Source organism: Nocardia wallacei (genome assembly GCF_029869545.1).
Lineage (GTDB): Bacteria > Actinomycetota > Actinomycetes > Mycobacteriales > Mycobacteriaceae > Nocardia > Nocardia wallacei_A.
On sequence record NZ_JARWQD010000353.1, the window covers coordinates 1 to 40815 of the forward strand.

At 70.6% G+C, this 40815-nt stretch carries 42 protein-coding genes, 1 pseudogene and 1 riboswitch; of the genes and pseudogenes, 29 read left to right on the plus strand and 14 right to left on the minus strand.

Annotated elements, in window-relative coordinates:
- Positions 1-59 precede the first annotated feature (59 nt).
- Genes QH290_RS32280 through QH290_RS32290 form a run of 3 tightly spaced genes read left to right on the plus strand, consistent with a single transcriptional unit; the run spans position 60 to position 2718 of the window.
- A complete protein-coding gene (locus QH290_RS32280) occupies positions 60-830 on the plus strand; it encodes an SDR family oxidoreductase (protein ID WP_280387041.1) in 771 nt (256 codons plus the stop codon).
- A gap of 7 nt (positions 831-837) precedes the next feature.
- The gene (locus tag QH290_RS32285; protein WP_425303676.1) at positions 838-1983 is read left to right on the plus strand and encodes an isochorismate synthase; all 1146 of its coding nucleotides are present in this window, start codon (positions 838-840) and stop codon (positions 1981-1983) included.
- A gap of 54 nt (positions 1984-2037) precedes the next feature.
- Complete coding sequence (locus tag QH290_RS32290; protein ID WP_280269931.1) at positions 2038-2718, plus strand: isochorismatase family protein; 681 nt, start codon at positions 2038-2040, stop codon at positions 2716-2718.
- 128 nt (positions 2719-2846) lie between these two features.
- Here the strand turns inward: QH290_RS32290 and QH290_RS32295 are convergent, their stop codons facing one another.
- Complete coding sequence (locus tag QH290_RS32295) at positions 2847-3515, minus strand: hypothetical protein (protein WP_280387045.1); 669 nt, start codon at positions 3513-3515, stop codon at positions 2847-2849.
- A gap of 18 nt (positions 3516-3533) precedes the next feature.
- On the opposite strand from QH290_RS32295, the gene QH290_RS32300 reads away from it, so the two are divergent.
- From QH290_RS32300 to QH290_RS32310, 3 genes are all read left to right on the plus strand, one after another.
- Positions 3534-3713, plus strand: coding sequence for a hypothetical protein (locus QH290_RS32300; RefSeq protein WP_280269976.1), 180 nt, complete (start codon positions 3534-3536; stop codon positions 3711-3713).
- Positions 3714-3776: 63 nt separating this feature from the next.
- Entirely contained in the window at positions 3777-4112 is a 336-nt protein-coding gene (locus QH290_RS32305) for a histone-like nucleoid-structuring protein Lsr2 (RefSeq protein WP_280269932.1), read from the plus strand.
- A gap of 70 nt (positions 4113-4182) precedes the next feature.
- Positions 4183-4983 carry an alpha/beta fold hydrolase gene (locus tag QH290_RS32310; RefSeq protein WP_280387046.1) on the plus strand — a complete coding sequence of 267 codons (801 nt, stop codon included), beginning with the start codon at positions 4183-4185 and terminating at the stop codon, positions 4981-4983.
- On the opposite strand, the gene QH290_RS32315 is transcribed toward QH290_RS32310, so the two are convergent.
- Positions 4980-5684, minus strand: a complete 705-nt coding sequence (locus QH290_RS32315) for a TetR family transcriptional regulator (protein ID WP_280269934.1) — start codon at positions 5682-5684, stop codon at positions 4980-4982. The two genes, QH290_RS32310 and QH290_RS32315, sit on opposite strands and share 4 nt — an antisense overlap.
- Positions 5685-5756: 72 nt before the next feature.
- Here QH290_RS32315 and QH290_RS38265 point away from each other — a divergent pair.
- From QH290_RS38265 to QH290_RS32340, 5 genes and pseudogenes are all read left to right on the plus strand, one after another.
- Positions 5757-6200: pseudogene (locus QH290_RS38265) on the plus strand (alpha/beta hydrolase); the annotation flags it as partial.
- Positions 6199-6633, plus strand: a complete 435-nt coding sequence (locus tag QH290_RS32325; protein WP_280387051.1) for an alpha/beta fold hydrolase — start codon at positions 6199-6201, stop codon at positions 6631-6633. The pseudogene QH290_RS38265 and the gene QH290_RS32325, both read left to right, overlap by 2 nt.
- Before the next feature lie 149 nt (positions 6634-6782).
- Entirely contained in the window at positions 6783-7703 is a 921-nt protein-coding gene (locus QH290_RS32330) for a hypothetical protein (RefSeq protein ID WP_280387052.1), read from the plus strand.
- Positions 7704-7794: 91 nt separating this feature from the next.
- A complete protein-coding gene (locus QH290_RS32335) occupies positions 7795-8133 on the plus strand; it encodes a hypothetical protein (protein WP_280269937.1) in 339 nt (112 codons plus the stop codon).
- 54 nt (positions 8134-8187) lie between these two features.
- Positions 8188-8874, plus strand: a complete 687-nt coding sequence (locus QH290_RS32340) for a methyltransferase domain-containing protein (RefSeq protein WP_280387056.1) — start codon at positions 8188-8190, stop codon at positions 8872-8874.
- 67 nt (positions 8875-8941) lie between these two features.
- Here the strand turns inward: QH290_RS32340 and QH290_RS32345 are convergent, their stop codons facing one another.
- Positions 8942-10150: an MFS transporter gene (locus QH290_RS32345; protein ID WP_280387057.1), complete on the minus strand. Its 1209-nt coding sequence runs from the start codon at positions 10148-10150 to the stop codon at positions 8942-8944.
- Between the two features lie 84 nt (positions 10151-10234).
- Between QH290_RS32345 and QH290_RS32350 the strand changes: the two genes are divergently transcribed.
- Positions 10235-10678 (plus strand): winged helix-turn-helix transcriptional regulator, encoded by a 444-nt coding sequence (locus QH290_RS32350; protein WP_280269940.1) that lies wholly within the window; start codon positions 10235-10237, stop codon positions 10676-10678.
- Between the two features lie 53 nt (positions 10679-10731).
- Here the strand turns inward: QH290_RS32350 and QH290_RS32355 are convergent, their stop codons facing one another.
- Positions 10732-11427 (minus strand): LmeA family phospholipid-binding protein, encoded by a 696-nt coding sequence (locus QH290_RS32355; protein WP_280269941.1) that lies wholly within the window; start codon positions 11425-11427, stop codon positions 10732-10734.
- Between the two features lie 149 nt (positions 11428-11576).
- On the opposite strand from QH290_RS32355, the gene QH290_RS32360 reads away from it, so the two are divergent.
- A complete protein-coding gene (locus QH290_RS32360) occupies positions 11577-13028 on the plus strand; it encodes an amidase (protein WP_280387058.1) in 1452 nt (483 codons plus the stop codon).
- Here QH290_RS32360 and xdhC read toward each other — a convergent pair.
- Genes xdhC through QH290_RS32375 form a run of 3 tightly spaced genes read right to left on the minus strand, consistent with a single transcriptional unit; the run spans position 13025 to position 17965 of the window.
- Positions 13025-13834, minus strand: a complete 810-nt coding sequence (xdhC, locus tag QH290_RS32365; RefSeq protein ID WP_280387060.1) for a xanthine dehydrogenase accessory protein XdhC — start codon at positions 13832-13834, stop codon at positions 13025-13027. The two genes, QH290_RS32360 and xdhC, sit on opposite strands and share 4 nt — an antisense overlap.
- Position 13835: 1 nt before the next feature.
- Positions 13836-16286: a xanthine dehydrogenase molybdopterin binding subunit gene (gene xdhB, locus QH290_RS32370; protein ID WP_280387062.1), complete on the minus strand. Its 2451-nt coding sequence runs from the start codon at positions 16284-16286 to the stop codon at positions 13836-13838.
- Positions 16283-17965, minus strand: a complete 1683-nt coding sequence (locus QH290_RS32375) for an FAD binding domain-containing protein (RefSeq protein WP_280387064.1) — start codon at positions 17963-17965, stop codon at positions 16283-16285. The genes xdhB and QH290_RS32375 overlap by 4 nt, the downstream gene beginning before the upstream one ends.
- A gap of 627 nt (positions 17966-18592) precedes the next feature.
- Between QH290_RS32375 and QH290_RS32380 the strand changes: the two genes are divergently transcribed.
- Positions 18593-19096, plus strand: a complete 504-nt coding sequence (locus tag QH290_RS32380) for a nucleoside deaminase (protein WP_280269946.1) — start codon at positions 18593-18595, stop codon at positions 19094-19096.
- 21 nt (positions 19097-19117) lie between these two features.
- Here QH290_RS32380 and QH290_RS32385 read toward each other — a convergent pair whose 3' ends face one another.
- From QH290_RS32385 to QH290_RS32395, 3 genes are read right to left on the minus strand one after another with little or no spacing between them, the layout of a single operon-like run.
- Complete coding sequence (locus QH290_RS32385; RefSeq protein ID WP_280387066.1) at positions 19118-19684, minus strand: DinB family protein; 567 nt, start codon at positions 19682-19684, stop codon at positions 19118-19120.
- A gap of 40 nt (positions 19685-19724) precedes the next feature.
- Positions 19725-20255, minus strand: coding sequence for a GtrA family protein (locus QH290_RS32390; RefSeq protein WP_425303677.1), 531 nt, complete (start codon positions 20253-20255; stop codon positions 19725-19727).
- A 59-nt stretch (positions 20256-20314) separates the two neighbouring features.
- Positions 20315-20947, minus strand: coding sequence for a TetR/AcrR family transcriptional regulator (locus QH290_RS32395; RefSeq protein ID WP_280387068.1), 633 nt, complete (start codon positions 20945-20947; stop codon positions 20315-20317).
- 90 nt (positions 20948-21037) lie between these two features.
- On the opposite strand from QH290_RS32395, the gene QH290_RS32400 reads away from it, so the two are divergent.
- Complete coding sequence (locus QH290_RS32400) at positions 21038-22597, plus strand: carboxylesterase/lipase family protein (RefSeq protein ID WP_280387070.1); 1560 nt, start codon at positions 21038-21040, stop codon at positions 22595-22597.
- A gap of 55 nt (positions 22598-22652) precedes the next feature.
- On the opposite strand, the gene bla is transcribed toward QH290_RS32400, so the two are convergent.
- On the minus strand, positions 22653-23570 hold the full coding sequence (gene bla, locus QH290_RS32405; RefSeq protein ID WP_280387071.1) for a class A beta-lactamase: 918 nt from the start codon (positions 23568-23570) through the stop codon (positions 22653-22655).
- A 131-nt stretch (positions 23571-23701) separates the two neighbouring features.
- Here bla and QH290_RS32410 point away from each other — a divergent pair, with 131 nt between their 5' ends.
- The 5 genes from QH290_RS32410 to QH290_RS32430 all read left to right on the plus strand — a co-directional run bounded on the left by QH290_RS32410 (position 23702) and on the right by QH290_RS32430 (position 28121).
- Positions 23702-24577 carry a LysR family transcriptional regulator gene (locus tag QH290_RS32410; RefSeq protein WP_280269951.1) on the plus strand — a complete coding sequence of 292 codons (876 nt, stop codon included), beginning with the start codon at positions 23702-23704 and terminating at the stop codon, positions 24575-24577.
- Positions 24574-25506, plus strand: a complete 933-nt coding sequence (locus QH290_RS32415; protein WP_280269952.1) for a serine hydrolase — start codon at positions 24574-24576, stop codon at positions 25504-25506. The genes QH290_RS32410 and QH290_RS32415 overlap by 4 nt, the downstream gene beginning before the upstream one ends.
- A 57-nt stretch (positions 25507-25563) precedes the next feature.
- Positions 25564-26604 carry a flavin-containing monooxygenase gene (locus QH290_RS32420; RefSeq protein ID WP_280387073.1) on the plus strand — a complete coding sequence of 347 codons (1041 nt, stop codon included), beginning with the start codon at positions 25564-25566 and terminating at the stop codon, positions 26602-26604.
- An 86-nt stretch (positions 26605-26690) separates the two neighbouring features.
- On the plus strand, positions 26691-27263 hold the full coding sequence (locus tag QH290_RS32425) for a putative immunity protein (RefSeq protein WP_280269954.1): 573 nt from the start codon (positions 26691-26693) through the stop codon (positions 27261-27263).
- 9 nt (positions 27264-27272) lie between these two features.
- On the plus strand, positions 27273-28121 hold the full coding sequence (locus tag QH290_RS32430) for a helix-turn-helix transcriptional regulator (RefSeq protein WP_280387075.1): 849 nt from the start codon (positions 27273-27275) through the stop codon (positions 28119-28121).
- A gap of 100 nt (positions 28122-28221) precedes the next feature.
- Here QH290_RS32430 and QH290_RS32435 read toward each other — a convergent pair whose 3' ends face one another.
- The gene (locus tag QH290_RS32435; protein WP_280387077.1) at positions 28222-29322 is read right to left on the minus strand and encodes a hypothetical protein; all 1101 of its coding nucleotides are present in this window, start codon (positions 29320-29322) and stop codon (positions 28222-28224) included.
- A gap of 29 nt (positions 29323-29351) precedes the next feature.
- A riboswitch (cobalamin riboswitch) is annotated at positions 29352-29468 on the plus strand.
- Between the two features lie 113 nt (positions 29469-29581).
- On the opposite strand from QH290_RS32435, the gene QH290_RS32440 reads away from it, so the two are divergent.
- From QH290_RS32440 to QH290_RS32460, 5 genes are read left to right on the plus strand one after another with little or no spacing between them, the layout of a single operon-like run.
- Positions 29582-31102, plus strand: coding sequence for an ABC transporter substrate-binding protein (locus tag QH290_RS32440; protein ID WP_280387088.1), 1521 nt, complete (start codon positions 29582-29584; stop codon positions 31100-31102).
- Positions 31099-31869, plus strand: a complete 771-nt coding sequence (locus QH290_RS32445; RefSeq protein ID WP_280269957.1) for a class I SAM-dependent methyltransferase — start codon at positions 31099-31101, stop codon at positions 31867-31869. Before QH290_RS32440 ends, QH290_RS32445 begins: the two co-directional genes overlap by 4 nt.
- A gap of 7 nt (positions 31870-31876) precedes the next feature.
- Positions 31877-32839: an ABC transporter permease gene (locus QH290_RS32450; RefSeq protein WP_280269958.1), complete on the plus strand. Its 963-nt coding sequence runs from the start codon at positions 31877-31879 to the stop codon at positions 32837-32839.
- Between the two features lie 19 nt (positions 32840-32858).
- Positions 32859-33680 carry an ABC transporter permease gene (locus QH290_RS32455; protein WP_280269959.1) on the plus strand — a complete coding sequence of 274 codons (822 nt, stop codon included), beginning with the start codon at positions 32859-32861 and terminating at the stop codon, positions 33678-33680.
- Positions 33673-35241, plus strand: coding sequence for an ABC transporter ATP-binding protein (locus QH290_RS32460; protein WP_280387079.1), 1569 nt, complete (start codon positions 33673-33675; stop codon positions 35239-35241). The genes QH290_RS32455 and QH290_RS32460 overlap by 8 nt, the downstream gene beginning before the upstream one ends.
- On the opposite strand, the gene QH290_RS32465 is transcribed toward QH290_RS32460, so the two are convergent.
- Positions 35214-36017: an SAM-dependent methyltransferase gene (locus QH290_RS32465; RefSeq protein WP_280269961.1), complete on the minus strand. Its 804-nt coding sequence runs from the start codon at positions 36015-36017 to the stop codon at positions 35214-35216. The genes QH290_RS32460 and QH290_RS32465 overlap by 28 nt on opposite strands.
- A 6-nt stretch (positions 36018-36023) precedes the next feature.
- Positions 36024-36248 carry a hypothetical protein gene (locus QH290_RS32470; protein ID WP_280269962.1) on the minus strand — a complete coding sequence of 75 codons (225 nt, stop codon included), beginning with the start codon at positions 36246-36248 and terminating at the stop codon, positions 36024-36026.
- A 153-nt stretch (positions 36249-36401) separates the two neighbouring features.
- On the opposite strand from QH290_RS32470, the gene QH290_RS32475 reads away from it, so the two are divergent.
- The 4 genes from QH290_RS32475 to QH290_RS32490 all read left to right on the plus strand — a co-directional run.
- Positions 36402-37322 carry a helix-turn-helix domain-containing protein gene (locus QH290_RS32475; protein WP_280269963.1) on the plus strand — a complete coding sequence of 307 codons (921 nt, stop codon included), beginning with the start codon at positions 36402-36404 and terminating at the stop codon, positions 37320-37322.
- Position 37323: 1 nt separating this feature from the next.
- Complete coding sequence (locus QH290_RS32480) at positions 37324-38145, plus strand: SAM-dependent methyltransferase (RefSeq protein WP_280269964.1); 822 nt, start codon at positions 37324-37326, stop codon at positions 38143-38145.
- Between the two features lie 99 nt (positions 38146-38244).
- Positions 38245-39162: a DoxX family membrane protein gene (locus QH290_RS32485; protein WP_280387081.1), complete on the plus strand. Its 918-nt coding sequence runs from the start codon at positions 38245-38247 to the stop codon at positions 39160-39162.
- 333 nt (positions 39163-39495) lie between these two features.
- Positions 39496-40815 (plus strand): MFS transporter (locus tag QH290_RS32490; RefSeq protein WP_280387083.1); only part of this gene is annotated, 1320 nt, incomplete at its 3' end.

A 40815-nucleotide genomic window follows, 5' to 3' on the forward strand; every position in this document is an offset into this window, starting at 1 on the left:
AAACATTTCATTTTTCTGTTTTGCAAACATTTTTTAATTTTTTGTTTGGGGGTGGGCGGGTGGGCTTTTCCCCCGCCGCGGCCGCCGGTATCGGGGCCGCGATCGCGGCGGCACTCGCGACCGGCGCCCACGTCCTGTCGCTGTGGGACCGCGATCCGCAAGTGCGGCGGTCGGCGCGGGAAATCGGCTCCCGCGCAACGGGTTCGGTGCACGCGATGGAGGTCGACGTCACCGATGCCGGGGCCGTCGCCGCCGCCTTCGATCGGCTGACCGCGGCGCACGGAACACCCGACGTGGTCGTGCACGCCGCCGGGATCATGTGCTCGGGTACCGCGCTGGATGTCACGCCGCAGGAGTGGGAGCGCTGCCTGCGCGTCAATGCCACCGGCGTCGTGCAGGTCACCCAGCGCGCGGCCCGCGATATGGTCGGCGCGGGGCACGGCGCGATCGTGGTCGTCTCGTCCAACGCCGCGAGCGCGCCTCGGGTCGGGCTGGCCGCCTACGGTGCGGCGAAGGCGGCGGCGACCGCGTTCACCCGGGCGCTGGCACTGCAGGTGGCCCCGCACGGCGTGCGGGTGAACCTGGTGTCGCCCGGCTCCACCGATACCCCGATGCTGCGCGGCATGTACGGCGACGGCCCGCTGGACGAGGCCGCGCGCACGAGCCTGATCGACGGTGACCCGCAGGCATACCGCCTCGGAATTCCGTTGCGCCGCATCGCAAGTCCCGCCGATATCGCCGCGGCGGTCCGCTTTCTGATTTCCGACGACGCCCGCCACATCACCATGCACGACCTGCGGGTGGACGGCGGCGCCACGCTGGATATGTGACGAGAGGATGATCACCATGACCGATACCCCCGCCGATCCCCGCGGGGCGGCCTTCGTTCTGTCTCGTTCCCACCGGACGGTCGTCGCGACGGGAGCCGGACGCGTCTTCGGCACCGCGCGGGAGGCGGTGCGCGCATTGCGTAGCGGCCGAGCCGATTACGTCGTCGGCGCCCTGCCGTTCGCACCCGGCGCGCCCGCGGCGCTGTGGGTCCCGGAAGCGGTGGCCGTGACCGGCGCCGCGCACCGGCCCGCGGCACCGGCGGCGCTGCCTCGCTTCGACCTCGAGGCCGCCGTCCCCGCGCCCGAGGTCCACCTGCACCGGGTCGCCGCCGCGGTCCGGCTGCTGGCCGACCCGGCGCATCCGGTTCGGAAAGTGGTGCTGGCCAGAGCGATTCGCGCGCGATCCGAACGGCCGGTGGCGGCCGGGGACCTGCTGGATCTGCTGGTGTCCACCGATCCGTCGGGCAACGGCTTCCTCGTCGACCTGTCCGCCGCGGGCGGACCGTATCGCGGCAGGCACCTCGTCGGCGCCAGCCCGGAGGTGCTGGTCCGGCGCACGGGTTCGGAGGTGCTGAGCCATCCGCTGGCGGGTTCGGCCCGGCGGCGGCCCGACGCCGCCGGGGACCGGGCGGCCGCGGGAGCGCTGCTCGCCTCCTCGAAGGACCGCGACGAGCACCGGTACGTGGTCGACCAGGTCACCGGCGTGCTGCAGGACCGCTGCGCGGGTGTGCACACCCCGGCGACCCCGGAACTCACCGGCACACCGGTGATGTGGCATCTCGGCACGCCGATCACCGCCACGGTGCCCGCCCACGGTCCGTCCGCGCTGGAGCTGGCCCTGGCCCTGCATCCGACCCCCGCGATCTGTGGCACGCCCACCGCGGCGGCCGCGGAACTGATCGCCGAGCTGGAGGGCGATCGGGGGTTCTACGCCGGTGCGGTGGGCTGGTGCGATGCCGCGGGCAACGGTGAGTGGATGGTCAGCATTCGCTGTGCCGAACTCGACGCCGACGGCCGGACGTTGCTCGCCCACGCGGGTGGCGGCATCGTCGCCGAATCCGATCCGGCGGCCGAATTGGCCGAGACCACAGGGAAATTGCAGCGCATCCTCGGGCCGCTCGGCCTCGCGGACCTGCCACTCACCGTCGCCTGACCGGCGCACCGCGACGGCTCGGTACCCACGCATACGACGAAATCGGAGACAGCCATGCCCATACCGCCGATAGCGCCCTATCCCATGCCCGCGCCGGAGGAGGTCACCCCGAATCAGGTGTCGTGGAAGGTCGATCCCACCCGCGCCGCCCTGCTGATCCACGACATGCAGCGCTACTTCCTGTCGGCCTACGATCTGGACCGCGACCCGGCCCGCACGCTCATCGCCAATATCGCCCGGCTTCGAAATCGCTGCCACGAGTTGGGTATTCCCGTCATCTACACCATGCAGCCGGGCAATCAGCATCCCTCGCGACGCGGCATCCTGGCCGACTTCTGGGGCGAGGGCATGTCGCACGGGTCGGATACCGAGGTGGTCGCCGGGCTCGGGCCGGATCCGCGGGACATCCAGGTCACCAAGTGGCGCTATTCGGCATTCCAGCGCACCGATCTGCGGGAGCTGCTCGGCTACTATCACCGCGACCATCTGATGATCACCGGCGTGTACACGCATATGGGCTGCATGCTCAGTGCCGCAGAGGCTTTCATGAGCGACGTGCGCCCGTTCCTCGCCCTGGACGCCACCGCCGACTTCACCCGCGACGAACACCTGATGGCCCTGAACTACACCGCCCGCCGCTGCGGCGCCGTCCTCCCCACCGCCGACCTCCTGGGTCAGCTGGGCAGCGACGTGACCTCCGATACCACCGATTCCGAAGTACAGGAACAGATCTGAGCGGTCAGCCGGAAAGCTGAGCGCACTCCCGGGCATCCGGCGTCCCCACGCATCCAACCTCGGCGTGCGCCCTCATTCCCAGCGCCCGCCCTATTTCCGGCGCGCGCCTTCGTTTCCGGCGCGCGCCCCTATTTTCCCGGCACGCTTTTGGCCGGGATCTCCACCGGAATCTCGCCGCCGAGGTGGTAATCGCCGGACAACCGCAGCGTATCGCCGCTCCAAAATCGGCCCGGGTCATACCAATTCGCCCGGCGCTCGGGCAGCAGCCCCATGGCCTGGTAGGTCAGGGCGACGATCTCGGCGCAGTAGGCGCTGCGCAGGTCCTGCGGTGAACCCTGCTCGGCGGCACGGGATTTCGGCCGCAGCCGGGCGACCCGGCCGCCCAGCCAGCGCGCGGCGAGGCCGGACGTGGAGGGGAACGGTACGCCGTCGAGGCGGGCGATGGCGCGCAGCGCGTTGTCCTCCATCTCGCGGGTGACCGGGCGGTCCAGCTGGCGCAGCCAGGCCCGCTGGCCGTAGCGCTGCGCCCACACCAGCACCGCCTCGCGCAGATCGTGCAGCTGGGCGCCGCGGTGCCGGGTGCCCGACCACAGGTCGGGCAGCGGTCTGCCCAGTTCGGCGTGCCAGATCAGCACCGGCAGATCGTCGATGGCCACGGCCATGCCGACGTGGTTGACCGGACTGTTCGTCGTCATCCGGATCGCTCGATCGGCCGCCGAACGGCCGCGAAACAACCACAGATCCCCGGTGCGCGTCAGTTCCAGTGCCCGGTCGAGGTCGATGCTCGTACCCGCCATAGGAAGTAGCCTAGGCACATGCGCTGGTGGAAGGTACTCGGTCTGGCGGGCGCGGCGGGTGTGGCCGCGACCGGGGTGGTGATCGTCCGTGCGGAGCGGCAGCGGCGTTCCTACACACCGGAACAGATTCGCGCGCGCCTGCACGAGCGGGTCGGATCCGATCCCGAGTTCCCACCGGCGGGCCGTGCCGGAGGATGATCGACATCGCGATGTGTGGGATAGGCTTGCGCCTTCCTGCTGGTTCAACGAAAGGGAAATGGAGTGGCACGCAAGGTCACCGTCGAGCTGGTGGACGATTACGACGGCAAGTCCGAGGCCGAGGAGACGGTGAGGTTTGCTGTCGACGGCATCGAGTACGAGATCGATCTGTCGGTGCTGAACGCGAGCAAACTGCGCGGGATCTTCGAGCAGTGGACCCCGCACGCCCGCAAGGTCGGCCGGGTCGCCAAGGGTAAGGATCGCGGCGCGCCCCGCACCGCAGCCGGGCGCGAGCAGACGGCCGCGATCCGCGAATGGGCGCGCAAGAACGGCTACAGCGTCTCGCAGCGCGGCCGGATCCAGGCCGAGGTCGTCTCGGCGTACAACAAGGCCAGCTAGAACCCGTCGGGCCGCCGGGGCGAACATTCGTACAAGACCGGCGGCCGGGGGAGCGGGCATGGTCTCGTGTATGCGAGTAGTCGACACCGGATACCGGAATGCGCCGCCGCTGTTGCTGATTCACGGATCGGGGGCCTCGGGCGCGACCTGGGGCCCGATGGTTCCGTTGCTGACCGCCACCCACCGCGTCCTGCGGGTCGATCTGCCCGGGTGCGGGCTGTCGCCCCCGGCGGCGACCTACGAGGTGCCCGCGCAGGCTCGCCAGGTCGCTGCCCTGCTCGACGAACTCGGCCTGCGCGGTGTCACCGTGGCCGGGCATTCCAGCGGTGGGTACGTGGCCACGGCCCTGGCCGAGCAGCGCCGGGATCTGGTCGGGGCCATCGCGCTGATCAGCAGCGGCCCCAGCATGGATGCGCTGTGGTCCTCGCAGCCGTTCCTCCTGCGCGCCCTCACCGAACCGCCGCTGGGACCGATCGTGTGGCGGCTGCGCTCGGACACGATGATCCGCAAGGCGATGCGATCCGCCTTCGCCGCGCCCGCCCCGATCCCCGACGACGCGGTAACCGAGTTCCGCGCCATGACTTTTCGCACGTTCCATTCGGTGCTGCGCGAGAACGGTGCCTACCTCGAGGCGCAGAGCATTCCCGAGCGCCTCGCGCCCCTCGGCGTTCCCGTCCTGGCGGTCTTCGGCGACGCCGATCCCAAATGGCGCCCGGACTCGGTGCGCGACTACGAGATCGTGCCGGGCGTGCGGATCGAAATGCTTCCCGGCGTCGGCCACGTCCCCCTTCTCGAGGCGCCGGAAGCCACGAGCACGCTGCTGTCGGACTTCGCCGCGCGGGAAGAATCTCAGAATGAATCTCAGAATTAATTGTTTGTGAGATAGCGATAGACGGTCGCGCGGGAGACGCCGAACCGGGTCGCGATGTCCTCGGCACGATCCCCGGCGGCGCGCATCGTGCGGGCCTGCGCGATCTGCGCGTCGGTGAGTGTCGCGGGTCGTCCGCCGCCCCGGCCCCGGGGGCGGCCGCGCGGGCGGGCCACGACCGGTTCACCGAGCAGCGCCCGGGCGCCGTCGAGGATCAGCCGCCGCAGCCGGTCGACCGGCTCGTCGCGGAACAACACCACGGGATCGGCCAGCCCGGCGACGACCTGGCAGGCGCGCACGCGTTGCTCGATCCCGGCGCCGGGGCCCGCCACCAGCTCGTTCGCCAGCGCGATCGCGGCACGGAAACGGTCGGCCACCGGGGCCTGGACCAGCAGGGTCATATCCCGGACGAGCATGGTGAGGGTGTGCCGGTGGCGCAGGTGCACATCGACGTAACCCTCGATCGCGCGCCACCGGACCGCCTCGGCGCCGGACTCCGACTCGGCCGCCGCCAGCACCGCGTCCAGCTCGTCCAGCAGCGGCAGGGTGAGCTGGTGCAGGATCGCGTCCTTGGAGTCGAAGTAGTAGTAGAGGGCGGCCTTGGTCACGCCCACCTCGTCGGCGATGGCCTGCATCGAGGTGGCGCGGTAGCCGCGGGCGGCGAACAGCACGCGGGCAGTGGCCAGAATTCGCTCGGGTGTCATGCAACCCACTTACCAATGGTCAGTATTTTCGGTATGGTCCTTACCAATAGTCAGTCTATGGGGATGGTCCAGATGCGTACCGAGGTCTCGTTCGATGTCGCCGGTGTCCGGTGCGCCGGATATCTGTTTCCGCCCGCCGGGTCCGGGGCGCCGCTGCCCGGTGTGGTGCTGTGTCACGGATTCAGCGGGACGATGGACCGGCTGTTCGATTACGCCGAGCGCTTCGCGGGTGCGGGCTTCGCGGCGCTGGTCTTCGACTACCGCGGCTTCGGCGAGAGCGACGGCACGCCGCGGCAGGTGCCCGACATCTCCGGGCAGCTCGCCGACATTCGCGCCGCCGTCGCGTTCGCCCGCGGTCACGAGCGCATCGACGCCGATCGAATCATGCTGTGGGGCAACTCGCTCGGCGGCGCGCACGCGGTCGCCGTCGCGGCCGACGACCCGCGCATCGGCGGTGTCGTGGCGCAGATCCCGTTCAACGGGTTCCCGAAGCGGGTGCAGGGCCGCCGCACCCGTGACACCCGTGAAGCTGCTCGGCGCGATCGTGCGCGACCGGGTGCATGCGGCAGTGGGCCTGCGCCCGTTCTACATTCCGATGGTCGGCCGTCCCGGGCAGCTCGCCGTGACCGCGACCGCCGCCGCGGACCAGCACATCCGGACGCTGACCGGAGACGGACAGACCCTGTGGCGCAACAGCATTGCGCCTCGTGCCCTCTTGTCGATGATGCGCTACCGCCCTGCCGAGTTCGCGGCTCGGCTGACGTGCCCCCTGCTGGTGTGCGCCGCCGCCGACGACCAGGAGACCCCGGTGGCCACCGGTCGCGCGCTGGCCGACGCCGCGCCGCACGGCGAGTTGCGGGTATACCCGGGTACCCATTTCTCGTTCTACACCGATACGGCTCTCCGGGACACGGTCGTCGCCGACCAGATCGACTTCCTGCGGTGGTAGGTTTCGTGCACATTGTGATGGATAGGCGACAGATCATGGGGACAGCGGTCGAATTCGCTCGGCAGCGATACCAGGGGCTCAGGTCCCGGTGCGTCGATGTCGTCTCGTGGCAACTCTCCCGGTTCGGCGACGCGAATGCGCCTGCGCAGGTGAGGTTTCCGCAGCTGGCGGTGCGCACGTGGTGGCCCGCCGGTCGTCCGGTGTTCGTGGTCGTGCCGCTGGCGGGGTTGTTCGCCGCAATCGCGGTGGCGGCCTTCGTCCGGTCGATTGTCGTGGTATCCCGGTGGGGCAGTGAGCCGTTCGTGGTGACCGCGGGTGGTGCGGGCCTCGGTATCGCTGCGATGGGCATGCTGGCCATGGCGCTGGGCATGGTTCGCGAGGTGGTGCCGCGATCGTCGTTCGTATTCGGTTATCCGGTCCGCAGGTGCCGGGATCTCGATCGGGGTGCGGGTGTGCGGGTCGGTCATCCCACCCGCGTCGTTCCCCTCGTCTCGACCCTGTTGGGGCTCAGCGTTTTCGGGCAGGCGTGCTGGTGGGCGCGTCCCGCGGGGATCGCCGAATCCTTCCCGTTCGCCACGCTCGGCGACGGCTGGGCGATCGCCGCCCTGGCAGGCTCGGTGGTGCTGCTCGTCGCCGCGGTGCTGGTGCTGCTCGCCGCCCGTCACCGGTTTCACGTCGAGCTGTACCCGTCGGGCGTCGTCCGGCGTAATCCGCTGCGGGACTTGCGGGAAAAGGATCGCTTCGTGTCCTGGGACGACATCGCCGCAGTGGACACCAGAACCCAATACATCGCGCCCTACCTCCGCGAGGGCCCCACCATCGTCCTGCGCCTGACCGACTCCACAACGCCCCCGGCCAACCGATTGTTCGACAAGACAGGCGATTTCGGCATCCCCGCCTACCTCTCCCGATGCAACCCCAACCTCCTCCTGACCCTCCTCACCCACCTGGCCGAAACCCCCACATCCCGCCCCCTCCTCTCCACCCCCGGAGCCCAGCAATGGTTCACCACCCACCACCACTACCCCGCCCACCCCACCCCACTCGAACCCGCTTCTTCTCGTCCATAGTCGAGGTGGTGGATTGTCGGACCCTTGCGGGGTGGGGGCGTTGGTAGAGTCGAGCCGCTGGGGAATCGGTTGCGGATGAGGAGGCTTGGGGATGGGTGAGGTTGTGGTGGCCGAGGTTCGGTCGGAGGGTGGGCCTCCGTCGGGGCGTAATGGGCGGTCGAGTGCGAATTTCTCGCTGGCCGAGGTGCCGGAGGGGGCTGTGGAGCTCGTGTGGCGGACCGAACCCGATACCGCGTCGATCAGGTTCAGTGTGATGGCGGACGTCCGGGCCAACTACGACCAGCCCGTCCTGTCGAACATCGTCTCCGGTTCGCGGACGGCCGTGCCCCGCGAGCGGGTGTCGCTGTCGCGCCGCGGTTTCTACATCGCCAACCCCTCCGGATCGACGGAGGACGGGTTCGTGGTGCGGGTATTCGCCGTGCTGCCCTGAGCCGGCGGAGTCGCGATTGACTTCAGGTCGGCCTGAGGTCGCACACTGACGGGCATGTCTACTCTGCTTGCTCTCCTCGATTCCTTCGACGACCTGCCCCAGGCTCGCCGGCTGCGCGAACACACCTGCGAAGGGCTGGGTGACACCGTTGTCGACGTCGGCTGCGGGGCCGGGCGCGCGGTCGGCGAACTGGCGGCGCGCGGGGTGCGGGCCATCGGCACCGACCTCGATCCCGCCATGATCGAGGCCGCCGTGGAGCGTTGGCCCGCAGGCGAATTCCACGTCGCCGACGCCACCGCGCTGCCCCTCGACGACGGCTCGGTCACCGGCTACCGCGCCGACAAGGTCCTGCACGCCCTCCCCGAGCCGGAGCGAGCGGTCGCCGAGGCCCGCCGGGTCCTGGCCCGCCGGGGTCGCGCGGTGCTCATCGGCCAGGACTGGGACACGATGGTGATCGACTCCGCCGATCCCGAACTCACCCGCAGGCTCGTGCACGCCCGCGCCGACGGCATGCCCAGCCCGCGCGTCGCGCGACAGTACCGGAATCTCTTGCTGGACAACGGATTCACCGAGGTCACCGTCGAGGTCCACACCGTCGTGTGGACGGGTGAGGCGGTCCTGCCGGTGCTCGCCACCATCGGCGAAGGCGCCTGGCTCGACGATCAGCGCACCAGGGCGCGCGACGACCGGCTGTTCGTCGCCGTCCCGATCTTCGTCGCCGCCGGGGCCCGCGCGGACTGAGCCGTCGGCTACGACCTTCGGATTCGTGGCGACGAGGCCGTCGTCGCCCGAATTCCGTTGCCCGAGTTCATGGTCGGGCGATCTGCGGTCGCCGTACGGGTTCGCACACCGGTGCGCGAAGGAACTGCGCCACGCCCCACACCGCCAGCGCACCCAGCGCGTAGAGGGCACCGGCCGAGCAGGAGGCCCACCACCCCCACACGCTGTATGCCCACGTGGTCGTCACCGCTCCGAGCGCCGCTCCGAGCGAATAGAAGGCCATGTAGACGCCGACGACACTGCTGGCCCGATCCGGATGCGCCGTGGTCAGCAGGTGCTGGCTGCTGACATGCACGGCCTGGATCGCGAAGTCGAGCGCCACGATCCCCACGACGAGCACCCACAGGCTCGATCCGGCCTGGGCGACGAGCAGCCAGGAGCCGGTCAGCAGCGCCAGCGACCAGCCCGTGATCCGTTGTGCCCGACCGGAATCGGCCCATCGTCCGGCGCGCGCGGCCCCGAGCGCACCCGCCAGCCCGGCCAGCCCGAACAGGCCGATCTCGGCGGTGCCCAGATGCCAGGGCGCGGCGGCGAGGGGGAGCGCGAGCCCGCTCCAGAGCGTCCCGAAGGAGGCGAACAGGAACAGCGCGATCAGCCCCCGGCTCAGCAGCAGCCGGTCCGTGCGCACGAGACGCCCCGTCGACGCCAGTACCCGCGTGTACCGCACGTTGCCGGTCCTCGGATCCGGGTGCAACGCCGCCCGGGCGGCGACGGCGAGCACCGCGCAGAGCGCGGCCAGTAACGCGTAGACCACCCGCCACCCGGCCATATCGCCCAGCACGCCCGCGAGGATGCGGACGCCGAGAATGCCGAGCACCACACCCGAGGTGACCGCGCCGATATTGCGCCCCCGCTCACTCGGTTCGGAGACGGCGGCGACATAGGCGACCGTCACCTGGACCACGACCGCGAACACCCCCGCGATCCCCAGCCCCGCCATGACCAGGACCCCGGTAGGCGCGGCGGCCGCGATCGCGGCCCCGGTCGCGGTGAGCGCCAGATGCGCGGTGATGAGCCGTCGCCGATTCAGCACGTCGCCCAGGGGGACCAGCACGATCAGACCGGCGAAGTAGCCGATCTGGCCCGCGGCGACCAGCCGTCCCAGCGACTCCGGCGACAGCCCCAGATCCTGTCCCGCCGCGGCCAGGACCGGCTGGATCGCATAGATCGTCGACACCGCGACGGCACACACCAGCGCCAGGATCCAGCGCTGCGACCGTGTCACTCCTGTCGGCACGACACCTCCAAATTGGTAGCAAATCGAAACCATTTGACCGTAGGGCATAATGGTTTCGAATTGCAACCGATTGGGAGAAGGCACATGACGACGACCGCTCGCGAGTGGACCGATCCCACCTGCCCCGTGGCGCGGACGATCGACCTGGTGGGCGATCGCTGGAGCCTGCTGATCGTGCGCGACGCCATGGACGGCGCGGCCGCGTTCACCGAGTTCCAGCAGCGCCTCGGCATCGCCCGCAACATCCTCGCCGACCGCCTTCGCCGACTCGTCGACCACGGCATCCTCGCCAGCGCCCCGACGCCCGGCGGCAAGCGGCACATCTACGAACTCACCGACGCCGGGCGGGATCTGTTCACCACCATCGTCGCGTTGCGCCAGTGGGGGGAGCGGCACGCCTTCACCGGCGGCGAGCCGCATTCCACGCTGCGGGCTCTCGACGGCAGTCCGGTCGCCGAGCTGCGCCCCGAAACCGGTGCGGGACAGCCGCTTTCGGCGGCGACGACCCGAGTCGACAAGGTCGGCTGAGCGAAAAGCCCAACGGCCGATCTACTGGTCCGGCGACGAATCGGGCGCCGGACTTACGGCAGCTCCGAGAAGCGCACGTCGTGGGCCACGGCGGTGACGTTCAGGCCGTCGGCACCCGGCTCGATGGCGGTCAGCCGGGCACCGAGCGGCAGCCGCTGCAGCGGCACGACGAAGGTCAGGGTGCGGCGCAGCATCGCCAGCGAGATCGACGGCCCGCCGCCCGCGGGCTGCGCCGATACCGGAGTGACCTCGATGCCGTTCTCGGTCGGGGCGACGGTGACCACGACCGTCGCGGGCACCGGCACGCCCTCCACCGAGAACGTCCCCGTGACGTGCAGCCCGTCCGGGCCGTGGGCGATCGACTCCACCTCCGGCGGCGCGAAGCCCCGCACGGTGTCGTAGGGGACCACGGCCGTCGCCTTCGCGGTGGCCGCGACCAGATTCTCGGTGCGGTGGTCGAGCAGATCCGACAGCGGCGCCGAGACGTCGGTCAGCGTGACGTCGAGGTCGCGGACCGTGATGTTCTGCCCGCTCCAGTCGCCGACCCGGATATCGATCTCGCGATAGGTGCCGTCGGCGGCCTGGGTCAGGAACGGGAAGCCGCCGATGTGGACGCCGGGCCGGTTCGGGAGCTGGTACTCCGCGGCGATCTGGCGGCCTATCTCGTTCTGGGCCAGCACGACCGCGACCCGGTCGCCGGCGACCAGGCCGATCGCCAGGACGACGATCAGTATCAGCACCGCGCGCATGCGCTCACCCTCTCGGCCATCCCCCCATCATGCAGGCGATCGCGGCCCCGGGCCCACGACGTCCCGCCGGACCGGCAAAGTGAGATATCCATCCTGTTGTGCGAACCGGCATTTTATGGCCGCTCCGGCCAGCCCATACCGTCGCGGACATGGAGTGGAATTTTCTTTCGGCCGAGGAGCTTTCGGCCGCATTGCGGTCCGGTGCGGTGACCTCGGTGGAACTGACCGAGGAGGCGATCGCCCGCATCGAGCGGGAGGACGAGGCGATCAACGCGATCTGCGTCCCGGACTTCGACACGGCGCGGGCCGCCGCACGCCGTGCCGACGCGGCGCGCGCCCGCGGGGAGGACGCGCCGCTGCTCGGCATCCCGGTGACGGTGAAGGAGTCCTTCGACATGGCGGGACTGCCCACGACCTGGGGCATGCCCGCGCAGCGGGGCTTCGTGCCCGCCGAGGACGCGGTACAGGTGTCGCGGCTGAAGGCCGCCGGGGCGGTGGTGCTCGGTAAGACCAACGTGCCGTTGATGCTGCGAGATATCCAGAGCTTCAACGAGATCTACGGCACCACCAACAATCCGTGGGATCACGGCCGCACGGCGGGTGGGTCGTCCGGCGGTTCGGCGGCGGCCCTGGCATGCGGATTCGGCGCGCTGTCCCTCGGCTCCGATCTCGCCGGATCGCTGCGCACCCCCGCGCACTTCTGCGGCATCTACGCGCACAAACCGACGCTCGGGCTGGCGCCGACCCGCGGCATGGTGGCGCCACCCGGCCCGGCTCTCCCGCTCGACCTCGACCTCGCCGTCGCGGGTCCGATGGCGCGCACCGCCCGCGACCTCGCGCTGCTGCTCGACGTGATGGCCGGGCCGGATCCGCTGACCCACGGCCTCGCCTACGACGTCGCGCTGCCGCCCGCGCGGCACGACCGGCTGTCGGACTTCCGTGTCCTGATCATCGAGGACCATCCGCTCATTGCGACCGGATCGGCGGTGCGGGCGGGCGTGCGTCGGGTCGCCGAGGCGCTGGAAGATGAAGGCGCCCGCGTCGAACGGCACAGTCCGCTGCTGCCGGATCTCACCGAGGCCGCGACGGTCTACATGCTGCTGATGCTGTCGAACGCCGCCGCGGGTCTCCCCGCCGACGTATACGAACACCTGCGGGCGAACGCCGCTGCGCTGAACGCGGACGACCGGAGCCTCGATGCGGCGCGGCTGCGCGGCATGGTGCTCAGCCACCGCGACTGGGTCGGGGCGAACAGCCGTCGCGAACACCACCGCCACGGCTGGCGGCAGCTGTTCGCCGAATTCGATGCCGTGGTGTGCCCGATCACGCCCACACCCGCCTTTCGGCACAACCAGGACGGGAGTCTGGAGGATCGGCGCATCGACATCGACGGCGTCGAGTACCCGTACTTCGACCAGCTCGTCTGGGCCGGTGTGGCCACAATGCCCGGCCTGCCCGCCACCGCGGTCCCGGCGGGCCGGTCCCCGGCGGGCCTGCCGGTGGGGGTGCAGCTGATCGGCCCGATGTTCGAGGACCGGACCCCGCTGCGCCTGGCCGAACTGCTCGAGGAGAAGATCGGCGGCTTCCGGCGCAGTAGCTAGGAATGCTCGTGCTGGAACACGAGCAGGAGGTCCGCCGCGACGCTCACCGCGATCGTGGCGGGCTCCTTGCCGGTGATCTCGGGCAGGCCGATGGGGGTCTTGATGCGGGCGATGGTGGATTCGTCGTGACCGCCCTCGGTGGCCAGGCGCCGCCGGAAGCGCGCCCACTTGGCGGACGAGCCGATCAGGCCGATCGAACCCAAACCTGTTGTGCGCAAGGCAGCGTCGCACAGCGCGGCGTCCTCGGCATGGTCGTGGGTCATGATCAGGATGTGGGTGCCGGTCGGGAGTTCCGCGAGCACCTCCTCCGGCAGCAGGGGCGTGTGATGCACGTGTACCTGCGCCACCGCATCCGACAGCACGGCCAGGCGCTGCTCGGTGAGGACATCCGGGCGCGTATCGATCAGGTGCAGATCGAGATCCTGTCGGGACAGGATGCGCGCCAGTTCCAGTCCGACGTGCCCAACGCCGAAGATGGCCACCGCGGGCACCGCGGGCAGCGGCTCCAGCAGGATCGAGACCGTGCCGCCGCAGCACTGCACGCCGTGCTGGTTGGTCACCTTGTCGTTGAGGGCGAAATCCATCAGCTCCGGCTCCGGCTCGGCCGCCGCCAGCAGCTCCCGTGCCCGGTCGATCGCCACGGCCTCGACATTGCCGCCGCCGATCGAGCCCCACGTCTCCGACTGTCCCACAACGAGTTTCGCGCCGGGACGGCGTGGGGCATGGCCGCGCACGGTCGCGACGGTCACCAGCACGCCGGACTCCCGGCGGGCTCGCAACCGCGCGACCGCGGCGACCCACGTCATGTCAGGCACTGCTCAATGCGCCTGTCTCGGTGCGGGTGCTGCCATCGGCCTGCCCGTTGCTACTCGTCGAGGCGACGGATCCCTTGGCGGCGTGGCCATTTCCAGCGTGCCCGTTCCGGGAGACATGGCCCCGGCGCGCGGCCTGCACGGCCCAGTACACCGCCTCGGGCGTCGCGGGCGAGGCCAGCTCCACGCTGATCCCGCCCGGCCCGAACGCGGCGGCGGCCTGCCGCAACGCTTCTCGCACCGAGAACGCCAGCATCAGCGGCGGCTCACCGACCGCCTTGGACCCGTAGACCGCGCCCTCCTCGGTGGCGTGCTCGAGCAGCGTGACGTTGAATTCCTCGGGCATCTCCGAAAAGCTCGGCAGCTTATAGGTACTCGCCGCCTGGGTGAGCAGTCTGCCGCGGCCGGGCCCGTCCCCGGTGTCCCAGCGCATATCCTCGAGCGTCAGCCAGCCCGCGCCCTGCACGAAACCGCCCTCGACCTGGCCGATATCGATCAGCGGGGAGAGGCTGTCGCCGACGTCGTGCACGATGTCGACCCGCCGGATGCGATAGGCGCCGGTGAAACCGTCGACCTCGACCTCGGTGGCGGCCGCGCCGTAGGCGAAGTACTTGAACGGCGAGCCCTTGAATGTCTTTGCGTCCCAGTGCAATCCCTCGGTGCGATAGAAACCGGCCGCGGACAGCTGGACGCGCTGGAAGTACGCGGTGCGCACCAGATCGTCCCAGGCCAGGTCCTTGTCGCTGCCGAGGGCGCGCGCGACGCCGTCGACGATGCGCACATCCGAGGCGTTGGCCCCCAGCTGGGTGCCCGCGACCTGCCGCAACCGCTCCCGCAGCTGTTCGCAGGCGTTCTTCACCGCCGCGCCGTTGAGGTCCGCGCCGGAGCTGGCGGCGGTGGCGGAGGTGTTGGGCACCTTGTCGGTGCGGGTCGGGGCCAGCCGCACCTTGTGCAGCGGGATGCCCAGCGTGGTGGCGGCGACCTGCAGCATCTTGGTGTGCAGGCCCTGGCCCATCTCGGTGCCGCCGTGGTTGATCAGGACCGAGCCGTCCTTGTAGATCAGCACCAGCGCGCCGCCCTGGTTGAAGGCGGTGAGGTTGAACGAGATTCCGAACTTGATACCGGAGACCGCCAGTCCCCGTTTGGTATTCGGGTGCGCGGCGTTGAAGGCCGCGATCTCGCGTGTGCGCTCGGCGATCTCGCCGCTGTCGCAGACCTGCCGCCAGGTGGTGACGATCCGGTCGGCGCCGTTGACCGGCTGCCCGTACGGCGTCGACTGGCCGCGGCGGTAGAAGTTGCGCTGCCGCAACTCCATCGGATCCAGCCCGAGCAGCGGCGCGCAGCGGCCGAGGATGTCCTCGATGACCAGCATGCCCTGCGGTCCGCCGAAGCCGCGGAAGGCGGTGTTGGACACCTTGTTGGTCTTGGCGATGCGACCGGCGATGCGCGCGTTGGGAATCCAGTAGATGTTGTCGATGTGGCACAGCGCGCGGGCCAGCACCGGTTCGGACAGATCCAGGCTCCAGCCGCCGTCGGCGGTCAGGGTCGCGTCCAGGGCCAGGATGCGCCCGTCGGCGTCGAAGCCGATCTTCCACGAGGCGTGGAAGCCGTGCCGCTTGCCGGACATGGTCAGATCCTGAGTCCGGTTGAGCCGCAGGCGAACCGGGCGGCCGGTGAGCTTGGCGCCGAGCGCGGCGACGGCCGCGAATCCGTGCGGTTGCATCTCCTTGCCGCCGAAGCCGCCACCCATCCGCAGACACTGCACGGTGACCTCGTGGCTGTGCAGGCCGAGGACGTGCGCGACGATTTCCTGCGTCTCGGAGGGATGCTGGGTGCTGCTCTGGACGAACACCTGCCCGGCCTCGTCGATCTGGGCCAGCGCCGCGTGCGTCTCGAGGTAGAAGTGCTCCTGATCGGAGAACTGGAATTCGCCGGTGAACACGTGCGCGGAGTCGGCGAATCCGGCCTCGACGTCTCCGGACAGCACCACCGGCCGCGAGCCGTGAAAACTGTTCGCCGCCACGGCATCCTGCAGCGTGATGTAGGACGGCTGCTCGTCGAGTTCGACCTCGACGGCCGCGGCGCCGAGCCGGGCCGCCTCCAGGGTCTCGGCCAGCACCCAGGCGACCGCGTGGCCGTGGAACATGACCTCGTCGGGGAACAGCGGTTCGTCGTGCTTCATCCCGGCGTCGTTGACACCGGGGACGTCGGCGCCGGTGAGCACGCGCACCACGCCCGGCACGGCGAGTGCGGGCTCGGTGCGCAGCGCGGTGATCCTGCCGTGCGCCTTCATGACCTGGACCGGGTAGGCGTGCAGCACGTCCTTGGTGCGATACACCAGGTCGTCGGTGTAGAGCGCGGCACCGGTGACGTGCAGGGTGGCGCTCTCGTGCGGCATCGCCACGCCGACAACGGGATTCTCGGGTCGCTCCGAAAGATGACTCATGACGGCACCGCCTCGGTGGTTCGTGCGTACAGCTTGCGCAGGCTCTCCCCGAGCATCGCGGCGCGGTACTCGGCGCTGGCGCGGTGATCGCTCATCGGTGTGCCCTCGGCGCGCAGGATCGCGGCCGCGGCATCGACGGTCTCGCCGGACCAGGGCCTGCCCGTCAGGGCCGCCTCGGTGTCGCGGGCGCGGATCGGGGTGGCGGCCACGCCGCCGAGTCCGATGCGGGCCTTGCCGACCATCCCGTCCTCGATATCGAGCGCGAAAGCCACTGCGACGCTGGAGATGTCGTCGAAGCGCCGCTTGGCGATCTTGTGGAATGCCACGACCGGCGACAGTGGCCGCGGGATGCGCACCGCGCGGATCAGCTCGCCGGGGCGGCGCACGCTCTGCCGGTAGCCGGTGAAGTAGTCGGCCAGCGGCACCTCGCGCTCACCGTCGGCGGAGGCGAGTATCACCGACGCCTCGAGCGCGAGCAGCACCGGCGGGCTGTCGCCGATGGGGGAGCCGGTGCCCAGGTTGCCGCCCAGCGTCGCGCCATTGCGGATGAGCCGGGATGCGAACTGCGGGAACAACTCCGCGAGCAGCGGCACGCTGCCGTCGAGGCGCCGTTCGATCTCGGTGAGCGACAGGGCGGCGCCGATCTCGAGGTGATCGGATTCGGTGCGCAGCTCGCGCAGTTCGGGGAGGCGATCGATGGCGATCACGTAATCCGCCCGCCGCGCACGGATATTCACCTCCACGCCCCAGTCGGTGCACCCCGCCACGACCATCGCCTCGGGCCGCTCCCGCAAGAGCTCCACCGCCTCGGCCAGCGTGCCCGGCCGCCGAAACGCGCGCTCGCCCTGCACATAGTCCGTGGCGACGGCCTCCGGCGCCGACCGCTCCCGCCGCCGCGCCAAGGGATCGTCCTCGCCGGGAACCCCCACGGCGAACGCCGCATCCCGAATAGGCCGATACCCGGTACACCGACACAAATTCCCGCTCAACGCATGCAAATCAAACCCATTAGGCCCATGCTCACCATCCACATGGTTCGCTGCACCAGCAACTTGCTTCCCCGCCGCGCGGCCATCCACATGCCCGGCCCCGCTGCTGTCTGCTTGCTCCGTCGAGTCACCATCCACATGCCCGGCCGCGCCATCATCTTGTTTCCCCGCCGCGCCACTACCTTGTTTCCCCGCTGCGCCACTACCTTGTTTCCCCGCTGCGCCACTACCTTGTTTCGCCACCGCGCCACTACTTTGTTTCGCCACCGCGCCACTACTTTGTTTCCCCGCCGCGCAGCGGTCGGGGCGGTAGTACTCCGCGGCCATGCTGCAGATGAAACCCGGTGTGCAGTAACCGCATTGGGAGCCGCCGCGCATCGCCATCTCCTGCTGCACCGGGTGCAGGGTGGTGCGGTCGCCGACGGTCGCGAGGCCCTCCGAGGTGACGATCTCCTGGCCGTCGAGGGCGGCGACCGGCACCAGGCAGGCGTTGATCGCGACCCAGTCGGTGGGCCGCTGCACGCCCGGGCGCGCCACCAGAATCGAACACGCGCCGCACTCGCCCTCGGCGCAGCCTTCCTTACTTCCGGTGAGGCCACGCTCACGGAGGAAATCCAGCACCGTTGTGTGGGGTGCGGCCGGGGAAATCGGTGCGACTTTCCCGTTGACCGTGATCCGCGCCGCTACCATGGCACATCCTCATTTCGGTGCGCGGTCGATCTTTTTATCCTAGTCGCCATTGCAAGAGCTTTCTATTTTCGGTGGCGCCGCTGGTGAATCCGGAGCGCGAAATCGGCACGGCGTGCCGCAGGCGGTGACAGAGATCGAAAATGCCGGGGCCGCACGCGGGCACGCCGGGAAGGGCTGATCAGCAGCCGTGCGCTACACGGCCCGGGACCCACACAGTCCGGTGAGCGAGGCGACGCAGATCGGAGATTGCCGACATCCGACTTCGCCTCCTTCCAGCTCACGAGTCGGTGTGACCAAAACTACGTCGACGCGGTCGACGCGGTCAAGCCGAGGTGGGAGGAGCGGTCACAGTTTGGAGGAAGCTCCGACGCGACCATCCCGCGACACCATTCGAATCGGCCTATCGTACAGCCGGATATCGCGGCAGTGTTTCTCGTTGTAAACGCATTGTTGCGCGGAGCGATTCTTGTAAAAGTCTACGAAAAGCCGGTTCCGGCCGACGGCGGTCTTCATGCCTTCCACCCCTGGCAGACTTCACCCGTTCGCCTGTGTACTCCTCACACAGGTTGAAACGCAGCGAGGGATGGGTGCCGTGGTCGCACGGGCAGCATCCGAGAAGGAGTGACCGTGACCGCGCACATCGGAGAAGTGGACATGCAGGAGCTCGAGCGCGCCTGGATGGACGAGGCGATCAAGGTCGCCACCAACAGCGTGGCGAACGGCGGCGGTCCGTTCGGGTCGCTGGTCACCAAGGACGGCGAGATCGTCGCGATCGGGCACAACCGGGTCACCGCGAATCTGGACCCGACGGCGCACGGCGAGGTGAGCGCGATGCGCGCCGCCTGTCAGGAGCTGGGCACCTTCTCCCTCGAGGGCTGCGTGCTGATCACCTCGTGCGAACCGTGCCCGATGTGCCTGTCCTCGGCGCTGTGGGCACGGGTCGACCGGATCCTCTACTCCGCCGATCGGCACGACGCCGCGGTGGCCGGTTTCGACGACCGCAAGTTCTACGACCTGCTCGAGAAGAAGGACCAGTCGAAGTGGCCGCTGCGGCTCGAGCAGTTGGACCTGCCCAACCGCACGGCGCCGTTCGACGCCTGGCTGGCCAAGTCCGACCGCATCGACTACTGACGGCGCCGGGCCGGGCGCGGCTCAGTGGTGGGTGTGCAGGTAGAGGTCGCGCAGCAGGCAGACCTCGGACAGGTGGTGGATCAGCTCGCGATTGATGTGGAGCACCAGGTCGATCATGGGCCGCTCGGGATAGGCCTCCTTGTCGCCGACCGGAGTCCGCAGCGCGGCGTCGTCCAGGCCGCGCACGCCGGTCAGCCAGACGTCGAGCTGGGTTTCGAGCTGGTCGAGCGCGGTGGCGGCATCGCCGGCGTACTCCCAGCTCTGGTACGACGCCTCGGGCGCGCCGAAGTGCGCCGCATTGCGTGCCGCGAGGACACCCACGATGACGTGGCCGAGCCGCCACGCGATCGTGGTGAAGGGTGCCGGGTCCGGCGGCGGGAAGGCGAAGTCGATCGTGAAGTCGCCGCCACCGGCCTGGACGGGTGCGGTCGAATCGCCGCGCGGCCATACGCTCCAGGCGTCGGGCACCGGCGACCAGAAGTACTCGTCGTCGGTGAGTCCCTGCAGCCGGGCCCGAATCTGATGGTCCCAGTGGAACTCCCACTGGTCGCGCACTGTCCGGTTCAGGTCGAACGTCTCAGCATCCATGGGGCTCACCCTGACACCTCCGGCGGACAGTATCGGTCCGCTATCTCGGCCCGGCGAAGACGAATCCGCGCAGGGCCAGGAAGCGCAGGCCGCCGACCGCCGCCATGACGACGAGTGCGGCGGCCGCCGGCGCGATCTCGCCGAGGCCGGGCGCCCAGCGGTCGAGGGCGGCCAGCGCCGCCGTGCTGATCACCAGGCCGAGCAGCGCCAGCCCGCCGCCCTCCCACTGCGCGGTGCACCAGCCGACCCGCCCGGCCGCGCGGAAGGTGAGCCGCCGGTGCAGTTCGTTCGCGATCGCCGTGCTGACGAGGGACCCGGCGATATTGGCGATCAGCGGGCCGATCCCGTTCGCCGCCATGAACAGCAGCACGTACGCGATATTGCTGACCCCGCCGACGAGTGCGAACCGGATCAGCTGGGCGAGGGCATGGTCCCCGCGCAGGTAGCTCGCCACGCCGTCGAGCGCGTCCGTACGCAGCACCGGCCGGGGATTCACGCCGGTCGGTCGCGGGATCGTGGTGTCCCCGAAGATATTCCGCAGTCCGGGGGCGGCAAGCGCAGTGCTGTTCACGCCGACCACTCTCGCGACCTCGGCTGATATCGCCCTGACGCCGACCTGACACGGTCACATCAAGGCCCGCTGGGAGCCGATCGGGCTCGAATCCCGGTGAGGACGGTGTTCAGCATGCGGTCGAATTCGGGGGCGGAGCCGAAGTCGGTGAGAGGGGTGAGGGCGGCCATGGTGGGGTACCGGGCGGGGTCGATGGCGGGGGTGGCGGACGGGTCGCCGTTGAGGACTGCGAGCAGGTAGCCGTTGAGGAAGCCGAACAGGGTCAGGGGGGCGTCGGCGACCACCCGGTCGGGGAGACCGGCCGCGCGCATCGCGGTGACCAGGTGCTCCAGGGCGGCGAGGGCCACGGGGGAGTTCTGCGGCCGCGTGGCCAGCAGGGGGAAGACCCGGGGGTGGCGGTAGGCCATCGCCCGGTAGCTGTGCGCGGTCGAGCGGGCGATCTCCTCCCAGTGGCGGGGCGCGTCGTCGAGGTCGGCCGCCATCTCGGTGAGGACCGCCTCGGATACCGCGTCCAGCAGGGCCGACTTGCCCTTGACGTGGTTGTAGATCGACATCGGATCGACCCCGAGTTCGTCCGCCAGCCGCCGCACGCCGAACCGGTCGAGGCCGTCGCGGTCGACGAGTGCGACGGCGGCGGCCGCGATGCGCGCGCGGGTCAGGCCCGCCGCGGTGCCCTGTGTGCGCCCGGCCACGTTCACGCTCCCTTCTTGTCAAACCTACATCGTAGGTTATACCGTCGATCCTGAAACCTACGGCGTAGGTTTGATCCGAGGAGCTGAAAAATGTTGAACCGCAGGGGATTTCTCCGCGGCGTCGCCGCGGCATCCGCACTGGCCGGTCTGGCCGCGACCGGATGCGGTGGCGGTCGGTCGGGCGAGTCGATCGTCACGACGCGGGCCGGGCGGGTGCGCGGGACCATGTCCGGCGGCGTCCACGTCTTCAAGGGGGTGCCCTATGCCGCGCCGCCGCAGGGCGTCGACCGCTTCCTGCCGCCGCGCCCGGTCGAGCCCTGGGCGGGGGTGCGCGACGCGCTCGCGCTCGGCCCCACCGCGCCGCAGGCGGTGGCACCGCCGCCGCTGGATTTCTTCGCACCGCCGGTCCCCGGTGCGGACTATCTCAACCTCAACATCTGGACCCCCGATCCGGGCGCGGCGGGCCTGCCGGTCATGGTGTGGATCCACGGCGGCGGCTTCGACACCGGGAGCAACGGGCTCTACGACGGCAGCGCCTTCGCCCGCGACGGCGTGGTGCTCGTCGCGATCAACTACCGGCTGGGTGCCGAGGGGTTCCTGTACCTCGACGACGGTGTGGCCAATGTCGGCCTGCTGGACCAGATTTCGGCCCTGGAGTGGGTGCGCGACAACATCGCGGAGTTCGGCGGCGATCCCGGCAACGTGACCGTCGCGGGTCAGTCCTCCGGGGCGATGGCCATCGGCAGCCTGCTGGCGATGCCGCGCGCGCGGGGGCTGTTCCGCCGCGCGATCATGGAGAGCGGGGCGGGCAATATCTGCTATTCCGCCGAGGCCGCCCGCGAGATCGGGCGGCGTTTCGTCGCGACGCTCGGGGTGGCGCCGACGCGCGAAGCCGTCGCGGCGGCCGGTGTCGAGCGGATGCTCGCCGCGCAGGCCGCGGTCATGAGTGAGCTTGCGCGGCAGCCGGATCCGCAGCGGTGGGGTGGCGAACCGGGGTGCCGGATCAACATGTGGCGGTGCACTGTGGACGGCGCGACCCTGCCGGAGAAGGCCATCGACGCCGTCGGCCCCGAGGTGGACGTGCTGCTCGGCCACAACGGAGAAGAAGGGCGGCTGTCGCTGGTGCCGTTCCGCAGCCTCGCGTCGGTGAGCGAAGCGGAACTCGCCACCGCCATGCGGCTGTACCGGCTGCCCGTCGACCGGGCGCTGCCCGCCTACCGCGCGGCCTACCCGGGCGCCGATCCCGGTGCGCTGCTGGCGATCCTGCAGGCCGACTGGTTCTACACCATCCCCGGCATACGCCTGGCCGACGCCCGCGCCACCGCACCGGCCGCCACCTACATGTACGAATTCACCTGGCGCTCACCGCAGTTCGACGGACAGCTCGGATCGTGCCACTTCCTGGAGGTCCCGTTCGTCTTCGACCAGCTGGCGGATCCGCGAATGCACTGGGTCACCGGTCCGAACCCGCCGCGGCAGCTGGCCGACCTCGTGCACCGCACGTGGGTGCGGTTCGTCACGACGGGCCGAGTCGACTGGCCGCGCTACGAACCGGGCCGCAGGACCACGATGCGGCTGGACCTCGAGCCTACCGCGGTCGACGACCCCTGCCCGGTCCGGCGCCTGTGGGACGGGGTCGACCTGTACTGAACCGGACACCTCACTCAGGGATGCGGGGTGGGGACGTAGGCGAGTTCTCGGATCGTCACTTTGCGGGCGTAACCCCCAGTGCCGCAACGGCTTCGCGGGTGGCGGCGGCGACCAGCTCGTTGTCGGGCCGGGCGTGCTGGTCGGGCTTGGCGGTGAGGACGGCGATGACGAGGGGCGCGCGGTCCGGCGGCCACGCGATGGCGACATCGAGGGCACCGCCGTAGGCGGGGGACCCGGTCTTGTCGCCGACCTGCCAGTCGGCGGGCAGCCCGGCCCGGATGCGTTTGCCGCCGGTGGTATTGGCGAGCAGCCACGCGCGCAGCTGCTCGCGCTCGGGTGCGGCCAGGGCATCGCCGAGGACGAGGGCCCGGTAGTCGGCGGCCAGCGCGGCGGGTGTGGTGGTGTCGCGCTCGTCGCCCGGAATCGCGGTGTTCAACTCGGTTTCCCAGCGGTCCAGGCGCGAGGTGGTGTCGCCGAGGGAGCGCAGGAACGCGGTGAAACCGGCCGGACCGCCGAGGAGTTTCAGGATCTGGTTACCGGCGGTGTTGTCGGACTGGGTGATCGCGGCGTGGCACAGTTCGGCGACGGTCATCCCGGTGTCGACATGCTTCTCGGTCTCCGGCGAGTTCTCGACGAGATCGATTGCGGGATAACGGATCACCTGATCGAAGTACCCCGACGACAGCGGATGTGCGTGCAGCAGGGCGCCGCAGGCCAGGCCCTTGAACGTGGAGGCCATGGGGAAGCGCTCACCCTCCCGGGTGGCGACGGTGCGGCCGTTGCCGGTGTCGACGGCGAACACGCCGAGCCGCGCGCCGTGGCGAGTCTCCAGATCGGTGAAGGCCGCGGCCGGTGCGACGGCCGGGGGGTTCGGCTCCGCGGTGCCGGAATCGCACGCCGCGGTGACCGACAGCGCGGTCGCGGCCAGCGCGGCGGCGAGCAACCGCCGGAGGGGGAATGCAGAGAATTTCACCGCCGCAGGACATCATCGACGCGGTGGCGCACGCCAATATCGGATCCCTGCCCGGACGAGTCGGGTTCGATATCTCCGCAGGTGCAAGCCCATGAACAGGCGTTGCCGGGCGCTGCTGGTTCAATGACGGCATGGACCTGATCCGCCACCTCCGCTTCTTCGTCGCCGTGGCGGACGAAGGGCACTTCGGCCGGGCGGCGACCGCGCTGGACATGACCCAGCCGCCGCTGTCGCAGGGACTGCGGCGGCTGGAGGGCCACCTGGGCGTCGAACTCATCCACCGCACGCGGCAGGGCGCGGTGCTCACCGCGGCGGGGCTGCGCCTGCTCCCGCGCGCCCGGCTGCTCGTCGACGACGCCGAACAATTGCTGGCCGAATCGCACCGCATCGCCAACGCCCGGGGGACCGTGCACTGGGGCGCGACCGCGGCGCTGCCCGACCGGGTGGTGACCGCCGGAGTGACCGCGCTGCGCGCCGCCGTCGGTGCGGACGGGGCGGTGTCGACCGCGGTGGGCACGACCGTCGACCTGGTCTCCGATGTCCGCGCGGGCCTGTACGACCTGGCGGTGATCGAGCATCCCGCCCTGGTCGACGGGCTCACGGCCGGGCCCGTGGTCAAGCTGCCGCGGTGGCTGGTGGTGCCGTCGGAGCACCGCAGCGCCACCGCCGATCGCCCCACATTCCCGATGCTCGGCGGCCTGACCTTCGCGCATCCGCCGCGCTCGGCCAATCCGCCCGCCTTCGACACCGTGATCGACCTGCTGCGCGAACGCGGCGTGGACGCGCCGACCGTGTCGGCGCCGGACGACCGCACCCTGCTCGCCGCGGTCGCCTCGGGGACGAGCTTCGGGTTGACCGCGACGCCGCCCGCCACGACGCCGGGGGTGGCGTGGGTGCGGCTGGCGCCGCAGGCAATCGCGTTGCGGGTCAGGGTCGTTCGCCGCGCGAATGCCGATGCGCCCGCCGCGGCGATGGACGGGGTGCTGTATCGGGAGCGCCTGCGGTGAGGCGGGGTGCCGAGACGCCGGGAGATGCCGGTTCGGCGGCGGCGCAAAGGATTCGCGCCGTCTTCGCCGACGCGGGCTGTACCGGCTGGCTGCACGCGCGCCGGTGCGGGGATCCCGGCGCGGAGATCTCGGTCGGCGGCCGGTCGCGTGTGGTGATGGCCTCGGTGTACAAGCTGCCGCTGGTGGTGGCGTTCTGCCGCCGGGTCGATGCCGGGCGGATCGATCCCACGGCGCACCTGACCGTGCGGCCCTCCGACTGCACGCCGGGGCCGACCGGCATTGCGGCGCTGCACGATCCGGTCACGCTGAGCCGGCGCGACCTGGCGACGTCGATGATGACGGTGTCCGACAGCGCCGCCGCCGACGTGCTGCTCGGCGAGATCGGTCTCGGGGCGGTGGAGGAGTTGCTCGCCGAGATCGGCCTCACCGAGACGCAGGTCGTGGGCGGCACCGCCGATCTGCACCGCAGCCTGGTCCGCGACACCGACACCCACACCACCGCGGAGGCATTCGCCGCGCTGGCCGACAACGACGAGGCATGGTCGGTGTCGGCCTACGATCCCGCCTTCGCCAGCGCGACGACACCGGAGGAGATGACGCGCTTCCTGTGCGCGGTGTGGGCCGGAGACGTGCTGTCTGCGGAGCAGACCGATTTCGTGAAATCCGTTATGCGCCAGCAGATATGGCCGCATCGGATCTCCGCCTCGTTCCCGCATCGCGGGGTCTGCGTCGCGGGCAAGACCGGCACCATCGGGGCCATTCGCAACGAGGTCGCGGTGGTGGAGTTCCCCGGCGAGTATCCCGTCGCGGTGGCCGTGTTCACGCGCGCGGCTCGCGCGGACCCGATCCTGCCGGTCGCCGACGCCGCCATCACCGAGGCCGCCCGCATCGCCGTCACCGAGCTGCGCCGCCCGCTTCCGGACGAGTAGCACGGCACCGAAATTCGCTTGGCGTACGCTGGGCCGGATGTCACCATCGAGTTCGCCATGAGTACGCCAGCAATTGTGATCGGTGCGGGTCAGGCGGGGATCTCCGCGGCATCGGCCCTGCAGGACAACGGATTCCGGCCGGTGGTGCTCGAATCCGGTTCGGACACCGCGGGATCCTGGCCGCACTACTACGAGAGCCTGCGGCTGTTCACGCCCGCGTGGCTGAACGGGCTTCCCGGACGGCCGTTTCCGGGCGATCCGCACCGATATCCGGGACGCGACGAGGTCGCCGACTACCTCCGGGGCTGCGCGGCCGCTATCGACGGTGATGTGCATACCGGGCAGGAGGTCGTCTCGGTCGTCCGCGACGGGGCCTGGTATTACGTCCGCACCGCCGCGGGTGCGGAATTCTCCGCACCCGTGGTGGTCTCGGCCACCGGCGGCTTCGCCAATCCGTACCGTCCGGAAATCGCTGCGCTGGAAGGGTATTCGGGGCAGGTGCTGCACGCGGCCGACTATCGCGCGCCCGAGGCGTTCGCCGGTCGCCGCGTCGTCGTTGTCGGTTCCGGCAATTCCGCGGTGCAGATCGCGGTGGAGATCGCGTCCGTCGGCGAGGTGATTCTCGCCTGCCGTACGCCCATCCGCTATGCGACCACCGAGCCGATTCCGCCGGACTCGCGCTTCTGGCGCGTGGTGTCGGCCGCCTCGAGGCTGCCGGTCGGGCGGTTCTTCCACCCCGGCACGATTCCGGTCATCGACACCGGCGGCTACCGCCGGGCCATCGACAGTGGGATGCCCGAGGCGCGGGAGATGTTCTGCGCCGCAGACGGTTCCGTGCTGCGCTGGCCGGACGGGCGCGAGGCGGACGTGAACGCCGTCGTGCTCGCCACCGGATACCGGCCCGCCCTGCGGCACCTGCGCGATCTGGTCGAGTTCGACGATGCCGGGCTGCCCGCGCACCGCAACGGACTGTCCCGCGCCCATCCGGGGCTGGCGTTCCTCGGCCTGGAGTATCAGCGCAACATCCTATCGGGAACGCTGCACGGCGTCGGCCCCGACAGCCGGTACCTGGCACGCCGCCTTGCCCGCCTCCGGTAGCTCCGTGCTTTGAAGGTTATGGCCGGATCGACTGGGGATATTTCCGAGAAACTGCCAACCGAACCTTCAACGATAGCGTTGAGGTCATGACTGCGGGCAACGAGATCGAACTCGGCATGGACGAACTGCGCGAGATCGCGCGCTGTGCCGTGGCCTGCGCGGCGCCCGCGGTGGCGCTGTTCGACCGGGAACGGCCCGGCGACGAGCGCCCGCGTGCCGCGATCGATGCGGCGCGGGAGTTCGCGGAGGGAGCCCGGCGATCCAAGCTGATCCGCGACCGCGCGTGGGCGGCGCAGCGGGCCTATCGGGAGACCCGCGATGCCGGGCAGGCCGCGGCGAGCGAGGCCGCGCGCGCCGCCGTCGCCGCGGCGAGTGCGGCATACCTGCACCCGCTGGCCAGGGCGACGCAGGTTCTGCACATTCTGGGCCCGGCCGCCCACGCGGCACGAGCCTTCGAACTCGACGCGGGCGACGATCACCGCATCGGCGATCGATACATCGAGCGGGCAACAGCTTTCGCCACGCCGGTCGTCGTGAGCGTCCTGCTCCGCTACCCGCACGCGCCGAGCGGAGGCCGCCGCGTCGGCGAGCTGGTGCGGGAGCTGGACGCGGCCTTGCGGCGTAGCTTCGAGAACGATTGCGCCGCACCGGGCTCGTAAAATGGCGCTATGCGACCTGTCGAGCCGGTGCGCGTGGCCGGGGCTCTGGTGGATATCGCGGTCCCGGCGCCGTCGAGCCACCGGCGCGGGGTCAGCATGGCCGGATTCCGCGGGCGGGCGGAGGGGGCCGTGGAGCTGCGGATGGTCCCGTATCCGGCGCTCACGATGTTCCTCGATTTCGGCGATTCGCTGCTCGTCGACGAGATCGGCGGCCGACAGCAGGGTGGCGGCGTCGTCGTCGGCCTGGCGCCCGGCAGCATCCGCGGGTCCGGGCGGACCGTCGACCTGCTGCAGATCCGGCTGTCGCCGGTGGTCGCCCACGGAATCCTCGGCGCCGGTTCGCCATTGGGCGGCACCGTGGTCGCGCTCGAGGATCTGTGGGGCCGCGAGGCCGGGCGGATGCACGAGAAGCTGCACGCCGCCGAATCGTGGGAGGCGCGGTTCGCGATCGCGCGGGACGCGCTGGCGCGGCGACAGGACGCGGGCCGGGCCGTGCACCCGGAGGTCGCCTACGCCTGGCGGCGGGTGGTGTCGAGCCGGGGCCGGATCCGGGTCGAGCGGCTGGCGGAGGAGACGGGATGGAGCCGACAGCGGCTGTGGTCGCGGTTCCGGTCGCAGCTCGGCCTCACGCCCAAGCGCGCCGCCCGGCTGGTCCGCTTCGATCACGCGGCGCGTCGCCTCGCCCGGGGCCACGGCGCCGCGGCGGTGGCGGCCGAATGCGGCTACGCCGACCAGCCCCACCTGCACCGCGAGGTCGTGTCCTTCGCCGGTATGACCCCGACCGCCGTCGCCGCGGCCCCGTGGCTCACCGTCGACCCCATCGCATGGGAGACGCCACACCAGGCGCTCAGGGGCTGACGCTCGAGGTGTCCGAATGGAGATGCCGGAGCAGGTGTTCGGGGCTGACGCTCGAGGTGTCCGAGTGGAGATGCCGGAGCAGGTGCTCCGGAGTTGATGTTCAAGGTGTCCGAGAATGTCGTTCGGGTCGGGTCATCCACCGCAGGGTGGGCGGCCACAGCACCGTGACCACGGCGGGGATCAACGCTGCTACCGCGGCCCAGGCGAACAGCCCGTGTACTTCCCGCACCCACGGTGGGTTGGCCTCGACCCACCATCCGCTGGGCACCACACCACCCTTCGGCGTCGAGATCAGCAATGCGATCGCCAGTACGGGCCATCCCGCCGTGCCCAGCCCCGAGAGCGTGAGCATCGCGGCGCCGCCTCGCCCCTGCCGCAATCGCCGCGCATACCAGAGGGTTCCGGCCGCGACGGCGAGCGTGAGCCCGGCGGCCGCGAAGCCGACCGCCCGCTCGTCGGCCGGGAGCGGCACGAATCCGCGGCTGTAGGTGTGCTTTCGGGCCGTGGCGGCGATCAGCGCGGTGGTGACCGACAGCGATGCCGCGCATGCCGCGAACGCGGTCAGCGCGTAACCGGCGACGGTGGCGGTGTGCGGTGGCTGGTCGATCGGGGTGACGGTGTGTGGGGGCCGGTCGGTTGGGGTGGCGGTGTGTGGGGGCCGGTCGGTCGGGGTGGCGGTGGCGCGGATTCGGCGGGTTGTCGCGGGGGAGCAGGCTGCTGCTACCGCCGCGACGATACCTACGGCCGTGAGTGCCAGCAGTGTCGCGCGCGCCGGTGGGTAACCCGTGGGGCCGGAGGCGCGTCGGTAGGTGACGGCATCGCAGATCGAACAGGTGGTGTCGTACATGAGCGGGGACACCCCCTGCAGGACCAGCGCGACCCCGAGGAGCGGCAGCGCGGTCAGGCCGAGCGCGACGAGCGCCGGTCCTCGCGTGCGGGTGAGCCACCACGCCAGCACCCCGAGTACAGCGGCGAATACCGCCAGCGCGGTCAGCGCGGTCACCGTCCACGGCCACAGGAGTTCGGCGTCGCCGCCGTACGTGTCGCCCGGGAAGGCCGCCGCCGGACCGCCGAGCCGCACGCGGATCAGCGCCGCGACATCGAGGACCAGCGTCAGCCCGGCCGCGGCCATCGCGACGAGAAGAACCCCGCCCGGCCCCGAACCGCGCAGTGCGGCAAGGCGTCGCGATATCGAATTCATCGTCATCCCCCCGGGGCGGAAACACTCACCTCCCGTAGTATGTCGCGTGCCCGCAGGGAAGTCCGGTGGAAATCCGGCGCTGTCCCGCAACTGTGAGGTTCGTCCGCGAGCCGGAGCCAGATACCTGCGGGTGAGGTACTGGAACGGTCATGATCACGTGGAAATGGTCGATGCGCCGAGTGAGCCGCCCCGGCGGCTCGTTTGTGCACGTCTTTCGTCGCGTGAGGTGCCAGACGCGAGGGAGTCGGACGTGCGGTCGATGGTGGCGCCCGGGGTGAGTCGGCGTGGTTTCCTACTGGGCGGGATCGCCGCCGCGGGAGCGCTGGCGGCGGGCTGCGGCGGTCGCCCGGCCGCAGATGTCGAGACGTTCACCGCCGCATTCCAGGGTTCCGGTGCCGGTGAGGGCATCGATCCCGGCGTGAATACGCTGTTCGTCGACGAGGCGCGGATGAAGGCGATCTACGACGGATTGTTCGAGATCGACGGGGCGATGCGGCCGATTCCGCGCTTGGCCGTCGCGGCCGAGCCGAACGCCGACGGCACGCGGTGGCGGATCCCGCTGCGCGACGCGCGCTGGCACGACGGCAAGAAGTTCACCGCCCGGGACGTGCTGTACACGGTGTCGCGGGTGCTCGGGCCGCCGCAGCGGCGGCCGTTCATCGCCGCCTCCACGCTCGATCAGGTCGACCTGCCGCAGTGCCGGGCCGTCGACGATACGACGGTCGAGATCGCGCTGCGGAAGCCGGATTTCGAGTTTCCGCTGGCCCTGTCGGCGTACGGGACGAAGATCGTCCAGGACGGTGCCGTCGACTTCTCGCGTCCGGTGGGCACGGGGCCGTTCGTCTTCGAATCGTTCGAGGCCGGGCGGGACTTCGGCGCCGCGGCCTACGAGCACTACTGGGACGGCGCACCGGCGGTCCGGCGGTTGCGGATCGTCAGCGCCGAATCCGATGCGCGGCTGGCGGCCGTGCAGAGCGGCCAGGTCGACTACGCCGACAATCTCACGCCGTCGGCGGCCCGGACATTGCAGAATCGGCAGGGTATCTCGCTCGAGGCGACGCCGAACAGCGGAATCTACTTCTTCGCCATGAAGACCGACCGGCCGCCGTTCGACAACCCGGACGTGCGGCGCGCGGTGATGCGCATGGTCGATCGTGCGGAGCTGGTCAAGGTGGCGCTGGAGGGGCAGGGCGATATCGCCAACGACGTGTTCGGCAAGGGCTACCAGTACTACGCGGAGCTGCCGCAGCACGACTACGACCCCGACGAGGTGGGGCGGCTGCTGCGCAAGGCCGGGGTCCGCGATCTGTCGTTCGATCTGTTCACCGCTCCCGTGGCGCATGGATTCGTCGAAGCGGCAAGGCTTTTCGCCGAGCAGGCCGCGCGCTGCGGGGTGCGGGTGAATGTCGTTCTCGGATCGAAGGACAGCTACTACACCGACGCGTTGAACACCGGTCAGCTCACGATGGGCCAGTCCGGTCCGCTGTCGATCCCCAATCACTTCGCCTCCCGCCTGCTGACCGGGTCGCCGCAGAATCGGACGAAGTGGTCCGATGCCGAATTCGACGCGCTGTACGCCCGGGCGCAGGCGACGCCGACCCAGGAGGGGCGCGCGGCGATCTATCGCACGATGCACGAAATACTCTATGACCGCGGCGGATTCGTCTTCTTCGGCATCACGAACTGGAACAGCGCCGCCCGGGAGAGTTTCCGGAATACACCGGCGGCCGTACCCAATTCGCACGACTGGGCGCGTTTCGACAAGGTGGTGGCGCGATGACGACCGGCGTGGTGCTGGATGCGGCGCGGGCGCGCTACTGGATCGACCGCTGGGACCGCCAGCAGGAGTACTACATGCCCGACCGCGAGCAGCGGTTCGAGGTGATCGGCGATGTCCTCGACGAACTGCTCGACCGTCGCGACCCGCTGATCGTCGACCTCGGGGTCGGACCCGGGACGCTGTCCGAGCGGCTGCTGCGACGGTTTCCCGCCGCGACCGTCGTGGGGGTGGATGCCGATCCGCTGCTGCTGGGCCTGGCGGATCTCGCGCTGGGCTCGCCGCGATTCCGGACGGTATACGCCGATCTGCGTGCCGAGGGCTGGCTCGACCGGCTGGGTCTGGAGCGGGCGCCGGATGCCTTCGTGAGCACGACGGCGCTGCACTGGATGAACCGAATCCCCTTGCGCGAGTTGATCACGACCTGTGCCGGAGCGTTGGCGCCGGGCGGGCTGTTCGTCGACGGTGACCACCTCTACGAGGGCCCGGCCGGGCCCCGGCTCGACGCGCTGGGCCGGGCCATGACGGCGCGGCGCGCCCGGCGGCGGGGGACCGGCGAGCGGGAGGACTGGGCGGCGTGGTGGGCCGCGGTGGAACAGGCACCCGAGCTCGCCGACCTGGTTCTGTTGCGCGACGGTGGATTCGAGCACAAGGTCCACGATCGGCCGACCGCGCACGACTATGTCGACTTCGCGCGGGCGGCCGGGTTCGCCGAGGCCGGAATCGTCTGGCAGTACGGCGACGACCGCGTCGTGGTCGGGATCCGGTAGCCGGTCCGTGGTTTCGGCACCGTTCGCGCGATTCGTGCTGCGCCGCATCGGAATCGGCGCCGGGCAGTTGCTGGTGCTGCTCGCGCTGGTGTTCGTGCTGTCGCTGCTGCTGCCCGGGGACGCGGCCGATGTGCAGAGCAACGATGTCCTCGGCGCGGATCAGCGCGCGGCCGCGCGGCACCTGCTGGGCCTCGATATCGCACCGGCGCAACGGTTTCTGCACTGGCTCGGCCACGCGGTGACCGGCGACTTCGGGGTGTCCTACGCCAGCGGGGAGAGCGTCGGCAGCGTGATCGGGGAGCCGTTCCTCGTGACCGGGCTGATGGCCGTGCTGGTGCTGGCGGTGCTGGTGCCCACCGCGGCGGCGGCGGGATTCGCGGCGGGGCTGCGTCCGGGGTCGGGGCGCGATCGCGTCATCACCTCGGCCAGTGTCGGATTCGACTCGGTGCCGGATTTCGTGCTCGCCGTGCTGCTGGTGACCTATGTCGCGATCGAACTCGACCTGGTGCCCGCGACCTTCCTGGGCACCGACCCGGGCACGATCCTCGCCCGGCCCGAATACCTGATCCTGCCGCTGACCGTGATGGTGGCCCGGGTGGCCGCGCCGCTGGCGCGCCTGGTGCGGGCCGGGGTCGTCGATGTCATGGCGCAGCCCTATATCGCGCAGGCCGAGCGTCTCGGCGTCGGGCGGAGGTCGCTGCTGTGGCGGCACGTCGCCCCCAACGCGCTCGGCCCGGCGCTCCAGGAACTCGGGCGGACCGGGGACGGGCTGTTGTCGGGGGTGTTGATCGTGGAGGCCGTATTCGTCATGCCGGGCATCGCGTCGGAACTGATCGGCGCCATCGGGAACCGGGACGATCCGGTGATTCTCGCGATCGTCTCGATCACGGGGGTGCTGGCGATCGGGATCAACCTGGTGATCGACCTGATCGGGCAGCGCTTGGTCCCGCGCTCCGCGGAAGGGGCGTGAGGGATATGGGAGCGAGACCATGAGCCCGCGTCGATGGCTGTGTTCGGCTCTTATCGCTGTGCCGCTGATGTTCGCGTTCGCGGGACCGCTGCTCGCCCGGTCGGCGCCCGAGGGCAGGCAGGCGCCGTTCGGGCCGTCGCAGTGGTCGCCGTTCGGGACCGACCGGCTCGGCCGGGACGTGCTCGCCGCGGCGCTGACCGGTGGGCGCACGTTCCTGGTCGTCGCCGCGCTGACGGTGCTGGGCGCGTACGTCGTCGGCTTCCTGATCGGCGTTGCCGCCGCCGCGGCGCCGCGACCGTGGCTCGACGAGCTGCTGATGCGGCCGATCGATGTGCTGCTGTGCCTGCCGTCGCTGCTGATCATCATGGTGGCCGCGCTGCGCACCCGCGGGTCGGCCGTCGCCATCGCCTGCGCGATCGGGATCGCGCTGATCGCGCCGATCGCCCGGTTCGTGCGCATGGCGGCCCGCGGCGTCGTGCACGGGCCGGTGATGGACGCGCTGCGGATGCAGGGCGAGAGCAGGGGCTATCGGTACGGCAATTACGCTGTGCGCCGGATGATCCGGCCGATCGCGGCCGATCTCGGCGTGCGATTCACCGCCGCCGTCTACTTTCTCGCCTCCGCCAACTTCCTGGGCCTCGGCTTCGACACCACCTCGACGGACTGGGCGGTGTCGGTCGCCGCCAACAAGGATGCGCTCACGATCGCGCCGTGGTCGGTCGCGCTGCCCGCCGGATTGATCGTGCTGCTCGTCGTCGGAATCAATCTGCTGTGTGACGATCTGCTCGCCGATCCGCGCACCGTAGCCGCCCGCGCCGCCTCGGGGAGTCTCCGTGACTGATGTTGTGGCGCCTGCGATTTCGGTCCGTGGCCTGACGGTTCGTGCCGGTGCGGCCGTGCTGGTCGAGGATATCGGTTTCGATATCCACGCTGGGCGGATCCTCACGCTGTTCGGGCCCTCGGGGGCCGGGAAGACGACCATCGCGGCGGCGCTCGCCGGGGTCGACCGGCCGGGTCTCACGGTCACCGGCGATATCTGCCGCGGCGGGGGCGTCCGGGTCGGTTATCTGCCGCAGAGCGCCGCCGCGACATTGAATCCGGCGCGCCGGATCGGCGCCGCGCTCGGCGAACTGGTGGACCTGCGGCACCGCCGGGTCGGCCGCCGTGACGCGCGGGCGCGGCGTCTCACCCTTGTCGCGCAGGCGCTTTCGTCCGCGGCCTTCGACCTCGACGGCGACGCGCTCCACGCGGTGCTGCGCAAATTCCCGCACGAATTCTCCGGCGGCGAGCGCGCCCGTCTCGCGTTGGCCCAAGTCCTCGCCCGAACGCCCGATGTCCTGGTCGTCGACGAGCCCACCGTGGGCCTGGACTCCCTCGCCCGCGCCGCACTCCTGGACAGCCTGATCCGCCTGCGCCACGCCGGAAAAGCCGTCGTCCTCATCACCCACGACGAGTTCGCGGTCCAGCAGATCAGCGACCGAACCTTGTTCGTCGAATCGGGCCGACTCACCGACCTCTCGGAACCGCAGGCCGACGACAGGCCGAAATCCGGCTTGCCGCAGCCGAACCGGGAGCACCCGGCCCATGCCGAGGATTCCGCAAGGCGGGCCGCCGGAGAACCTGTGTCCAACAAGGGTCTCGTGCTGCGGAATGTGTCTGTGGTGCTTCAGGGTTCGCGGGTGTTGCGGGACGTTGAGCTCGAGGTCCGGGCGGGGGAGTTGCTCGGGATCAGTGGGGTGTCGGGGGCGGGGAAGTCGACGATCGCGCGATGTATTGCGGGGCTGGTCGCCCCGGGTGGTGGGGACGTGGTGGTGGATGGGGTGCGGTTTCCGGTGCTGCGCAAGCGGACTCGCTCGCAGATCGCCGCGGTGCAGTATGTGTGGCAGGAGTCGGCGTCGTCGTTCGATCCGCGTCGCACGGTGGTCGATCAGGTCGCCGCGACGGGAGTGCGGTTGCGCGGGCTCGATCGGACCACCGCGCGCCGCGCGGCACTCGAGTTGCTCGCCGAGCTGGGAATCGTCGCCGACCAGGCGATCCGCCATCCCCCCGGGCTGTCGGGCGGGCAACTCCAGCGGGCCGCCCTCGCTCGTGCGCTGCTGGCGCGTCCACGGGTGCTGGTCTGCGACGAGATCACGACCGCCCTGGATCGCCCGCTGGCGCAGCGGATCCTGGACCGCGTCGACGACTACCGGCGAACCACGGGCGCCGCGGTGCTGTCCATCGGCCACGATCTACGCAGCCACCTCGACCGCGCCGACCGTCTCGCGATCGTCGACCGCGGCCGCATCGCCGAAATCGGCACGCCGAAGGAGCTTCTCACCCGCCCGCGGACGGCAATCCTCGCCCGCTTGCTCGACGCGGAACAGCTCGCCGATCAGGGCTTGCGGCCGACCGCGCCGTAGGCGTCGAGGGGGTCGGTGCTTCCGATGCGGTCCGGGATCGGGCGCCAGTCGGTGATGGGAACCATCCCGGGGGCCACCAGTTCCAGGCCCTCGAAACAGGTGCTCAACTGGTCGGGGCTGCGCAGGACGTAGGGGACGCCGCCGGACTGGACGAGCTTCTCGCTGCCCGCGACCACCTCGTCGCCGGTGTCGGTGCCGTCCCACAGCACGAGATAGCTTCCCGCGCACAGCGGTTCGAGCATGCGCGCGGTGAGATCGCGCAGCACGGCGAGGTCCGGCTCGTAGCCGAGGACGCCCATGAACAGCACCGCCGTCGGCCGCGTGAAGTCGAGCACCTCGGCGGCCTCGGCGAGGATGAGGTCGGGGTCGTGGTAGTCGGCGTGCACGTACGTGGTCACGCCCTCGGGGCGGGTGTTGGTCAGCAGTGCGCGCGCGTGCGCGAGCACCAGCGGGTCGTTGTCGACGTAGACGATCCGGGAGTCGGGCGCGATCTGCTGGGCGACCTCGTGGGTGTTCTGCATCGTCGGCAGACCCGTGCCCACATCGATGAACTGGCGGATCCCCGCCTCCCCGGCCAGATAGCTCACCACCTGCACCAGGAACTCCCGCGACAGCTTGGCCATCCGCACGATATCCGGATACACCGCGGCCACCGCATCGCCGGCGGCGCGATCGGACGGGTAGTTGTCCTCGCCGCCCATCCAGTAGTTCCAGATTCGGGCGGCGTGCGGCGTATCGATATCGATGCCCGCGATCGCCCGGCGGTCCTCGGTCATGGGCGCCTATGCTACCTGCGGAGCGTCCTTACCGCGCAAGACTTTCCGGCTGCCGGGCGTGGCCGGATGGCGGCATCCGGCGGCGGATAACTCCTGCTCGATCGCCCGCGCCGCGTAGTGCTGGCCCGCCGCATGCAGGCGCGCGATCCGCCCCCGGACGGCATCTATGCCGTATTCCCTGGTGACGTCCGCTATGCCGATGCGGGATGTGGTCTCGACCGGCTCGGTCACGGCATCCCCCTGCTCGATAGTGGCGCCGATGGTTCTAGATCGAGTGTAGCGCGCCCGTGCACGTGCAGCAGCACGTGCGACCGTCGATCGGTGCGGTGGAATTCGTTGTGGCACACTCGATGACGCGATACCGCAGCCCGACAGGAGAAAACCGTGGTCGATGGCAATGCCGTTGCGGCTCGTGCCGTGGGAGGCGACGGACCGGGAGAGGATCCGGCGCTGCTGCGCCTGGTGCTGGGGGCGCGGCTGCGGCGGCTGCGCGAGGCCGCGGGGATCAGCGGGCAGGCCGCGGGCCGCGCGATCCGGGCCTCCCATTCCAAGATCAGCCGCCTGGAGGCCGGTCGGGTCGGGTTCCGCGCGATGGATATCGACGATCTGCTGACGCTGTACGGGGTCGAGGAACCCGAGGCGCGCGCCGACTACCTGTGGCTGGCGCAGCGGGCCAACGGCGCCGGGCGCTGGCAGGTCGACGACGACGCCGGGCAGCGGCTCGACACCTACCTCGCCCTCGAGGACGCCGCCACGGTGGTGCGGTCCTACGCCCCGGGCGTCATCCCGGAACTGCTGCAGACCGCCGCGTACGCGCACGCGGTATCCGCCGTCGCGCGGCCGGGGCCGACCGCCGACGTGCAGCGGCGCGTCGAACTGCTGATGCGGCGGCAGCGCCTGCTGCATCGCCGGGTCCCGCCGAAGCTGTGGCTGGTGATCGAGGAGGCGGTGCTGCGCCGCCCGTTCGGCGGCACCGAGATCTGGCGCGATCAACTCGAACATCTGGCGCAGGTCGCACAGCGCTCCGAGGTGACCGTGCAGATCGTGCCCGACCATATCGGCGGTCCGGCCATCAGCGCGGTGCCGTTCACCCTGCTCCGTTTCGCCGAGGCCGATCTCGGCGACATCGTGCACCTCAATCACGCCACCGGTGCCCAATTCCTGGACCGGCGCGGGGACCTCGACGCCTATCATGCGATCTGGGACCGGCTGTGCGTGCACGCCGCCCCGCCCGCGCGCACCGGCGACGTGATCGCCGCCCTGCTCGCGGACCGGCCCGAGCACACCGACCTGTGGACACGCTGATATGACCGAAGACCCCGCCGCGCCGATCGAGATCGACACCACCGTCGCCCACGAGGCGCGCGTCTACGACTACTGGCTCGGCGGTAAGGACAACTATCCGGCCGATCGCGCGCTCGGTGATGTCATCGCCGGTCATATACCCACGATCAAGACCATGGCCCGCGCCAACCGCGCCTTCCTCGCCCGGTCGGTCCGCTACCTGGTCGCCGACGCCGGGATCACCCAGTTCCTCGATATCGGGACGGGCATTCCCGCCGCGGGTAACACCCACGAGGTGGCCCAGCGCCTCGATCCCGGCGCGCGCATCGTCTACGTGGACAAGGACCCGATCGTGCTGGCCCATGCCCGGGCGCTCATGTCGGGCACTCCGGTCGGGCGCACCCGCTTCATCCATGCCGATCTGGAGGATCCGCGCGGCATCCTGGAGAATCCGGCGCTGACCGAGACCCTGGACCTGAGCGAACCGGTCGCGATCATGCTCGTCGCGATCATGATGTACTTCCGCGACGCCGACCGGCCCGGCGACATCATCGCCACGCTGCTGGACGCGGTGCCGCCGGGCAGCTACCTCGTGATCACCCACCCGACCGCCGACTTCGATGCCGAGGCGATGGCGGCCGTCGCGGCCTCCGCCGAGGCGTCCGGCATCACGTTCCAGCCGCGCAGCCACGACGACACCCTCGCGCTGTTCGCCGGTACCGAACTCGTCGAGCCCGGACTCGTTCCGGTCGCCGCCTGGCGCCCCGACCTGACCGACGGGCCGACCGCGGTCGGCGATCCGCACAGCGCCTGGTACTGGTCCGGTATCGGCCGCAAGCCCTGACGAAACACCGTGGCAGCGATGGCCGACCGGCGTCGTTGCCCAGTGTTAGCCTGGTGAGGCTCGTGCCACGACCTGTCCCACGATGCAAAGGGGTCGAAGATGCTGCTGCGCCGTCTCGCCCGACCGTTGCTCGCGTCCACGTTCGTCGTGCAGGGGGTGGACACGCTACTGCATCCCGACCGGCAGGTGCAGACCGCCACCGAGCTGGTATCGCGGGGTTCCTCGGGTTCCTCGAACGCGGCGGTGGATCCCGCGACGCTGGTGCGGGCCACGGCGGCGGCCCAGGTGGCCGCCGGTGGGTTGCTGGCGCTGGGGAAGGTGCCGCGGATCGCCGCGACGGTGCTCGCGGCGACGGTGGTCCCGGCCACGGTCACCCAGCAGGACTTCTGGGCGGAGAAGGATCCGGAGCGCCGGGCGAGCAAACGCACCGCATTCCTCAAGGATCTCGGCCTGCTCGGCGGTCTGCTGATCGCGGGCGCCGATACCGAGGGCAAGCCGTCGCTGGGGTGGCGCGGGCGGCGGGCGGCCCGGCGCTCCACCGCGGCGGTCCGGGCCGCGCTCCCGATCGGTGCGGCCGGGGCCGGGTCCGCGGGTGCGCTGCGAGAACACGCGCACGACACCGCGGTTCGCACTCGGCAGCTCGCCGACGCCGCCGCGACGAAGGGGACCGAGCTGGCCGATGCCGCGCAGACCCAGGGGTCGCGGTGGGCCGGGTACCTCGAGACCCACGGGCCCGAGTGGGCCGAGTCCGTGAAGGCACACGGGCGCGAGTGGGCGGACTACGTCAAGGCGCACGGACCCGAATGGGCCGGGGCCGCACGGGAACACGGTGCGGAAGTGGCGGCGGTCGCGCGGGAGCACGGCGCTGAGTGGGCCGATCTCGCCCGGGGACATGGTGCGGAGTGGGCCGAACGGGCCAAGGACCGGGGTCCGGATCTGGCCGCCGGGGCGAAACAGCGCGGCAGCGGATTGCTCGGTGCCGTGCGCGAGCGAGTGGACGCCGCGCGGCACGGTTAGTTCGCGGCGGGACATCCGGCCCGTTTGCGGGCGCAGCGTGCAGCAGCACCTACGGCGGTGACGCCGATCGTGGATGCGCTTGCCGGAAGGTTCCGAGATGCAAAACCCGGTTTGACACGCTGCGCCCGAGCAGGCATGGACGTTGTCGGCTCATGCACGACGAACGCTACCGGCTTCCCACTCGTGGATAGGTAGGTCGGCATCGCGACGAACGGTTACCGATCAGCAACGGTCGGTCGCGCCTCGCCGACACTCTCGCATCGACTCGGCACGATGTCCGCGAACGACATCCGATGCTCGGGAAGGGGACGTTTGGCGACGATCGACACTCCGATGACCCAGGTGTGGCCCGGCCGGGTGGCGCAGCGGTGGGACCGGCGGCGATTGGCGCTGTGCGCGGTCGCGCTGCTGTCGTGCCTGCCCGGGGCCGATACGGCCGTGCACACCGTCGCGCTGGCGCAGGTCGAGCAGGAGTTCGAGATGAATTCCGGCACAGCGGGTTTCGCGGCCGGGATCGGTGGCCTGCTGACGGTTGCGGGCCTGCCGGTGGCGGGGCGGATCGGCGATCGCACCGGGCGTCGCCCGATGCTGCTGGCGGGTGGCGCCGGTCTCGTAATCGGTTGCCTGATCACCGCTTTCGCCATCGATCCGGTGATGTTCGTCGTCGGGCGCGTCCTCACCGGCACGGCGATCGCCGCGCTCGTCGTGACCGCCCTGGCCGTGCTGCCGGGGCTGTTCTTCCGGAACGAGCTACCCGCGGTGGTGGGCATGTGGCTGGCCGTGCAGTCGGCGGCGGTCCTGGTCTGCGGAGTGTCCGGAGCCTTGCTGGTCACCGGACCGGGTTGGCGCACAGGGTATTTGCTGACGGCGGTGGTGGCGGTGGTGCTGGTGGTCGCGGGCTGGGTGGTGGTTCCCGCCGCCGCGCCCGGTCGGCGGCGTCGCGATGTGGTCGGGATGCTGCTGGGCGCGGCGGTGCCGGTCGTGCTGTTCGGCGGGATCTATCGGGTGTCCGAAATCGGTTGGCGCAGTACGCCGGTGCTCGCGGCGCTGGCGGCCGCGGTGGCGCTGGCGGGGGTCTTCGCGTGGTGGGAGTTTCGGCGGCCGGATCCGGTGTTGCCGGTGCGGCTGTTTCGCGCTTCGCCGTTCACGGCCGCCTGCCTCGCCGGATTCGCCTGCGACGTGGCCGTTGTCGCCTATACGCTGCCCATCGCGACGCTGGTGGCGGGGCGCCCGGAGGGGGCGGCGACCACGGCGCTGATCCTCGCGGTCCCGATGTATCTGGGCATGGTCATCGGCGCGGTGCTGGCCGGATCGGCGCAGGATCGCGGCGTGCCGTTGCGGGAGACGCTGATATTCGGCCTGCTGTGCTGCGGGTTCGGCGTCTTCCTCGGCGGGTGCGTCGACGTGCGCGCGGAATCGTGGCTGTATGCGACCGCCGGAACCGTCGTGGGCTTCGGCGCCCTGTGGACCCAGAGCGCCCAGACCGCGCTGACGGTCGGGTCCGTGCCGGTCGACCGATCGGGCTCGGCCGCGGCGCTGCAGGCAACGGTCAGCCGATTGGGCATTGCCCTCGCCCCCCTCGCCCTGGCCGCCATCATCGCCGCCTCCACCGGCGGCACGACCGCCGAAGAATCCTTCTTCCACGCCCTCCCC

What these genes read in the sequence shown, in the direction of transcription:
- QH290_RS32355 (WP_280269941.1), bottom strand. Translation starts at nt 11,427, where the DNA reads ATGCGCGCGGTGCTGATACTGATCGTCGTCCTGGCGATCGGCCTGGTC.
- QH290_RS32290 (WP_280269931.1), top strand. Translation starts at nt 2,038, where the DNA reads ATGCCCATACCGCCGATAGCGCCCTATCCCATGCCCGCGCCGGAGGAG.
- QH290_RS32430 (WP_280387075.1), top strand. Translation starts at nt 27,273, where the DNA reads ATGCGACCTGTCGAGCCGGTGCGCGTGGCCGGGGCTCTGGTGGATATC.
- xdhC (WP_280387060.1), bottom strand. Translation starts at nt 13,834, where the DNA reads ATGACGTGGGTCGCCGCGGTCGCGCGGTTGCGAGCCCGCCGGGAGTCC.
- QH290_RS32315 (WP_280269934.1), bottom strand. Translation starts at nt 5,684, where the DNA reads ATGACACCCGAGCGAATTCTGGCCACTGCCCGCGTGCTGTTCGCCGCC.
- QH290_RS32350 (WP_280269940.1), top strand. Translation starts at nt 10,235, where the DNA reads ATGACGACGACCGCTCGCGAGTGGACCGATCCCACCTGCCCCGTGGCG.
- QH290_RS32440 (WP_280387088.1), top strand. Translation starts at nt 29,582, where the DNA reads ATGGTGGCGCCCGGGGTGAGTCGGCGTGGTTTCCTACTGGGCGGGATC.
- QH290_RS32480 (WP_280269964.1), top strand. Translation starts at nt 37,324, where the DNA reads ATGACCGAAGACCCCGCCGCGCCGATCGAGATCGACACCACCGTCGCC.
- QH290_RS32295 (WP_280387045.1), bottom strand. Translation starts at nt 3,515, where the DNA reads ATGGCGGGTACGAGCATCGACCTCGACCGGGCACTGGAACTGACGCGC.
- QH290_RS32360 (WP_280387058.1), top strand. Translation starts at nt 11,577, where the DNA reads ATGGAGTGGAATTTTCTTTCGGCCGAGGAGCTTTCGGCCGCATTGCGG.
- QH290_RS32455 (WP_280269959.1), top strand. Translation starts at nt 32,859, where the DNA reads ATGAGCCCGCGTCGATGGCTGTGTTCGGCTCTTATCGCTGTGCCGCTG.
- QH290_RS32445 (WP_280269957.1), top strand. Translation starts at nt 31,099, where the DNA reads ATGACGACCGGCGTGGTGCTGGATGCGGCGCGGGCGCGCTACTGGATC.
- QH290_RS32300 (WP_280269976.1), top strand. Translation starts at nt 3,534, where the DNA reads ATGCGCTGGTGGAAGGTACTCGGTCTGGCGGGCGCGGCGGGTGTGGCC.
- QH290_RS32285 (WP_425303676.1), top strand. Translation starts at nt 838, where the DNA reads ATGATCACCATGACCGATACCCCCGCCGATCCCCGCGGGGCGGCCTTC.
- QH290_RS32435 (WP_280387077.1), bottom strand. Translation starts at nt 29,322, where the DNA reads ATGAATTCGATATCGCGACGCCTTGCCGCACTGCGCGGTTCGGGGCCG.
- QH290_RS32385 (WP_280387066.1), bottom strand. Translation starts at nt 19,684, where the DNA reads ATGGATGCTGAGACGTTCGACCTGAACCGGACAGTGCGCGACCAGTGG.
- QH290_RS32375 (WP_280387064.1), bottom strand. Translation starts at nt 17,965, where the DNA reads ATGGTAGCGGCGCGGATCACGGTCAACGGGAAAGTCGCACCGATTTCC.
- QH290_RS32335 (WP_280269937.1), top strand. Translation starts at nt 7,795, where the DNA reads ATGGGTGAGGTTGTGGTGGCCGAGGTTCGGTCGGAGGGTGGGCCTCCG.
- QH290_RS32310 (WP_280387046.1), top strand. Translation starts at nt 4,183, where the DNA reads ATGCGAGTAGTCGACACCGGATACCGGAATGCGCCGCCGCTGTTGCTG.
- xdhB (WP_280387062.1), bottom strand. Translation starts at nt 16,286, where the DNA reads ATGAGTCATCTTTCGGAGCGACCCGAGAATCCCGTTGTCGGCGTGGCG.
- QH290_RS32420 (WP_280387073.1), top strand. Translation starts at nt 25,564, where the DNA reads ATGAGTACGCCAGCAATTGTGATCGGTGCGGGTCAGGCGGGGATCTCC.
- QH290_RS32465 (WP_280269961.1), bottom strand. Translation starts at nt 36,017, where the DNA reads ATGACCGAGGACCGCCGGGCGATCGCGGGCATCGATATCGATACGCCG.
- QH290_RS32410 (WP_280269951.1), top strand. Translation starts at nt 23,702, where the DNA reads ATGGACCTGATCCGCCACCTCCGCTTCTTCGTCGCCGTGGCGGACGAA.
- QH290_RS32340 (WP_280387056.1), top strand. Translation starts at nt 8,188, where the DNA reads ATGTCTACTCTGCTTGCTCTCCTCGATTCCTTCGACGACCTGCCCCAG.
- QH290_RS32400 (WP_280387070.1), top strand. Translation starts at nt 21,038, where the DNA reads ATGTTGAACCGCAGGGGATTTCTCCGCGGCGTCGCCGCGGCATCCGCA.
- QH290_RS32485 (WP_280387081.1), top strand. Translation starts at nt 38,245, where the DNA reads ATGCTGCTGCGCCGTCTCGCCCGACCGTTGCTCGCGTCCACGTTCGTC.
- QH290_RS32425 (WP_280269954.1), top strand. Translation starts at nt 26,691, where the DNA reads ATGACTGCGGGCAACGAGATCGAACTCGGCATGGACGAACTGCGCGAG.